This is a genomic window from Sphingopyxis sp. 22461 (assembly GCF_052044915.1).
In the GTDB taxonomy this organism is placed as follows: domain Bacteria; phylum Pseudomonadota; class Alphaproteobacteria; order Sphingomonadales; family Sphingomonadaceae; genus Sphingopyxis.
Window position 1 is genome coordinate 57,672 of record NZ_JBQENY010000011.1, and the last position, 54,635, is coordinate 112,306.

General features: G+C 65.6%; 56 protein-coding genes and 1 riboswitch (1 of these 57 only partly in view). Of the genes, 31 read left to right on the forward strand and 25 right to left on the reverse strand.

The genetic code is table 11. The features are described from left to right. Together ACTJI5_RS18125 and ACTJI5_RS18130 are read left to right on the forward strand one after the other, a co-directional pair. Positions 1–1,069, forward strand: partial view of an amidohydrolase family protein gene (locus ACTJI5_RS18125; RefSeq protein ID WP_440861289.1) — the 3' portion only. It extends 371 nt beyond the left edge of the window; 1,069 of the gene's 1,440 nt are visible here — the last part of the coding sequence; its start codon lies beyond the left edge, outside the window; the stop codon is at positions 1,067–1,069. Positions 1,070–1,082: 13 nt separating this feature from the next. Further along, on the forward strand, positions 1,083–1,553 hold the full coding sequence (locus tag ACTJI5_RS18130) for a YybH family protein (protein WP_440861290.1): 471 nt from the start codon (positions 1,083–1,085) through the stop codon (positions 1,551–1,553). A 33-nt stretch (positions 1,554–1,586) separates the two neighbouring features. Here the strand turns inward: ACTJI5_RS18130 and ACTJI5_RS18135 are convergent, their stop codons facing one another. Continuing rightward, entirely contained in the window at positions 1,587–2,477 is an 891-nt protein-coding gene (locus ACTJI5_RS18135; protein WP_440861291.1) for a LysR family transcriptional regulator, read from the reverse strand. A gap of 94 nt (positions 2,478–2,571) precedes the next feature. Between ACTJI5_RS18135 and ACTJI5_RS18140 the strand changes: the two genes are divergently transcribed. The 3 genes from ACTJI5_RS18140 (at position 2,572) to ACTJI5_RS18150 (ending at position 4,458) form a co-directional block, all read left to right on the forward strand. After that, the gene (locus ACTJI5_RS18140; RefSeq protein WP_439513170.1) at positions 2,572–3,219 is read left to right on the forward strand and encodes a pyridoxamine 5'-phosphate oxidase family protein; all 648 of its coding nucleotides are present in this window, start codon (positions 2,572–2,574) and stop codon (positions 3,217–3,219) included. An 86-nt stretch (positions 3,220–3,305) separates the two neighbouring features. Continuing rightward, positions 3,306–3,908 (forward strand): glutathione S-transferase family protein, encoded by a 603-nt coding sequence (locus ACTJI5_RS18145; RefSeq protein ID WP_440861292.1) that lies wholly within the window; start codon positions 3,306–3,308, stop codon positions 3,906–3,908. A 91-nt stretch (positions 3,909–3,999) separates the two neighbouring features. Further along, positions 4,000–4,458, forward strand: coding sequence for a DMT family transporter (locus ACTJI5_RS18150; protein ID WP_440861293.1), 459 nt, complete (start codon positions 4,000–4,002; stop codon positions 4,456–4,458). A gap of 200 nt (positions 4,459–4,658) precedes the next feature. Here the strand turns inward: ACTJI5_RS18150 and ACTJI5_RS18155 are convergent, their stop codons facing one another. Genes ACTJI5_RS18155 through ACTJI5_RS18165 form a run of 3 tightly spaced genes read right to left on the reverse strand, consistent with a single transcriptional unit; the run spans position 4,659 to position 6,283 of the window. Beyond that, positions 4,659–5,063, reverse strand: a complete 405-nt coding sequence (locus ACTJI5_RS18155) for a GFA family protein (RefSeq protein WP_440861294.1) — start codon at positions 5,061–5,063, stop codon at positions 4,659–4,661. A 45-nt stretch (positions 5,064–5,108) separates the two neighbouring features. Further along, positions 5,109–5,843 carry a helix-turn-helix transcriptional regulator gene (locus ACTJI5_RS18160; RefSeq protein ID WP_440861295.1) on the reverse strand — a complete coding sequence of 245 codons (735 nt, stop codon included), beginning with the start codon at positions 5,841–5,843 and terminating at the stop codon, positions 5,109–5,111. Further along, entirely contained in the window at positions 5,843–6,283 is a 441-nt protein-coding gene (locus tag ACTJI5_RS18165) for a DUF6265 family protein (protein WP_440861296.1), read from the reverse strand. Before ACTJI5_RS18165 ends, ACTJI5_RS18160 begins: the two co-directional genes overlap by 1 nt. 169 nt (positions 6,284–6,452) lie before the next feature. Continuing rightward, a riboswitch (TPP riboswitch) is annotated at positions 6,453–6,564 on the forward strand. Positions 6,565–6,608: 44 nt separating this feature from the next. Between ACTJI5_RS18165 and thiC the strand changes: the two genes are divergently transcribed. The 13 genes from thiC to ACTJI5_RS18230 all read left to right on the forward strand — a co-directional run bounded on the left by thiC (position 6,609) and on the right by ACTJI5_RS18230 (position 15,417). Then, a complete protein-coding gene (thiC, locus tag ACTJI5_RS18170) occupies positions 6,609–8,501 on the forward strand; it encodes a phosphomethylpyrimidine synthase ThiC (RefSeq protein WP_440861297.1) in 1,893 nt (630 codons plus the stop codon). Then, complete coding sequence (locus ACTJI5_RS18175) at positions 8,501–9,094, forward strand: DUF2199 domain-containing protein (protein WP_440861298.1); 594 nt, start codon at positions 8,501–8,503, stop codon at positions 9,092–9,094. The genes thiC and ACTJI5_RS18175 overlap by 1 nt, the downstream gene beginning before the upstream one ends. Before the next feature lie 177 nt (positions 9,095–9,271). Next, entirely contained in the window at positions 9,272–9,925 is a 654-nt protein-coding gene (locus ACTJI5_RS18180) for a DUF5343 domain-containing protein (protein ID WP_440861299.1), read from the forward strand. Continuing rightward, on the forward strand, positions 9,918–10,502 hold the full coding sequence (locus ACTJI5_RS18185; protein WP_440861300.1) for a Swt1 family HEPN domain-containing protein: 585 nt from the start codon (positions 9,918–9,920) through the stop codon (positions 10,500–10,502). The genes ACTJI5_RS18180 and ACTJI5_RS18185 overlap by 8 nt, the downstream gene beginning before the upstream one ends. 103 nt (positions 10,503–10,605) lie before the next feature. Further along, positions 10,606–11,118, forward strand: a complete 513-nt coding sequence (locus tag ACTJI5_RS18190) for a 2'-5' RNA ligase family protein (RefSeq protein ID WP_440861301.1) — start codon at positions 10,606–10,608, stop codon at positions 11,116–11,118. Positions 11,119–11,163: 45 nt separating this feature from the next. After that, a complete protein-coding gene (locus tag ACTJI5_RS18195) occupies positions 11,164–11,745 on the forward strand; it encodes a GNAT family N-acetyltransferase (protein ID WP_440861302.1) in 582 nt (193 codons plus the stop codon). Between the two features lie 83 nt (positions 11,746–11,828). Continuing rightward, on the forward strand, positions 11,829–12,137 hold the full coding sequence (locus ACTJI5_RS18200) for a hypothetical protein (RefSeq protein ID WP_440861303.1): 309 nt from the start codon (positions 11,829–11,831) through the stop codon (positions 12,135–12,137). A gap of 77 nt (positions 12,138–12,214) precedes the next feature. After that, positions 12,215–12,769, forward strand: a complete 555-nt coding sequence (locus tag ACTJI5_RS18205; protein WP_440861304.1) for a hypothetical protein — start codon at positions 12,215–12,217, stop codon at positions 12,767–12,769. Between the two features lie 4 nt (positions 12,770–12,773). Further along, entirely contained in the window at positions 12,774–13,193 is a 420-nt protein-coding gene (gene arr, locus ACTJI5_RS18210; protein WP_440861305.1) for an NAD(+)--rifampin ADP-ribosyltransferase, read from the forward strand. A 29-nt stretch (positions 13,194–13,222) separates the two neighbouring features. Continuing rightward, positions 13,223–13,651: an NIPSNAP family protein gene (locus tag ACTJI5_RS18215; RefSeq protein WP_440861306.1), complete on the forward strand. Its 429-nt coding sequence runs from the start codon at positions 13,223–13,225 to the stop codon at positions 13,649–13,651. A gap of 122 nt (positions 13,652–13,773) precedes the next feature. Further along, a complete protein-coding gene (locus ACTJI5_RS18220) occupies positions 13,774–14,220 on the forward strand; it encodes a glycine zipper 2TM domain-containing protein (RefSeq protein WP_058537811.1) in 447 nt (148 codons plus the stop codon). Between the two features lie 80 nt (positions 14,221–14,300). Beyond that, on the forward strand, positions 14,301–14,741 hold the full coding sequence (locus ACTJI5_RS18225) for a nuclear transport factor 2 family protein (RefSeq protein WP_440861307.1): 441 nt from the start codon (positions 14,301–14,303) through the stop codon (positions 14,739–14,741). Positions 14,742–14,877: 136 nt separating this feature from the next. Continuing rightward, a complete protein-coding gene (locus ACTJI5_RS18230) occupies positions 14,878–15,417 on the forward strand; it encodes a 2'-5' RNA ligase family protein (RefSeq protein ID WP_440861308.1) in 540 nt (179 codons plus the stop codon). 76 nt (positions 15,418–15,493) lie between these two features. Here ACTJI5_RS18230 and ACTJI5_RS18235 read toward each other — a convergent pair whose 3' ends face one another. The 3 genes from ACTJI5_RS18235 to ACTJI5_RS18245 all read right to left on the reverse strand — a co-directional run bounded on the left by ACTJI5_RS18235 (position 15,494) and on the right by ACTJI5_RS18245 (position 17,274). Continuing rightward, on the reverse strand, positions 15,494–15,889 hold the full coding sequence (locus ACTJI5_RS18235; RefSeq protein ID WP_440861309.1) for a DUF1801 domain-containing protein: 396 nt from the start codon (positions 15,887–15,889) through the stop codon (positions 15,494–15,496). A 10-nt stretch (positions 15,890–15,899) separates the two neighbouring features. Next, entirely contained in the window at positions 15,900–16,328 is a 429-nt protein-coding gene (locus tag ACTJI5_RS18240; protein ID WP_058537480.1) for a DUF1801 domain-containing protein, read from the reverse strand. A 67-nt stretch (positions 16,329–16,395) separates the two neighbouring features. Further along, complete coding sequence (locus tag ACTJI5_RS18245; protein ID WP_440861310.1) at positions 16,396–17,274, reverse strand: arylamine N-acetyltransferase family protein; 879 nt, start codon at positions 17,272–17,274, stop codon at positions 16,396–16,398. 202 nt (positions 17,275–17,476) lie between these two features. Here ACTJI5_RS18245 and ACTJI5_RS18250 point away from each other — a divergent pair, with 202 nt between their 5' ends. From ACTJI5_RS18250 to ACTJI5_RS18265, 4 genes are all read left to right on the forward strand, one after another. Then, the gene (locus ACTJI5_RS18250) at positions 17,477–18,331 is read left to right on the forward strand and encodes a hypothetical protein (protein ID WP_440861311.1); all 855 of its coding nucleotides are present in this window, start codon (positions 17,477–17,479) and stop codon (positions 18,329–18,331) included. 101 nt (positions 18,332–18,432) lie between these two features. After that, positions 18,433–19,317, forward strand: coding sequence for a hypothetical protein (locus tag ACTJI5_RS18255; protein WP_440861312.1), 885 nt, complete (start codon positions 18,433–18,435; stop codon positions 19,315–19,317). Between the two features lie 44 nt (positions 19,318–19,361). After that, positions 19,362–19,805 carry a nuclear transport factor 2 family protein gene (locus tag ACTJI5_RS18260; protein ID WP_440861313.1) on the forward strand — a complete coding sequence of 148 codons (444 nt, stop codon included), beginning with the start codon at positions 19,362–19,364 and terminating at the stop codon, positions 19,803–19,805. A gap of 71 nt (positions 19,806–19,876) precedes the next feature. After that, a complete protein-coding gene (locus tag ACTJI5_RS18265; RefSeq protein WP_439513147.1) occupies positions 19,877–20,461 on the forward strand; it encodes a hypothetical protein in 585 nt (194 codons plus the stop codon). Here ACTJI5_RS18265 and ACTJI5_RS18270 read toward each other — a convergent pair. From ACTJI5_RS18270 to ACTJI5_RS18285, 4 genes are all read right to left on the reverse strand, one after another. Then, positions 20,458–20,886 carry an OsmC family protein gene (locus ACTJI5_RS18270; protein WP_058537475.1) on the reverse strand — a complete coding sequence of 143 codons (429 nt, stop codon included), beginning with the start codon at positions 20,884–20,886 and terminating at the stop codon, positions 20,458–20,460. The two genes, ACTJI5_RS18265 and ACTJI5_RS18270, sit on opposite strands and share 4 nt — an antisense overlap. Before the next feature lie 61 nt (positions 20,887–20,947). Beyond that, positions 20,948–21,151: a DUF2061 domain-containing protein gene (locus tag ACTJI5_RS18275; protein WP_037514146.1), complete on the reverse strand. Its 204-nt coding sequence runs from the start codon at positions 21,149–21,151 to the stop codon at positions 20,948–20,950. A 73-nt stretch (positions 21,152–21,224) separates the two neighbouring features. Then, on the reverse strand, positions 21,225–21,572 hold the full coding sequence (locus ACTJI5_RS18280; protein ID WP_310255721.1) for a DUF962 domain-containing protein: 348 nt from the start codon (positions 21,570–21,572) through the stop codon (positions 21,225–21,227). A gap of 49 nt (positions 21,573–21,621) precedes the next feature. Beyond that, on the reverse strand, positions 21,622–22,311 hold the full coding sequence (locus tag ACTJI5_RS18285; RefSeq protein ID WP_310255723.1) for an alpha/beta hydrolase: 690 nt from the start codon (positions 22,309–22,311) through the stop codon (positions 21,622–21,624). Between the two features lie 99 nt (positions 22,312–22,410). Here ACTJI5_RS18285 and ACTJI5_RS18290 point away from each other — a divergent pair, with 99 nt between their 5' ends. Continuing rightward, positions 22,411–22,632, forward strand: coding sequence for a hypothetical protein (locus ACTJI5_RS18290; protein ID WP_058537472.1), 222 nt, complete (start codon positions 22,411–22,413; stop codon positions 22,630–22,632). 115 nt (positions 22,633–22,747) lie between these two features. On the opposite strand, the gene ACTJI5_RS18295 is transcribed toward ACTJI5_RS18290, so the two are convergent. The 7 genes from ACTJI5_RS18295 to ACTJI5_RS18325 all read right to left on the reverse strand — a co-directional run bounded on the left by ACTJI5_RS18295 (position 22,748) and on the right by ACTJI5_RS18325 (position 28,640). Then, positions 22,748–22,933, reverse strand: a complete 186-nt coding sequence (locus ACTJI5_RS18295) for a hypothetical protein (RefSeq protein WP_440861314.1) — start codon at positions 22,931–22,933, stop codon at positions 22,748–22,750. A gap of 153 nt (positions 22,934–23,086) precedes the next feature. Next, positions 23,087–23,551 carry a YaiI/YqxD family protein gene (locus tag ACTJI5_RS18300; RefSeq protein WP_440861315.1) on the reverse strand — a complete coding sequence of 155 codons (465 nt, stop codon included), beginning with the start codon at positions 23,549–23,551 and terminating at the stop codon, positions 23,087–23,089. A gap of 12 nt (positions 23,552–23,563) precedes the next feature. Beyond that, positions 23,564–23,845, reverse strand: a complete 282-nt coding sequence (locus ACTJI5_RS18305) for a DUF427 domain-containing protein (protein WP_058537468.1) — start codon at positions 23,843–23,845, stop codon at positions 23,564–23,566. Positions 23,846–23,850: 5 nt separating this feature from the next. Then, on the reverse strand, positions 23,851–23,982 hold the full coding sequence (locus tag ACTJI5_RS18310) for a hypothetical protein (RefSeq protein ID WP_268801259.1): 132 nt from the start codon (positions 23,980–23,982) through the stop codon (positions 23,851–23,853). 77 nt (positions 23,983–24,059) lie between these two features. Next, positions 24,060–24,818 carry a sulfite exporter TauE/SafE family protein gene (locus ACTJI5_RS18315; protein WP_310255734.1) on the reverse strand — a complete coding sequence of 253 codons (759 nt, stop codon included), beginning with the start codon at positions 24,816–24,818 and terminating at the stop codon, positions 24,060–24,062. Continuing rightward, positions 24,815–25,528 carry a uracil-DNA glycosylase gene (ung, locus tag ACTJI5_RS18320; protein WP_440861316.1) on the reverse strand — a complete coding sequence of 238 codons (714 nt, stop codon included), beginning with the start codon at positions 25,526–25,528 and terminating at the stop codon, positions 24,815–24,817. The genes ACTJI5_RS18315 and ung overlap by 4 nt, the downstream gene beginning before the upstream one ends. A gap of 40 nt (positions 25,529–25,568) precedes the next feature. Next, entirely contained in the window at positions 25,569–28,640 is a 3,072-nt protein-coding gene (locus tag ACTJI5_RS18325; protein WP_440861317.1) for a TonB-dependent receptor plug domain-containing protein, read from the reverse strand. Between the two features lie 182 nt (positions 28,641–28,822). On the opposite strand from ACTJI5_RS18325, the gene ACTJI5_RS18330 reads away from it, so the two are divergent. From ACTJI5_RS18330 to ACTJI5_RS18350, 5 genes are all read left to right on the forward strand, one after another. Next, positions 28,823–29,152, forward strand: coding sequence for a phosphoribosyl-ATP diphosphatase (locus ACTJI5_RS18330; protein WP_082639495.1), 330 nt, complete (start codon positions 28,823–28,825; stop codon positions 29,150–29,152). A 10-nt stretch (positions 29,153–29,162) separates the two neighbouring features. After that, complete coding sequence (locus tag ACTJI5_RS18335; RefSeq protein WP_137889712.1) at positions 29,163–29,540, forward strand: histidine triad nucleotide-binding protein; 378 nt, start codon at positions 29,163–29,165, stop codon at positions 29,538–29,540. A gap of 136 nt (positions 29,541–29,676) precedes the next feature. Next, a complete protein-coding gene (locus tag ACTJI5_RS18340; protein ID WP_440861318.1) occupies positions 29,677–35,517 on the forward strand; it encodes an alpha-2-macroglobulin family protein in 5,841 nt (1,946 codons plus the stop codon). A gap of 131 nt (positions 35,518–35,648) precedes the next feature. After that, the gene (gene pbpC, locus ACTJI5_RS18345) at positions 35,649–37,790 is read left to right on the forward strand and encodes a penicillin-binding protein 1C (RefSeq protein WP_440861319.1); all 2,142 of its coding nucleotides are present in this window, start codon (positions 35,649–35,651) and stop codon (positions 37,788–37,790) included. A gap of 123 nt (positions 37,791–37,913) precedes the next feature. Then, positions 37,914–39,452: an amino acid permease gene (locus ACTJI5_RS18350; RefSeq protein WP_058537462.1), complete on the forward strand. Its 1,539-nt coding sequence runs from the start codon at positions 37,914–37,916 to the stop codon at positions 39,450–39,452. 373 nt (positions 39,453–39,825) lie between these two features. Here the strand turns inward: ACTJI5_RS18350 and ACTJI5_RS18355 are convergent, their stop codons facing one another. The 4 genes from ACTJI5_RS18355 to ACTJI5_RS18370 form a co-directional block, all read right to left on the reverse strand. Continuing rightward, positions 39,826–41,070 carry a multidrug effflux MFS transporter gene (locus ACTJI5_RS18355; RefSeq protein WP_440861320.1) on the reverse strand — a complete coding sequence of 415 codons (1,245 nt, stop codon included), beginning with the start codon at positions 41,068–41,070 and terminating at the stop codon, positions 39,826–39,828. A 143-nt stretch (positions 41,071–41,213) separates the two neighbouring features. Beyond that, positions 41,214–41,516: a hypothetical protein gene (locus ACTJI5_RS18360; protein ID WP_058537459.1), complete on the reverse strand. Its 303-nt coding sequence runs from the start codon at positions 41,514–41,516 to the stop codon at positions 41,214–41,216. 26 nt (positions 41,517–41,542) lie between these two features. After that, positions 41,543–44,422 carry a M16 family metallopeptidase gene (locus ACTJI5_RS18365; RefSeq protein ID WP_440861321.1) on the reverse strand — a complete coding sequence of 960 codons (2,880 nt, stop codon included), beginning with the start codon at positions 44,420–44,422 and terminating at the stop codon, positions 41,543–41,545. Between the two features lie 95 nt (positions 44,423–44,517). Next, a complete protein-coding gene (locus tag ACTJI5_RS18370; RefSeq protein ID WP_440861322.1) occupies positions 44,518–46,674 on the reverse strand; it encodes an acylase in 2,157 nt (718 codons plus the stop codon). A gap of 155 nt (positions 46,675–46,829) precedes the next feature. Here ACTJI5_RS18370 and ACTJI5_RS18375 point away from each other — a divergent pair, with 155 nt between their 5' ends. Both ACTJI5_RS18375 and clpB read left to right on the forward strand, forming a co-directional pair. Beyond that, positions 46,830–48,398, forward strand: a complete 1,569-nt coding sequence (locus tag ACTJI5_RS18375; protein ID WP_440861323.1) for a leucyl aminopeptidase — start codon at positions 46,830–46,832, stop codon at positions 48,396–48,398. 160 nt (positions 48,399–48,558) lie between these two features. Continuing rightward, entirely contained in the window at positions 48,559–51,138 is a 2,580-nt protein-coding gene (gene clpB, locus ACTJI5_RS18380) for an ATP-dependent chaperone ClpB (protein WP_440861324.1), read from the forward strand. Positions 51,139–51,169: 31 nt separating this feature from the next. Here the strand turns inward: clpB and ACTJI5_RS18385 are convergent, their stop codons facing one another. The 3 genes from ACTJI5_RS18385 to ACTJI5_RS18395 form a co-directional block, all read right to left on the reverse strand. Continuing rightward, on the reverse strand, positions 51,170–51,529 hold the full coding sequence (locus ACTJI5_RS18385) for a hypothetical protein (protein WP_440861325.1): 360 nt from the start codon (positions 51,527–51,529) through the stop codon (positions 51,170–51,172). A gap of 32 nt (positions 51,530–51,561) precedes the next feature. Beyond that, positions 51,562–51,894, reverse strand: coding sequence for a hypothetical protein (locus tag ACTJI5_RS18390; protein WP_058537454.1), 333 nt, complete (start codon positions 51,892–51,894; stop codon positions 51,562–51,564). A gap of 111 nt (positions 51,895–52,005) precedes the next feature. Continuing rightward, positions 52,006–53,190: an aspartyl/asparaginyl beta-hydroxylase domain-containing protein gene (locus tag ACTJI5_RS18395; protein WP_058537453.1), complete on the reverse strand. Its 1,185-nt coding sequence runs from the start codon at positions 53,188–53,190 to the stop codon at positions 52,006–52,008. 309 nt (positions 53,191–53,499) lie between these two features. Here ACTJI5_RS18395 and ACTJI5_RS18400 point away from each other — a divergent pair, with 309 nt between their 5' ends. Continuing rightward, positions 53,500–54,525 carry a hypothetical protein gene (locus ACTJI5_RS18400; RefSeq protein ID WP_440861326.1) on the forward strand — a complete coding sequence of 342 codons (1,026 nt, stop codon included), beginning with the start codon at positions 53,500–53,502 and terminating at the stop codon, positions 54,523–54,525. Positions 54,526–54,635 lie beyond the last annotated feature (110 nt).

Here is a 54,635-nt window from a genome sequence, read left to right on the forward strand (position 1 = left end):
CTATGGCGTCTTGCCGCCGATCCTGACGGTGCGCGACCGCATCGACCGTGGCGAAGTCGTCGGCGCGAGGCTCAAGGCAGCGGGCAACATCCTCGGCTGGGGCGGGCCCTTCTCGCTGACCTTCTCGCTCACCAAGGATTCGGACCTGTCGCTGTTCCAGGAGAAATGGAACGACCTGCTCGCGCAGGACATGGGCGAAGAGATCATGGACATGACGCCCGACGAGCTGCGCGCCGCGATGAACCGCTATCTCGACAAGGGGGTCGACTTCATCAAATATGGCGGCACCAGCCATTTCCTGCGCCCCGCGCTGATCGGCTTTTCGCCGCGCCAGCAGGCGGTGATCGTCGAGGAAGCCCACAAGCGCGGCAAGCCGGTCGAGACGCACGCCACCAGTTCGGAAGGACTGACGCTCGCCGTCGAGGCGGGGATCGACCTGATCCAGCATCCCGAGCTGACGAGCCGCGACCTGCCTGATGAGCTGATCGCGTTGATCGTGAAGAAGGATGTGCTGTGCGGGATCCGGTCGAATTACATCACCGGCGACTATCGAAAGAAGCACCTCGCCAAGCGCGCAGAACTGGAGGCGAAGATCGCGAAGATGCCGCCCCCGACGACCAGCGCCGAACGCTGGCGGCGGCTCGAAATGATGGACGACAATCAGGACGTGCAGCGCCGCAACGCCGAACGGCTGATCAAGGCGGGATGCCGGGTCACCCCGGCGACCGACAGCTTCTATGGCGACGCTCCCGAATTCCGCCGCGTGCCCAAGGGCGATGAGGCCGAGCCGGGGATCGGCACGATCCGCGCGATCGAGGGACTCGTCGAACTCGGCATGACCCCGATGGAGGCGATCGTCGCGGGCACCAAACATGGCGCCGCCGCCGCGCGCATGAGCGCCGACCTCGGCACGATCGAGCCCGGCAAGATCGCCGACCTCGTCCTGCTGACGGACGACCCGCTCGCCGACATTCGCAATATCGAAAAGGTCGAGACGGTGATCGCGGGCGGGAAGATCGTCGATCGCTCGCGCCTGCCCGAACATCCGCTGTTCCTGCGCAAACCCTGAGGAGAGAGATCCCATGACGAAGTGGATAAGGATGCTGCTGGCGGCGCTGCTGCTGTTCGGCGCCACAACTCCGGCACGCGCCGACGATGCGGCGGAGAAGGCGACGATCCTGAAGGTCGTCGCCGATATGGAGGCGGCGTGGAACCGCAGCGATTTTACCGGCTATATGGCGGGCTTCTGGAACCCCGGGGTGACCTTCGTCTCGGGCGGCAAGATTCAGGACGGGTGGCAGGGCACGCTCGACCATTATGTCCGCGACTATGGCGGCTCACCCGGGCGGCGCGGCACGCTCCATTTCTATGACATCAGCATCGACATCCTCGCGCCCGACGCCGCGCTGCTCATCAGCCACTATCATCTCGCGCGGCCCGAGCGGTCGCAAGAAGGGATCAACACCCGTCTGTTTCGCAAGATCGACGGCCGCTGGGTGATCGCGATGAACCATGTTTCGTCCTACGACCCCGCAGCGCCGGCCGCGAAATAACCTGCCTCAGCCGCCACCCGCCAGCCCCCACCCTCAAACCAGCCCCACCATTCGCATCCGCGCCTTCATCGCCGCGATGAACAGCCGCACCGCGGGCAGCCCCGCGCGCGACGGTTCGAACAACAGATGCACCGGCAGCGCGGGCGGCTGCTCGTCGGCGAGCAACGCGATCAACCGCCCCGCATCGACCGCCGCGGCGAGCTGGTAACTCAAGAGATTGGCGATCCCCAGCCCCGCCTCGGCCGCCGCCAAAATGCCATCGACGGTGTTGAGCACCAGCCGCGGGCGCGGTTCGACGCGCCAGCGTCCCGATACGAATTGCCATTCGCCCGCGGCGCGCGGCCCCATCGCTGCGATCACATCATGCCCCGCCAGCTCCGCCACGCTCGCCGGCGCGCCGCGTCGCGCCAGATAGGCGGGGCTCGCGACAAGCATCTGGCGCACCCAGCCGATGCGCACCGCCTTCAACCCGGAGTCCGCCAGCGGACCGATGCGCACCGCGACGTCGATCCCCTCCTCGACGATCCGCACATTGCGGTCGATCAGCATCATCCGCGCCGACAGCTCGCGGTGCAGCGCCATCAGTTCGCCCACGACGGGCAGTACATGCAGCCGCCCGAACATCACCGGCGCTGTCACATGCAGCTGCCCGCGCGGTTCGGCCACGGCGCCGCGGATTTCGCGCTCGGCGCCTGCGAGATCGGCAAGGATGCGGCGCGCCTGCTCCAGAAACGCCGCGCCCGCATCGGTCAGCGCGACCGCACGCGTCGAGCGGTGAAACAGGCTCGTTCCCAGCCGCGCCTCGAGCGCCGCGATTCCGCGCGTCACCGCGGGCGGCGAGCTGCCGAGCTTGCGCGCCGCGGCGGCAAAACCGCCCTCGGTCGCGACCGCGACGAACATTTCGAGCGTGAGCAACCGGTCCATGATTATTCCAGTTTTCGGAATTAACTTGTTCGATCTTCACTCATTATCACGACCGACGCAACAGCCTAGACCGCTCACCGAAAGGAAACGGCCCATGGCGCAAAATTATCGGCACACGCTGTTCAGCGACGCGGTGAAGGCGGTGCAGGAACGCCATGGCTCGCGCGCCGCCTATATCAAGATGGACGCCGGGGCCGACGGCACCCCCGACGCGCTGACCGCCAAGGAGCTCGACTATATCGCGCTGCGCGACAGCTTTTACATGGCGAGCGTCAACGCCGACGGCTGGCCCTATATGCAGCATCGCGGCGGCCCCGCGGGCTTTCTGCGCCACATCGCTGGCAATCGCATCGGTTTCGCCGACTATCGCGGCAACCGCCAATATATCAGCACCGCCAACCTTGCCGGCAACGACCGCGTCTCGTTGTTCCTGATGGACTATCCGAACAAGGACCGGCTCAAACTCGTCGGCCATGCGGTGAGTGTCGAGCTCGCCGACGATCCCGCCGCGGTCACCGCATTGATGCCCGAGGGCTATCGCGCGACCCCCGAACGCGCCTTCTTCATCGATGTCATCGGCTGGGAATGGAATTGCTCGCAGCACATCACCCCGCGCTTCACCGAAGCCGAGATTGCCGCCGCGGTCCGCCCGATGGCGGCCGAGATCAACCAGCTGCGCGCCGAAATCGCGGCGCTTCGTTCAATGCCGCACCAGCCCGCTTCCCCACCCGACCTCCCATGACGATAAACTGTTGGGGAGGTCGGGTGGGGGAGCGGGCTGGTGCGGGTCCGACGCAAGTCGGACAAAAGGAAAAGGAACACCCCTCAATGATCACCCTCTACGGCACCCCCCTGTCGGGCAACACCCACAAGGTTCGCATGGCGCTCGCCTTCCTCGGCCTGCCGTGGGAAGAGCGGTTGACCGACGCCGCGGCACGCCAGTCGGACGCCTTTCGCGCGCTCACCCCGATGGCGCAGATCCCGCTGTTCGTCGAAGGCGATGTCACGCTGCGCGACAGCCAGGCAATCCTGACCTGCCTCGCCGCGCGCCACCGCGCGGGCGTGTGGGACGGCCAGACGCCCGAGGAACGCGGCGAGATTGCCCTCTGGCTCTCGCACGCCGCGAACGAGATCGCGAACGGCCCCGCCGCGCTCCGCCTCGCGCGGCGGTTCGGCATATCGATTCCCGAGGATCATGCCGCGGCGGTCACCGAGCGGTTTCTGCCCGTGATCGAGGCGCATCTGGCGCACCGCGACTGGCTCGTCGGTGGCCGGCTCACGATCGCCGACCTTGCGGCGAGTCCGTATCTGGCGCTGATGGGCGATGCGGGGATCGACCTCGCCGGCTGGCCCGCAATCGACGCCTGGACCCGCCGGATCGCCGCGCTGCCCGGCTTTCCCGCCATGCCGGGCTGGGGGCCACCGTCGTGACGATCGGCGCGGCCCGGACCGCCAATTGGGGATTAGGCGGATTGCCCATCCTCGCCTATCGCGCTGCCGAGGCCGCCAAGGAGACCCAGCGATGACCGCAAACAATGCCGCCCCCGCCTTCGCCACGATCATGTTCCTGACCGGGGTCGGTATCCCGATCCTCGCCGCGTTGAACGGCGGCCTCGGCGCGCGACTCGAAAGCCCGATGGCGGCGTCGGTGATCCTCTTCACCCTCGGGCTGCTCATCGCGGTCACGGGCGCGCTCGCCACCGGTTCGCTCGGACAGGTACGGCTGTCGCCCGACATTCCGGCGCATTTCTACTTCGGCGGGGCGTTCATGGCCTTTTACGCCATCTCGGTCACCTTCATCGCGCCGCGCTTCGGGGTCGGCAACGCGATCTTCTTCGTGCTCGTCGGCCAGCTGATCAGCGCCGCGACGATCGATCATTTCGGCCTGTTCGGCGCGATGCGCTCGGCGATCGACGCCAAGCGCATCGCGGGGATCGCGCTGATGGTCGCGGGCGTGTACCTCGCGCGGCGCACGAGCTGAAGGCCGCTTTCGACGGGAAGCCGACCTCGCTATCATCGTCACCCCGGACTTGATCCGGGGTCCCGCTTGAAGTCAAAGCCAGTCGATGCCTCAGAAAGCGGGATCCCGGATCAAGTCCGGGATGACGAAGGGAAAGGGCGCGACGCCCGCTTCCTGCCCCAATGCCAACATTACCTGAACCAGCGTCCGACCGACGCGCCTCACATATGCGACGTGACCTCGGGCGGGTTCCACCAATTGTTGCCCGCGCCGTCCATAAACATCACCGGCAGCGCCGCCATCTCGGCGGGCTCGAGGTCGTCGAGGCACGCGATCGACACCGAATAATAGGCGCCCCCGATTTCCTCGACATAGCCATGCCCGAACGACGCCACGCCGCACGTCTTGCAAAAGACATGATGCGCGCTGTTCGACCCGAACTGATAGTCGGACAGCGCGGCGGGATCGCTGAGCAGGCGAAAGGCGTCGGGCTTGATCTGCGCGTTCCAGCCGCGCTTCTTGGTGCAGATCGAGCAATTGCATTTACCCGTCCCCGCCGCGAGGTCGATGTCGGCTTCGAACTTGACCGCGCCGCAGTGGCACGAGCCGTGATAGGTCTGGGTCATCGCTGAAAATCCTTGGCCTTTCGGGCGCCGATCGCCGGCCGCCCTTCACGCAGCAGGGTTTAGCCGGGTCTCCTGACAGATCATGTCAGCAGGCTGTTCGGAAAAGTCGCGGTGGCGCCAGAAATCGGCCATCAGCACCGCGCGGCGGCGCCCGAACCCCTCGTCGCCGATCCGCGCCGAGGTCACGCGGTCGATACGAAAGCTGCGGAAATCCTGGCGCAGCAGGCACCAGGCAGCGATGATATGCTTCTCTTCGAAATAGGCGAGCGCCGCGGGCCAGATCGCGCGTTCGGTTGCGGCGCCGCTCGCGTCGGCATAGCCGATGTGCAGCGTCTTTTCGGCGCGCATCGCCGCGCGCACGGTCGCCAAGAGGGGCGCGTTGATCTCGCGCCACCCGCTGCTCACCGGCCACAGCCCCGCCTCGTCGATCCGCTGTTTGAGTTCGTCGGGGCTCGCCGCCGCGATCTTCGCGAGCGCCAGTCCCGCCGCGCGCGACAGGCTGCCGTCCTGCCGCCCCTCGACCCAGCGCGCGCCGAGCACGAGCGCCTCCAGCTCGTCGGCGGTGAACATCAAGGGCGGCAGGAAAAAGCCCGCGCGCAGCACATAGCCGACCCCCGCCTCACCCTCGATCGGCGCGCCGAGCGCCACCAGAGCCTGCACGTCGCGGTACAGCGTGCGCACCGACACGCCCTGTTCCTCAGCGAGTATCTCGGCGGTCACCGGCCGGCGGCGGCGGCGCAGGCTGTCGATGATCGCGAACAACCGTCCCGTCTTGTCCATCAGCGCCGCCGATAGGTCCAGCGGCGCGGCTTCGACCCGTCGATCGCCGAAATCGTCGCGGTCAGCGTGTCGCCGGTGCGCACGTAAGCGATGCGCTGCGGATAATCATGTGCGGCATTCTCGAAGGTCGCGCTCGCCTTGTCGCGCTGCGCCAGCCGGAACGCGACCGGCGCCCCGCCCTGCGGCATCGCGATATAGGCGAGCGCGCCATCCTCGCCGCGCGCGATGCGAATGAACTCCAACTCGCTGAGCACCTCGTCGCGCCCCGACCGGCTGTGCCCGAGCATCACCCCGCCGCGTGGCGGCGCCCAGCTTTCCTCGGTCCAGCGCCCGTCCGCCTCGCTCACCCAGTCGCCCGCGAGCCAGCCGAGATCCGCAACCGTCGCCGCCGGGCTCGCCGCGATCAGCAATGCCGCCAACGCCGCTGCCATGATCCGCATAAGCACCTCCCTCTTTGCCATCACTACGCCCGCGCTGACGCCCCGCCAACCTCCCTTCGTCATTCCCGCGAACGCGGGAACTCAGCGAGCTGTCGTTGAACTGGGTCCCCGCTTTCGCGGGAATGACGAGATTGGGGATGGCCTCTCCCGTCACTCGCTCCTATAACCCTCCCCATCCCCGGGGAGCCGCGTCTGTGATGGCCGGTTGAGAGCGGAATAGACCGCGACCCGTTGAACCTGATCCGGCTAATACCGGCGGAGGGAGGGTCGGTATTCCCCAATCGGAATCCCCATTCTCGCTCCGACATAAATGGAGCGACTGCACATGGCCGACATCGATTCCCGCCTCGACAAGCGCGACGCCACCCCCATCGGCGTCACCACCGGACCCATTCGTGGCAGCCGCAAGATCCACGTCGCGACGCAGACCGGCAGCGGCATCCGCGTCGCGATGCGCGAGATCGACCTCGACCCGCATTCGGGCGAGCCCCCCGTCCGCGTCTATGACACCAGCGGCCCGTACACCGACGTCAATGCGACGATCGACATCAACGCAGGCCTCCCCGAGATCCGCGCCGACTGGATCCGCGGCCGCGGCGACGTCGAAGAGGTGACCCAGCGCGAGGTGAAGCCCGAGGATAACGGCCAGCTCGGCCCGGATCGCTCTGGGGGAGTCCCCGCCTTCCCCAACGTCCGCCGCAAGGTGCTCCGCGCCAAACCCGGCCAGAACGTCAGCCAGATGCACTACGCCCGCCGCGGCATCATCACCCCGGAGATGGAATATGTCGCCGAGCGCGAAAATCTCGGCCGCGCGCGCCTCGCCGAGTACAAGCGCGATGGCGAAAGCTTCGGCGCCAGCATCCCCGACTATGTCACCCCCGAATTCGTCCGCGACGAGGTCGCCCGCGGCCGCGCGATCATCCCCAGCAATATCAACCATCCCGAGAGCGAGCCGATGGCGATCGGCCGCAACTTCCTCGTCAAGATCAACGCCAATATCGGCAACAGTGCGGTCGCGTCCGACGTCGCGGCCGAGGTCGACAAGATGGTCTGGTCGATCCGCTGGGGCGCCGACACCGTCATGGACCTGTCCACGGGGCGCAACATCCACGACACGCGCGAATGGATCATCCGCAATTCGCCCGTCCCGATCGGCACCGTCCCCATCTATCAGGCGCTCGAAAAGGTCGGCGGCGTCGCCGAGGACCTGACGTGGGAAATCTTCGCCGACACTTTGATCGAGCAGGCCGAACAGGGCGTCGACTATTTCACCATCCATGCGGGCGTCCGCCTGCCCTACGTCCCTCTCGCGGCCAAGCGCATGACCGGCATCGTGTCGCGCGGCGGCAGCATCATGGCGAAATGGTGCCTCGCGCATCACAAGGAAAGCTTCCTCTACGAACGCTTCGACGAGATTACCGAGATCATGAAGGCCTATGACGTCGCCTACAGCCTCGGCGACGGCCTCCGCCCCGGCAGCATCTACGACGCGAACGACGAGGCGCAGTTCGCCGAGCTCTATACGCTGGGCGAGCTCACCAAGCGCGCCTGGGCGCAGGATGTGCAGGTGATGATCGAGGGCCCGGGCCACGTCCCGATGCACAAGATCAAGGAGAATATGGAAAAGCAGCTCGAAGCGTGCGGCGAGGCGCCCTTCTACACGCTCGGGCCGCTCACCACCGACATCGCGCCGGGTTACGACCATATCACCAGCGGCATCGGCGCGGCGCAGATCGGCTGGTACGGCACCGCGATGCTTTGTTACGTCACGCCCAAGGAGCATCTGGGCCTGCCCGACCGCGACGATGTGAAGGTCGGCGTCGTCACCTACAAGCTCGCCGCCCACGCCGCCGACCTCGCCAAGGGCCACCCCGCCGCGCAGGTCCGCGACGACGCGCTATCGAAAGCGCGCTTCGAATTCCGCTGGCGCGACCAGTTCAACCTGTCGCTCGACCCCGACACGGCCGAGCAATATCACGACCAGACGCTCCCCGCCGAAGGCGCCAAGACCGCGCATTTCTGCAGCATGTGCGGCCCCAAATTCTGCTCGATGAAGATCAGCCAGGAAGTGCGCGAGTTCGCGAAGCTGCAAAATCAGGACAGCGCGGGCTTCATCGCCGCCGAAGAGGCCGAAAAGGGCATGGCGCAGATGAGCGAGGTTTATGAGGAAACCGGGCGCGAGCTGTATATGGGCGCGGGTGGCCGCGAACACAACTGATGGCGGCAGGGGGCTTGTTCGGAAGATTGTTCGGACGGCGCAAGCCGTCCGCGCTCGAAATCCTGCAATCCGCCAAATGGAAATGCGCGAGCTGCGATATCGAGCATCACGGCATGTTCGATATCGGCTCGCGCGCGCCCGACCATTGGGGCAAGGCCGAAGAGCTTGAACCCAATGGCGCGCTACGCACGGACGGCGATTTCCTGTCCGAAGATTTCTGCGTGATCGGCGGCGAACATTTCTTCGTCCGCTGCGTCTTCGATATCCCCGTCCACGGCATGGCCGAAAAGTTCGGCTACGGCGTCTGGTCGACCCTCTCGCGCGAGAATTTCGACCGCTATGTCAATGGCTTCGACGACGGAAAATACAGCGACATGGGGCCCTGGTGGGGCTGGTTCTCGAACAACCTCAAGGGCTTTCCCGAGACGATCAATCAGGGCTGCTGGGTCCATCCGCAATTGGGGCGGCAACGGCCGGTGATCAGCCTCGACGATGAGGGTCACGAATTAGCGAGAGCACAGCAGGATAGTATCAGCCCGGAGCGGCTGCTCGAGCTCTACGCCGAATATGGTCACGCGCCAGACGTAAGCTGACCACAGGGATTGGGGGTTGTTGCACCTGTCACCGTAATTCCAGTAATGAGTTGAAACGATTCGCAGAATTAACTTCCCAAAGAATCGTGGACGTCATCCAAAGCTAGATTCCAATTCTGATATAGGATTTGCCTATTCCATTGTGAGGACTAAGCTAGCCCGATTGGGGAGAGGATTATGGCGAACCTACCATATGTCACCGCAACGGGAAATGTCACTAAGGCGCTAAACAATATTGCTGCCGCCGCGACGCCCGACGCTGTTACACAAAACTTCGTTAAAACGATCCTGAAGGTGTCCGGCGGATCCGGCAATCAGATGACATCCTTCTTAAAGAAGGTCGGGTTTGTTAATCCCGATGGCACGCCTTCTGAAATTTATCGCAAATTTAGGAATAGTGCCACGCGAGGAGCTGCTGCGGCAGAGAGTTTGAAGTTCGGATACGCCCCGCTTTATAAAAGAAATGAATTCCTTCATGAGCTTTCAGACAAGGACATAAAGGGACTTATACTAGAAGAGACGGGAGCGGCGGCCGACTCTAGTTCTCCAAACCTCATTCTCTCGAGCATTAAAGGCATCAAGCAATTTGCCGACTTCAACAAGACCGAACAACTGGACATTTCAGCAGACAGCTTGAGCGGCACTCCGTTGGAACAAATTCCGGAAATTCCCGGGCGGGATAAACCGCAACCTGAGCGATCAGCTGGAAAAATTGGACTGAGCGTCGGCTATAATATCAATCTAAATCTGCCGGCGACGAGCGACATCGCTGTTTTCAATGCTATTTTTAAGAGCCTAAAAGAAAACTTGCTGTCGAGCGACGATGCCTAAGGTCGACGATCATCTTCGTTCTTTTGGCATGTCAGGATACCTCCTGACTGACGATCTCAAACAATTGGAGCGTCGCTTCTCGATAGAACTGGGCCACGTACCGCCGGATATTGGCGATCCATCAAGCTATTACCCTCAGTTTGATCAAAATATTCGGGCCCAAGCCGCTGAAATGGCTGCTCATTATGAGTTATTCTACTACTTAGAGCAGTCGATCCGAGATTTAATAACAGCGGTCCTACTTGAAAAATCTGGCGCATCTTGGTGGTCATCGGGATCTGTACCAGAGAAGATTGTCTTAGATGTTCATGATCGGATGCAGAGAGAAAAAGATAGTGGATTTAGCCAGCGATCCGACAAAGAATTGGACTACACAAATTTCGGAGAGCTGTCGGTGATTATTACGTTCAACTGGGACGTATTTGGAGCGGTATTCTCCAGCAAGCGGGCCGTGGAGCGGATCATGAATAGTCTAAATCTTCTTCGTGGTCCTATCGCCCATTGCAGCCCACTCGCCGCCGACGAGGTAGATAGACTTCAGCTTACAGTTAAAGATTGGTTCCGTGCAATGAGTTGAGTATTGGCGAGCGATTACGGCGACAGTTTTCTAAATCCCTCTACGGACGGCGCGGATCAAGTGCCAGTCGGCCTCGCCCCCGCTCCGTGCTACACTCCCGCCCATGCGCGCCCGCAACCCCCTCTACGTCATGGCCAAGCCGCCACCGGAGGTGCAGGCGCAGATCGCCGCGCTGCCGCGCAACGATCCCGGACGCGGCCCCGAACTTCTCCATGTCACGCTCATCTCGCTCTACGACCTCCATTATGCGCCGCCCGAGTGGTTGCCCGCGACCATCGCCGCGCTCGACGGCTTCGCCGCGCCGCCTTTCCCGCTCCGCTTCGACCGGATCGAGAACCGCAAGGCGGTGACGCTGCGCACGCGCGATCCGCTGGCGGAGGCGCGGGCGTTTCAAAAGGCGCTGGTGAACCATCTGCTGCGCGAAAAGGCGCCGATCATGGACGGCACCACACCCGAACCGCACATCACGATCAACTATCGCGGCGACCGCCTCAACGCCGAGAAAATGCCGCCGATCGAATGGACGGTTCGGGAAATATTGCTGGTCGAAAGCGTTGTGGGGAAGACCACGCATATCGAGCACGGATGCTGGGCCCTGACGCCACCCGGCGGCTGAGCGCGGCGCGGCACGAAGGAGGCGGCAGGAAAGGAAGCGCGAGACATGGCAAGGATCACGATCGGCAAACCCGCGGACAAGGCCCGCTTGCTCCACACGCTGGTGCTCGGCTTTTCGGGCGACCCGATGGCGCGCTGGGCCTCGCCCGACGCCGCGACCTATCTCGACCGCCGGCTTGAATTTTTCGATGCCTTCGGCGGCGCGGCGTTCGAGCATGATAGCGCTTTCGTCGCCGACGACGGCGCGGCGGTCGCGACATGGCTGCCGCCCGGCGTCGCGCCCGACGGCGCGCTTATGGCCGCGATCATGGACGAGCAGACGCCCGCCAGCCGCAAGGCTGAAATGGACGCGCTCTTCGAACAGATGGAGCAATTCCACCTCAAGGAGCCGCACTGGTATCTGCCGCTGATCGCCGCCGATCCGGCGTATCGCGGCCGCGGCCTCGGCACCGCGTTGATGGAGGCGGCGATCGCGCGCATCGACGCCGACGGCCGCCCCGCCTATCTCGAAAGCTCGAACCCGCGCAACATACCGCTCTACCAGCGCTTCGGCTTTGAAATCATCGGCGAGATCCAGGCCGGAACATCGCCGGTCCTGACGCCGATGGCCCGGCCGGGAAGGGCGTGATGCCCGGTTGAAGTCGAGAGGTGCGACGGCCCGGAATCTCCCGGCATTGCCAAACCGCCGCCCCCCGGCATATCCTCCCGCGCATGTCCCACCCCTCGAACATCGTCACCTGCACCGGCCCCGGCGACCCGCACGCGTTCGACGGCATTTCGCGGCGCCACCGCAGCGGCGACCTCGACCTGCTGTGCCCGGTGTGCAGCGGCCATGGCCAGTGGAACAGCCAGATAGACCTCGTCAGCCACCGCTCGATCCGCGTGCCCTGCGCCAAGTGCGACGGGCGCGGCTGGATCGAGACCGGGGCCGACATGGTCCCCTCGCACGACATCTCGCTGTCGCCCGACGGACGCCCGATCTGGGTGGTGCGGCTCGATCCGTCGGACGATGTCGAATGACCTTCGCGCCGCGCCGGGTCGACTCGCGCGTTTGTCGCCGATAGGCTGACATCGGTTACCAGAGACGGGAGAGCATAATGCGTGGACGGACGTGGCTGATCGCGGGCGCGCTGCTCGCAATTGCGGGATGCGGCAAGGCAGAGGCTCCCACCGAAGCATCTGGCGGGGCGCCCGAAAAATCGGTGCTCGCCGATGGGCCCACGGCCGAGATCAGCACGGTCGCCGAAGCCGACCTGCCGCCCGGCGTGCGCGATGCGGTGCTCGCCAAAGTGCCCGGCATGAAAATCGCCGAAACCGAGCGCAAGGAACGGGGCGGCAAGACCTTCTACGATGTCGAAGGCACGCGCCCCGACGGCAGCCCGGTCGAGCTCGACCTGATCGAGGAGGCGGGAAAATACCGCGTCGTCGAGATGCAGCGCGATATCGCGTGGGCCGACGCGCCCGCCCCGGTGCGTGCCGCCGCCGGCGGTGCGGCCGATGCCTTCACCCCGGCGCGCGTCATCGAAAGCACGCAGGACGACGGCACGATCGTCTATGAACTGTTCGTACCCGGCAAGGCCGACGAACCCGCCGCCGAAGTGAACTGGAAGGACGGCAAGGCCGCACTCCGCACCGAACGCAACGCATATTGACCCGATGGCCGACACCGCACCCACCGGCCCCGATATGGGCGCGACCTTCTACCACGGCACCCGCGCCGACCTGAAAACCGGCGACCTGCTCGCGGCGGGTTGGGGCAGCAATTATCAGGCCGCGCCGATGTCGTGGATCTATTTCTCCGCCGCATTGGAGTCCGCGATCTGGGGCTGCGAGCTCGCGGCGGGGGACGGGCGCGAGCGCATCTATATCGTCGAACCCACCGGCGACTGGTTCGACGACCCCAACCTCACCGACAAGAAATTCCCCGGAAACCCGACGCGCAGTTATCGCTCGCGTTTCCCGCTGCGCATCGTCGGCGAGGTGGCCGAGTGGGAACCGCACCCGCCCGAAATACTGCAGGCGATGAAGGACAATCTCGCGCGGTTGCAGGCCGAGGGCGCGCCGATTATCGACTGACCCGTTCCTCCCCCGTCAAGGAAGCCGCCATGCCGTCCTCCATTCCTGCCATCGCCATCGCCGCGATCCTCGCGCTTGCGCCGGTCACCGTCGCGCTCGCCGCCGACCACCCCGCGCCGCTGCAACAGCTTCGCATCTACGAAATCCCGCGCGCCAACGAGGGCGTGTTCCACGACCGGTTCCGCGATCATGCGCTGCGCATCATGGCGCGCCACGGTTTTGCGGTGCGCTCGATCTGGCGCAGCGAACATGCAGACAAGGTCGAGTTCGTCTATCTCCTCGACTGGCCCGACGTCAGCGCGATGGACGCCGCGTGGGCGGCCTTCCTCGCCGACCCCGAATGGATCGCGATCAAGAAGGAAACCGCGGCGCGCGACGGCAAATATGTCGAATCGGTCGCGGTACGCACGCTCGAACCCGTCGCCTGGTCGCCCGATCGCGCGAAGACCGCCGATTAGCCCGCGCCCTGAGCGGAAGGATGGGCGGAACCCACCCCCGCTCCTGAGGGTTTATCCCGACAGAGGGGCAAAGCATGCCCCGCCCGCTTGGCCCGGCACGCGACCTTGATGGAGTGATGTCGATGAACAAGCTGATGATCCTGCCCCTCGCCGCCGCGACCGCGCTGGCGGGCTGTGCCACCACCGGCGACGGTTACGCCTCGAATTATGACGATGGCGGTTACGGCTATTACGACCGCGCCTATTACGACCAGTATGGCCGCTATGATTACGACCGCCCCGACCCGCGCCACGGTGGCTATTATGCCGACCAATATTATCGCACCGATCGCCGCTATCGCGAACGCCGCCTGTCGAACAACGACCGCGTCTATCGCGGCCGCGACGACAAATATTATTGCCGCCGCAACGACGGTTCGACCGGGCTCATCGTCGGCGGCATTGCCGGCGCGGTGATCGGCAACGTCATCGCACCGGGCCGCTCCGAAACGCTCGGCACGATCCTTGGCGCGGTCGGCGGCGCGGCGGTCGGCACCGCGATCGACCGCGACAATGTGCGCTGCCGCTAGCTGCGGCGGGTGACACGAAGGAGAGTGACAGGGGCGGTAAGCGCGCTAGGCTGAGCGTACCATTCTCATCGGGAGCCGCCATGCTGACGACCCTGCTCACCCTCGCCGCCGCGACCGCAACGCCCGTATCCACCGCATCCCCCGCCGACCTCGCGGCGATCGAGGCGACGTGTTTCGACTATGTCGACGGCCAGCTCGAGGGCGATCCCGAGCGCGTCAAGCGCGCGCTCCACCCCGACCTCGCCAAGCGCCGCGTGCTCGGCGACACGCCCGACGAGCGGCTCGGCCTCCAGCGCATGAGCCGCGAGGAACTCGTCGACCTTACCAAAGGTGGCGCCCTCAAGACCCCGCGCGCCGAGTGGAACCGCGCGTGCAGGATACTCGACGTCGCGGGCAACGCCGCCGCGGTGCGCGTCGAAACCCCGTGGTTCGTCGACTATTTCCACATGGGCAAGTTCGGCGAGCGATGGGTCATCGTCAATGCGATGTGGCACATGAAGCCGCGTGAACCCGCGAAGTGAAGGTCGCGCCCGACCCGCGCCGCCCGGCGCGAACCTTCAACCGCGTGCCGCCCGACCGCACTGGAATTTGTTCGCCATTTGTTCTAATGGCATGATCTTTCTCACTCTGTCGATTCGACATCAAGAGGAACCGATCATGCCACGCAGGATTTTCGCACGACGCCCCCTCGATCTGATGGTCAAGCCGCCGGCCGACATCGCAGCGCGCATCGATGCCCTGCCTCGAAACGACCGGCGCCGCGGGGTCGATCTGCTGCATATGACGCTCGCGACATTCGTCGATCTGGCCGAAGCCCCCGCCGGCTTCCTCGAACTGGTGATCCGCGGGCTGGACGATTTCGGCGCCGGCGCCTTCCCTGTGCGGTTCGACCGGATCGAATGCCGCAAGGCGACGACGCTGCGAAGTTCCACACCGCATACGGCCGCGTGGGAATTCCAGCGGCAGCTTGCCGAATATTTGCACCGGCATGATTTCAAATGGTTCAACCTGCCGCCAGAGCTTCACGTCACGATCAACTATCGCGGCGACGGGCTTGGCGCCGAAGCGATCGATCCGGTCGAATGGACCGCCGCGGAGATGCTGCTTGTCGAAAGCGTGACCGGCGAGGCGCGCCATATCGTGCACGGCCGCTGGCCCTTGCCCGATGGCGAACCCGGATTCTGCAGGGCGGCCTAGCCGGCGATCATTGCCGCGACACGACCGGCAGCCGACGGCGCGAGATGCGGCAGGCCGATGCCGCCCCTGTTTCGCGCTACTTTTTCGCTTTCGCCGGCTTCTCGAGATTCGCCTCGACCGCGGCGCGAACCAGCGCCTTGAACGCCGCCTCATCGACGCTGTCGCCCTCGAACAAATCGATCGCACGCCGCGTATTGCCGTCGAGGCTCGAATTGAACAGCCCCTTCGGATCGGCAAGCGCTGCGCCCTTGGCAAAGGTCAGCTTGACCTTGTCCTTATACGTCTCGCCCGTGCACAGGATGCCCGCATGCTCCCACACCGGGACGCCCGACGGGTTCGACGGCTTCTGCCACTTCACCGTCTCCTCGACGTCGGGGTCGGCGGCATGGATCAGCGTGCGCAGCTTCGCCAGCGTGTCGCCGCGCCAGTCGCCGAGCCCCGCGATCTTCGCATCGATCAGATCCGCCGCCATGCCCTTCTCCTCACATCTTCTCGCCCGGCAGCGCCGCCGCCTGTTTCACCCAGTCGGCGAATGCCGCCTCGTCGACCGGCTCGTCTTCATGGATATGGAAATAGCGCGTGTCGCCGCTCTTCGACGCGACCGGCGGCACCGGATCGAGTGACTGGCCGCGAAAGAAGGCGACCTTGATATATTTGTCGAAGCAATGGATGCTCAGGAACCAGTGGGTCGGCTCGTCGCCCTGCCCCGGCGGACCATAGAAAGGGGAGTTCCATTTGACCGCCTTCGCAACCCCCGGAATGCTCTTCTCGATCAGCTTGTCGAGCCGGCGCCAGACGGGCGACTTCCACCCCGGCATCGCGGCGATATAGGCTTGCACCGGCGCGTCGCCATAGCCTTTGGCGATCTGCGGATTGCCGCCGGACAGCAGCACCGGTGCTTTATCGGCCATGGACTCGCGCTCCCTTGTTTCGCCGTCAAAAGAACGCGATAGCCGCGGCGAGTCAAGCCGCGCGCGCCTAGCCGGCGATCTCCGCCGTCGCGGCGCGCTCGATCGCCGCGCGCCAGTGCGCCCGCACCGGCAGCAGGAAAACCTCCGCCAGCGTCCGCTCGATCTCGTCGGCGGTCAGGTAGCGCCGGTCGAGCCGCCCGTCGGTCAGCCGCGTCGTCAGCCGGTTGTCGCGCAGACCATAACGCGCGTCGGCGGTCGTGCGCGCGGCGATCAGCTGGTGCCGGAAATGCGAGTCCGGATGCGCCGAGGTGTACCAGTTGCCGATTTCATAATCGATCGCCGGTGGCGAGACATGGTCGAGCCGGTACAGCGTCCGCCACTCACCCTCGATCAGCGCCGCGACCTGCCACATATCGCCATGCCGCACGACACGATAGCTCTCGTGCCGCGTCGGCTGGGGCTCCTCGCTGTCCATCGCGAGCGGGGCGGGCGGGACCGCCGCGCCGAAGCCGGCGTCGACGAGCCAGGGCCGCCCACCCAGCTTCACCCGCACCACCATATGCGTGCGCGGGGTCGGCGGGGCATCGTCGGGCAGCATCCAGCGCACCCGGCCGAGCAGCCCCTCGGCGTCGAACCCGATCGCCAGCAGCGCGCGGAGAAACAGCGCATTCTGTTCGAAGCAATAGCCGCCGCGCCGCTGGCCGATCAGCTTGGCGTCGATCGCGTCGGCCCCGATATCGATCCCCGCGCCGGTCAGCGCGTCGATCGCCTCAAAGGGAATGGCGGCGATATGCGCGGCCTGCAGCGCGGCGAGCACATCGAGCGTCGGCGCGACCGGCCCGGTATAACCGATCCGCGCCAGATAACGCGGCAGGAAAGCCGCAGCGGGTGCGGCGGCATCGCTATCGACGGGGTCGGCAGGCGTGGCAGCGGGATAGTGCAGCATGAACAAAGCTCCGTTCGCGAATCAACTGTCCAGCGTTATGAAAGCTGAAGCCCAGTTGAGGTCAAGCCGGCCGGCGAAGAAACCCGCCGACGTTCCAAAGCGCCATCATATTGGGAACTTAGCCATTGCAGGCGGCCACACACTGCGGCAGATGCATCTCACAACATAAGTCGCATAACATGAACATCTCAGGGAGCCACTCATGCGCACCACGACTTATTCCCGCCTCGCGATCGCCATTGCGCCGGCCGCCATTCTCCTCACCACCGGCACCGCCAACGCCGCGACCTGCGAGGAAGCCTTCGTCAAAAAGGGCAATCCGATTACTGCGCTGCGCTTCACCGCCGCGGTGACCGTTGCCGACCTGCCCCCCGCGGTCGCGATCGGCCAGATGCGCGGGCTCGCCGCCGCCAAGGGTTATGACATCATGGCCGACGAGGCCGAATATGGATCGATGCTGATCGAACAGCCGATGACGGGGACCGTGCGCGCCTTCCCGATCCAGATCACCGCGACGCAGACGGGCGGAATCGGAACGGTGGTGATGGAGGCGAAATTGCGCGCGGGCCAGTCGGTCGGCAGCGATGCGGCGAAGGCTGAAATGTGCGGCATCCTGAACCAGATAAAGGGTGGCAAGGCCGGCGCCGCTGCCGCCAAGAAGGGCGCGACCGCGACAACCGTCGCCGCCGCGCCGGTGAAGATGAACTCGCTGAGCTTCTCGCAGCAGGTGTCGAAAGACACCGAACGCAATTCGGCGGGCATCCTCACCCGCTACAAGGGCAAGCAGTTCACGATCGACGGGCTCGTCGATTATGTGACCAAGGACGGCAAGGATTTCCGCGTCGGCTACAAGATTCCCCAGCCCTATGAACAGGCGATCCGGCTGCCGAACCAGGCGCCGTTCAAGACCGACATCGTTTGTTACATGGCACCGGGACAGGCCGCTTTTTCGCTCCAGCTCAAGCCGAACAAGAGCATCAAACTGACCGGCACTGTTGAGGATTTCGACGAATATAAGCATGTCATCTGGTTGAAGGACTGCCGTCCGGCGCAATAGCGCCCAGCCGTCCGCCCGCTCGTCGCCAAGCGCCCGCACCTTGTCGAAGCGCCGGCGACGGCCGAAAAGATTTTGGTCATGGTCGGGTGGNCCACCCGACCATGCCGGAGGAGACGCCCATGCGCTTCATGCTTCTCGCCGCGGCTCTTGTCGCCGTTCCCGCCGCTGCGCAGGGCGATGCACCGATCGTCGTCACCGGTGTCGAGAAACAGATTGAAAGCTTCGTCGGTGCGCTGACCCAGGCGTCGCCGCGTGGCCAGATCGGGCGGTTCGAAAAGGCAGTATGCCCCGGCGCCTTCGGGATGCCCGACGCCCAACGCGCAGCCGTCGATGCACGCATCCGGACCGTGGTCGCAGGCGTCGGACTCAAAGTGGCAAAGGCGAACTGCAAACCCAATCTGGTGGTCATGGTCACGCCGGACAAAGCCGCCTTTCTGGAAGCGCTGGGCAAAAAACGCTATTATATGTTCGGCGACCGATCCCCTGCCGAGGTCAGGCGCATTTTGGCCCAGCCAGGCCCGGCGACGGCATGGCAGATTCAGGCAATGGTGAACGGCGACGGCAGGCCGATATTCAACGAAGCAGGCACCCCGATCAATCGTTCGACGCGGGCGCAATCACGCATCACCCCGCCGGCCCGGCCCGCGTTCATGGCCGCGATCGTGGTCGTGGAGAGCAAGGCCATCGAGGGACTCTCGACCACCCAACTCGCCGATTATGCGGCGATGCGCGCTTTGGCACGGATCGACCCGGCGCGGATCGACGCGTCGGCGCCTTCGACGATCCTGCGGGTGCTCGACGCCGCGGCCGACAGCGAAGTGCCGGTCACGCTGACCCAATGGGATTTCAGCTTTCTGAAGGGGCTTTATTCCAGCCCCAGCAATCTCTACGCCCCGTCGCAGCGCTCCGAAATTGGCCGTGTCATGGAACGGGAGATGGAGCGTACGGATGGCGGCAAAACCCCGCCTTCCAACACGAAGGAATGACGACAGGTCAGGGCGTGCCGGCCGGCCGCAACAAGGGTTCTAACATGCGAAAAACTTGCGCGGTCGCCATCGCCTCGATGCTGATCCTGACCCCGGCCCAGGCACGCGATGCTGCCACGGACTTGCGCGCCTTTGCCGATGCCTTCGACGCGGCGCAGATCGCGCAGGATCGTGCCGCGCTCGACCGCATGGTCGCCGACGATCTCGTCTTTATCGACGGCAGCGGGAAACGGTATGGAAAGGCGTTTTTCATCGACGGCTGGACCGGCGCCGACGATGATTATGACCCCGTCACGCTCAGCGATCGCGTGATCCTGCCGCTCGGCGAAGAGGCGGGTCTCGCGAGCGCCGAGACGATCCTGTCGGGCCGCTCGGCGGGCAAACCCTTTCGCGTCCGCATCCGCTTCACCGATATTTTCAAGCGTCATGGTGACAGCTGGCAGGCGACCTATATCCATGTGACGCGCATGGCGATCGAGCGCGAATAGCGAGAAGGATTCGACTCTCACTCTCGATGAGAACATAATAGGAACATTGATCCGATTCGGAGGAATGGACGATGGACCCGATGTTCCGCTATTTCCTGGGTTTTCAGGTAAATGCCGACCGCGCCGGCTGGCTCGCGCGCCAATTGCCGCCCGTTTCGGGCGATCTGTTTGCGGGGCTGAAGCCCCAGCTTTACCATCTGACGCTCTGTACGATCGCCGAGACGATCGAGCCGCAACCTTTCCTGCGCGGTCAGGTCGCCAAGGCGTTCACCCCCGGTCTCCCGGCCGCCGCCCCCATCCCCTTCGGGCGCATCGTCGCACGCGGCGCGGGCGCCGAACTGATCACCGCCGGCAGCACCGGCGCGATCCGCCAGACCTATGACGCGATTGTCGCGCGCCTCGCGGCGCAGCGCATCGAGCCGATGCATCGCAAATCCGGCCTCCGCCCGCACATCACGCTCGGCTATGGGACATGCGAATTCGACCCCGTCCCGATCGCATGGAACTGGGCGCCGCAGGACCTCGTGCTCATCGAAAGTCATATCGGCCATCGCCGCCACCGCGTGCTGCAAAGCTGGACATTGGAGCCCCCGGCGCAAGGCAGCTTCGGCTTCATGGCCGACGAACTGCCCGCACCGCTGCGGCGCGCCGCTTAAGCCTCCAGATTGTGCTCCAATGTGATTTCGCAGTTGAGCAGCTTCGACACCGGGCAATTCTTCTCGGCCTCTTCGGCGATCTTCGCGAATTCCTCGGCGCCGATTCCCGGCACCTTGCCGGTCAGCGTCAGCGCCGATTTGGTGATCGTGAAGCCGCCGTCCTGCTGCTCCAGCGTCACCGCCGCGCTCGTCTCCAGCGTGTCGCCCGAATAGCCCGCGCGCGCGAGGCCGAACGACAGCGCCATCGTGAAGCACGCCGCATGCGCCGCGGCGATCAGCTCCTCGGGGTTGGTCCCCGGCTGCCCTTCGAAGCGCGTCCCGAAACCATAGGGCTGCTTATCGAGCACGCCCGATTTGGTCGTGATCGATCCCTTGCCCTCCTTGCCGAAGCCTTCGTAGCGGGCCGATGCGCGATTGACGGTCATGATCGTATCTCCTTGGTGGGGTCGGGGGAGTAAACGGAAAAGCGGCCCGGGACTCGCGTTCTCAGGCGGGCAGCAGCTTACGCCGCGCGCCCACGCGCTTCCACGCCTTTTCATGAAAGAAGAATGCGACAGCATTGATACAGGGCTCGATGATCGCGATCCCGCCCGCGAGCGCGACCGACCCGGTCATCACATAGGCGACGCTGAACCCGATCGTCAGGTGGATCGTAAGATAGGTGAAGGTCTTGATAAGATCGGTGGGCATGGCCCGTCTCCAGCAAATGCGAACTCGCTCTAGTTAAGAATGATTCGCAATAAATACCAGAGGGTGCCTTCGGTCAGTCTGATCGATTTTCCCGCACGACCCCGGCCTTGTCGAGTTCTGCCCCCAGCCGCCCGCTCAGCCACAACGCCCACATTTTGAAATCGGCGGCGAGGCTCCACATCGGGTAGGTAAAGGTCGCGGGCCGGTTCTTCTCGACCCCGAAATGCGCAACCCACGCGAAGAAATAACCCGCGACCGGCAGCGCAATCAACCAGCCCCAGCGTCCCGCCACCACCGCGACCACCGCGATCAGCACGACGAGGCTCGTCCCGACGTAATGCAGCGCGCGCGTCGACGCCTTGCTATGCTCGCGCAGGTAAAAGGGCCAGAATTCGGCAAAGGTCGTATATTGGCGCGCCATTGTCCGATGCTGCCCTTCGCCGCGGCGCGGGTCAACTAGGGTCCTGACCCTAGAGGCTGCGCGCCGCCTCGTCGATCAGCGCCGCGACCTCGGCCGGACGCGAGGCGAGCGACGCATGCCCCGCGTCGAGCGTGATGATCTTGCGCGCGCCGAGCCGATCCGACATCGCCTTCTGGTTCGCGGGGTCGATCATGCGGTCTTCGCTCGAAATCTGATACCAGCTCGGTTTCACCCGCCACGCCGGATCGCTTATCGCCTCGCCAAAGGTCGACGCGAGCGGCGCCTTTTGCGTCACCGCCATCACCAGCGCCTCGTCGGCGCTCACATCCTGACAAAAGCTTTCGTGAAATTTGTCGGGCTTGATCCAGAGATAGCCGTCGCCGTCGGGCGCCAGATTCGACGCGCCCGCGGGCGGATGCTGCTGCGTCAGCGCGCCGGGGCTTTCGCCCGCATCGGGTGCGAAGGCGGCGATATAGACGAGTCCCGCGACATTGGGCGCCGTCCCCGCCTCGGTGATCACCGCGCCGCCATAGCTGTGCCCCACGAGCAGCACCGGTCCATCGACCTGCGCCGCGATCTGCCGCGTTCGCGCCGCGTCGCCCGCAAGCGAAGTCAGCGGCAATTCGACCGCGCGCATGCCCTTGTGCCCCAGCTTGTCGAGCTCGACGATCGCTTTTGCCCAGTGCGCCGCGCCGCCCCAAAAGCCGTGCACGAGGATGACCGTAGGAAGCGCCGCCATGATCCCGACTCCTGTAGAATTTCGCGAGACCCGAAGCTACCATGCCCGGCAATGACCTGACAGCGAAGAACGCTGGCGGGATTTCGGGAGGGGAATTTCATGAAAAAATCGACGCGCGCGCTGATCGGGCTCGTCCTGCTCGACCTCATCGTCGTCGCCGGCGCGTGGTGGATGATCGACCGGACGCAAAGCGGGGCGTGGAATTCGAACGATCCGGCGGGTTCGATCACGATGGTCACGACCACCGCGGGCATGCTGGTCGGCGTGATCTCGGTCGTGCTGCTACTCGCCTTCGTCATGCACCGGCGCGCGGGGAATTGATCGCCTTAAGGCCACCGGAATCAAGACAGCCCTCCCGCCTGGGTCGCAGGGGCGGGAGGGCTGTGTTCCCGACCGGCGTGGTGGGCCGGCCCGGAGACGAAAATTGGTATCGGGCTTAGCGCGCCGCGGCTTCGCGGACCTTCTGCACCGCGGGGAGCAGCAGGCCGATCAGGATCTGCACCGGGTTCGACGTCACCGTCATGCCGCCCTGTGCGGGCTGCGCCGACTGCGCCATCGCCGGGGTCGCCGACAGGGCAACGGTGAGGGCAAGCACGGGGGCGAGGATCATCTTCTTGGTCATCGTCTCTTCCTTTTCACATTCGTTGATCTGGTTCGAATTGGGCTCGGGTCGTCTCCGATGCCCCGCTTATGACGCACAGCCGATCACCCGGCCGTGATCGCCATCACTCAGCCGAACAAATTTCACAAAGCATTGGAAAGAAACGAAAGAAATTTACACCTGGCGCTTGAGCCGCACCAGCGCGCTATCGAGCGCCTGCAGGAATTGCGAACGATCGGCCTTCGAGAAGGGCGGCGGCCCGCCCATTCCGTCCCCCATTCCCGAACGCAGGTCGGCCATGATCGCGCGCGTCGCGATCGCGGGGCCGATCGACGCCATGGTGAAGGGCTTGCCATTGGGGCCGAGCACGGCCGCCCCCGCCTTCAGCGCGCGGTCGGCGAGCAATATGTCGGCCGTAACCACGACGCTCTGCGGATTCGCCGCCTCGGCGATCCAGTCGTCGGCGGCGTCGAAACCGTCCGACACGATAATCCGCTCGATCAACACATGGTCGGGGACACGCAGCCGGCTGTTGCTCACGACCTTCACCGGCACCTCGTGCCGCCACGCGACACGGTAGATCTCGTCCTTCACTGGACAAGCGTCGGCATCGACGAGGATTTGGACCGGCGTGGACATGGAAGAAAGCGGTCAGCCGACCGCGACGCCCTTCCAGAAGGCGATGCGATCCTTGATCGCCGCCGCCGCTTCCTTGGGATCGGGATAATACCAGGCGGCGTCTTCGTTCACCTGTCCGTCCACCGTGACATGGTGATAATGTGCGACGCCCTTCCACGGGCACAGGCTCGTCGTCGCGCTGTCCGACAAGAGCGCCGCGTCGACCGCGCCGCGCGGAAAATAATGATTGCCCTCGACGACGACCGTATCGTCGCTGTCGGCGATCACCGCGCCATTCCACCGTGCCTGAACCATCGCGCCTATTTCTTCATATTGTCGAGCCCGGCGACCACGCCGACCTTGGTCGACGGATTGCTCGCATTGGGCTTCTTGGGCTTTTCCGCCTTGGGTTTGCGGGTTTCGCGGTTCGATTTCTTCTGGCTCTTGGCCATGGTCAATACCTTGGAAGGCGGCGGACGCCTGTGCCCGCCGCGGTCAGTCTACGCCCTTTGCCGCCCCGCGTCGCCCCTTATCCCGCCAGCCCGTCCCAGACCAGCTTGGCGCCGAGCAGCACCATCAACAGGTAGATGAGGACATAGAAACGCGCGCCATCGATCCGTTTCAGCCAGCGTACGGTGAGCAGGGTCGAAACGATCGCGAGCGGCATCAGCAACGCGGCGGCGACGAGCACCTCGTGCGGGAAGGCGCCAAGCGCGATATAGGCGGGCACCTTCATCCAGTTGATCGCTGCGAACAGGATCGAACTGGTGCCGACGAAGACGAGATGCGGCAAGCGCCGCGGCGTCACCCACATCTGGAACGGCGGCCCGCCGGCGTGCGCGATCTGGCTGGTGAAGCCCGTCGCGACCCCGAACAGGCTGCCGACCCAGCCCGGCGAGGTCGACGCCGCGACAACACGTCCGCCGCGCTCGACCCACAGCCGATAGAGGCCGAACGCCAGCGTGATCGCGCCGAGCGCCGCCATCAGCTTCGCCTCGTCGACGCGCTCGGCATAGGCATAGCCCGCGGCGATCCCGACCGCGGCGCCGGGAAGCATCCATGCGATGACCCACCCGTCCCACGTCTTGCGGAACGACCAGACGCTGACGACGTCCTGCACGATCAATATCGGGAGCAGCAGCGCGGCGGCGATCGTCGGCGGCAGCACCAGCGCGACGAGCGGCGTCGCGAGCGCGCCGACACCTGACAGTCCGCCCTTGGCGAGCCCGAGCAGGATCACCGCGATGGCGAGCACGAACAAAGTCAGCGGGTCGGCAAGCAAGCTCATTCGGCGGCGATATCCGCCGTTTCGGGCAGCCGCCAGTCGATCGCACCCCGCCCATGCGTTTCGAGGAAGGCGTTGGCCTGGCTGAATGGCCGCGATCCGAAAAAGCCGTTGTGTGCCGACAAAGGCGAGGGATGCGGCGCGCGCAGGATCAGGTGCGGGCTGCCCGCCCCCAGCCCCTGCACATTCGCCGCCTTCTTCTGCGCATGGCTGCCCCACAGGATAAAGACCTTCGGCACCGGATCGGCGGCAACCGACGCAACCACCGCGTCGGTGAATTTCTCCCACCCCTTGCCCTGATGCGAAGCCGCCATGCCGCTCTCGACGGTCAGGCAATTGTTGAGCAGCAGCACGCCCTGTTCGGCCCAATGCTTGAGATAGCCGTGCGCGGCACGCGCTATGCCGAGATCGCTCTGCATTTCCTTGTAGATGTTGACGAGGCTCGGCGGCGTGCGCACCCCCGGCTGGACCGAGAAGCACAGCCCATGCGCCTGTCCCGGCCCATGATAGGGATCCTGCCCCAAAATCACGACGCGCACATCCTGCGGCGGCGTCGCGTCGAGCGCCGCGAACCAGTCGCGCGGACGCGGATAGATGGCCTTGCCCTTCTCGCGCTCGGCGCCAAGAAACGCCTTGAGCGCCGCCATATAGGGCTGCTCGAACTCGCCGCCGATGCGCGCGAGCCAGTCGGGATGCAGTTTGACCTCGGACATGCCCGCGCTTCACCAGAGGAGCGCGGGCTTGTCCAGAGGCTTACAGGCTACCGCGCACGCTCAGAAAGAAACGGCGGCCGAGATAGTCGTACTGCGTGCCGAATGTCGGGGCCTGCCCGATCACCGGCGGCGTCGCGGTAACGACGGTCGACACGCGCGGCGGCGGCGTGTCGAACAGGTTCGCGACCCCCAGCGTGATGCGGAATCGCTCGGCAACGTCGCGGCTCAGCGACAGCGAGTGATAGAAGGTCGCGGGCACGCTGACGTCGGGGCAGAAACGCCCGCCCGGACGGAAGCCCGAGGTACGGCACGCATCGCCGCCCTGCGCACGGAGCAGATCCTCCTCATTCGACGCCGCGCCGGTGACATCGAGCCCGTAGAAGAGCGTCCAGCCATCCTTCATCCAGCCAAGGTTGAAATCGCCGACCCACTTCGGGTTGCCGATCTTGCCATTGTCGTCGACCTCGGTGCCGGGGAAGAGCGAAACCTTGTCCTTCACCTGCCAGGTCATCTGCGCGCGGAACGCGAGCGAGCCCAAGTTGCCGAGGTCCTGATCGACCGCGAGTGACAGGTCGACACCGCGGTTCCGCTGGCGGCTGATATTGACATAGCGGTCGGTCACCGTCGCGACGCTCCGCGCGTCGGGACCGGCCGTCACGCGTGTGAACAGGCCGCACAGCGGCTCGTCGGCGACATCGGAATCATAACATCCGCGCAGGATATTCCCGGCGCCGAGCAACGTGATCTCGTCCTTCACTTCGATGTCGAAATAATCGACCGCAAGCCGCGTGCGGAGCCCGCCCCAAAGCGCGCCCGACAAATCGGGGGTCAGAATCACCGACACCGTCTTGGCGGTCGAGGTTTCCGGGCGAAGCCGGCCGATACCACCGCCCGATACGATCGTCGCGGGGCGGATCCCGCCGGCAAAATTGGGAGCAATGCCGTCGGCGGCGCAGTTGTCGAAGATGCGCTGGCTGATCGCACCCGAAGCGAGCCGCGCGGCGGTCTGGACGCACGGATCGATCGTCTGCTGGCCGAGAAAGCCGGTCTGGTCGTTGAGGAACAGCTCGAACAGCGCGGGCGCGCGGAACGAGGTGCCCCAGGTGCCGCGGAAGCGCAGCCAGTCGGTCACCGCCCAATCGGCGCCGACCTTCCACGTCGTGTCGCTGAACTTGTCCTCGACCCCGTCGCGGCGCGTCGCCTCGACATGCGTGTAGCGCGCCGCGCCCGACAAAGTCAGCCGCTCGATCATCGGCACGCCTTCGAGCAAAGGCACCTCGACCTCGCCGAAGATTTCCTTCGACACGGTGCGCCCCGCGGTGATGCCCGAGGTCGTGAAGTTGGCGACATTGCCCGCAAGCGTCGCTTCGCCCGGCGTGTCGTTGATTTCGTCGCGGCGGATATTCGCCCCGAACGCTGCGCCGACCGGCCCCGCGGGCAGGTTGAACAGCTTGCCCGTCAGCAACGCCTCGGCCGAGGTCTGCTTGAATAGCGTGCGTCCCGTCTCGCGGCCCATCAGGAAGGCACGCTCGGCGGGCGTGAAATCGCCGCGCAGCACGCGCGGGTCGGTAAAGTCGATATCGATGCACGGAACACCGCGGATCGCCGTCGTGGTGCCGACGCACGAACGCGTGCGCAAAGTCTGCGACGCGAGCGCGTCCTGATAGATGACGTCCTGCGTATAGCGCGCATCCGAACGGCTGTGCTGGCCGCTCACATCCCACTTCCACCCGCCGCCGATCTCGCCGCGCAGACCGAACACGCCGCGATAATAATCGACATCGGCGTGGCTTTCGGTCTTCACCAGCACGCGCGGGCGCAGGATGATGTTGCCGCCGAACTCGGCGTTGAACGGATCGCCCCTGTCGTTAGGGCTGCAATTGTTCGCCGCCGGGTTGCACAGGAAGCGGGGCAGCATCGACGCGCCGGTGAATTGCTGGAGCTCGATCCGCTGAAAACCATTATTATGCGACTTGCGGTTGCTGAACAGGAATTCGCCATAGGCGGTGATGCCTTCGGTCACATCATAGGCGCCCTCGACGAAGGCGCTGATCCGGCGCACGCCCGAAAACACGTCCGAATCCTGCTCGGCCGGCTCGAACTGGTTGAGCGCGCCAGTCGACGGGCCGTCGAAATTGACCCCGAAGAAATTGGCGGGCCCGAACACCCCGATCCGGTTATACGCATTGATCGGGATGCCGACCCCCGCGAACTCGCTGCCATATTGGCCCGACAGGATCGCTTGCCCGTTCGGCGCGATCAGCCCGGGACCAAAGGTCGGGACGCCATTCTGGTTGACCCCCGAAAAGTCGCTGAAGGCGATCTGGTTGCCCTGAGTGCTGCTGCACGCCGGGCGGCCGGTGCGGAAATCGACGATATCGGCGCGGCTGCCGTCGGCCTCGCGCCTCAGATATTCTTCGGAACAGAAGAGAAAGCCGCGATCGCGGCGCGTCAGATTCTGCCGGCGGAAAACATCGACCGTCGCAAAGATGTGGCCGCGATCGAACTTTCTGCCGAAGCTCGCATCGGCGCCATAGCTCTCGCCGCCGCCATGTTCTGTGATCGACGAAAAGCCGCCGCCCTCGAACCCGTCGAGATCGTTACGGGTCAGGATGTTGACCACGCCGGCGACCGCGTCCGAGCCATAGATCGACGAGGCGCCGGTCTTGAGCACCTCGACCTGGCGCACCACCGACAGCGGCAGGACATTGAGGTCGAACGGCGCGACCGCGCCGCGGATCCCGGCGGGGCCCGCGCGGCGGCCGTTGATCAGCACGAGCGTCCGCTCGGCACCAAGCCCGCGCAGCGACACCGTCTGCACATCGTTGCCGCCATTGGCGACGAAGCGGTTCGAGATCGCCGAAGTGATCTGGATCGATCCCTGCGCCGCCGGCGTCGACCGCAGCACATCGGCAAGCTGGACCTGCCCCTGCAGTTTCGCGCTCTCAGGGTCGATGACCTGGATCGGGTCGGCGCTCGTGAATTCGCTCTTCGCGATGCGCGAGCCGGTGACGATAATTTCGTCGCCGCTCGTCTGCGCCGTCGCGGGCGAAGCCGCGAGCGCGATCACCGAGGCTGTCACAGTCAGAAACACCGAGGGGTTGGTGCCCATTTTCATAATCTTCGTCCGATTTATAAAGTTGATCTCGCCCCCCGGCAGGGCGGAAATTACGCGAAAAGGCGTTTCGATATGGTTTACGTCGCGGTAAGTTTTCGCTGGCGCGTCGCGTGCTTGTCGCGGCCGCGCGGCGCGGCTAGGCACGCTGCCAAGGTCGGGCGTGAAAGGATCGGGCGATGAGCAAGGCAATGGGCGACACGCTGGGACGGCTGGAAGCGGTCATCCACGACCGGCTCGCGGCGGGCGAGGCCGAAGCCTCCTACGTGGCGAGCCTCGCCGCGAAAGGCCGCAGCAAGATCGCGCAGAAACTCGGCGAGGAAGCCGTCGAAGCCGTCATCGCCGCGGTCAGCGAGGACGACCCCGAACTGATCGGCGAGGCGAGCGACCTCGTCTTCCACCTCTCAATCCTGCTCGCCGAGCGCGGCCTCAGCTGGGACATGATCGCCGCCGAACTCGACCGCCGCCACGGCACCTCGGGCCACACCGAAAAAGCCGGCCGACAATAAGGAACTCCGCATGCCGATCGACGCGACCCTCCCCTATGACGACAGCAATATTTTCGCACGCATCCTGCGCGGCGAGCTGCCGTCGAAGACGGTCTATGAGGACGAATTCGCCCTCGCCTTCCACGACATCAACCCACAGGCACCGCTGCACATCCTCGTGATCCCCAAGGGGGCATATGTCAGCTGGGACGACTTCTCCGAGCGCGGCAGCGACGCCGAAATCGCGGGCTTTGTCCGCGCGGTGGGCAAGGTCGCGCGCGACGCCGGCCTCGTCGCCCCCGGCTATCGCCTGCTCGCCAACGTCGGCCTCGACAGCCACCAGGAGATCGCGCACCTCCACGTCCATATCTTCGCGGGACAGCCGCTCGGGCCGATGCTCGCGCGCTGATCTTTCGGCGCCGTCTATGACGGCGGTCACAGCAATTTCCCGGACCGCGACTAACCGTGTGCGATATGCGGCAACGGGTGGACTCTGTCCCCTGTTTCCAGCAGGATAGATGTTCGGACCGAACGGGGAGTTGACGATGGGCAAGGGATGGCGCGCGCTGGCTACTATATTGGCCGGCAAGGCAAAACTGGCGCTGATCCTGCCCCTCACCCTCGCGATGGCCGCAACCGCCGCCGACACCGTCCCGCAGGTCACACTCGCGACCCCGGGCAGCTCGGGCACCGGCGACGGCACGATCACGCGCTTCACCCTGCGCTTCTCCGAAGACATGGTCCCGCTCGGTGACCCCCGCGCGCCGGCGCCGGCGACCAACGACTGCAAACTCCCTTCGTCGGGCCGCTGGGTCGACACGCGCACCTGGGTGCTCGAATTCGATAAACCGCTTCCCGGCGGGCTCGCCTGCCATGTCGAGCTGCGCGACGGGCTCAAGACTGCGCGCGGCGTCTCGGTCGCGGGCAACAGCCGCTTTGCGCTCGACACCGGCGGCCCCTCGGCGCGCGCCGTGCTCGCGGGCGGGATGGACGGCGATATCGAGGAACAGCAGATCTTCCTCGTCGCGACCAACGTCGCCGCCGACCGCGCCTCGGTCGGCCGCTTCGCCTATTGCGCGGTCGACGGCATCGGCGAGAAAATCCCCGTCGATGTCCTGCCACGCGACACCGCGACCGAGATATTGACCGGCCTCGGCGACAATAACTGGTCGCGCCAGTCCTTCACCTATGACGCCGGCCTGCCGCAGCGCTTCCCCGCCGCGGGCGCCGATCGCGAGGCCGCGCTCGACCGCATCGTCCCCGTCAAATGCCGCCGCCCGCTGCCCCCGGGACGCGAGATGGCGCTCGTCTGGGACGCGCGCATTTCGCAAGCCGGCGTTCCGGGCCGCACCGCGGGGCGCGACCAGCGCCTCGACCATGACGTGCGCCCCGCCTTCACCGCGAAAATGTCGTGCAGCCGGATCAACCCGCAGGCGGGCTGCAACCCGATCAAGGATGTGACGCTCAGCTTCGCCTCGCCGGTATCGCGCGAGAGCGTTCTCGCCGCGACGCTGAACACCGCCGACGGCAAGAAATTGACGCCGAAGATCGATGACGACGACAAGAATGACGCCTGGCTGACGAGCGTCCGCTTCACCGGTCCGCTGCCGCAGAATGTCGACGCGACGCTCGTGCTGCCCGCCGACGTCACCGACCAGAGCGGCCGCAAGCTGCAGAACCAGTCGAATTTCCCGCTGAAATTCCACATCGACCGCGCCCCGCCGCTCGTCAAATTTGCCGCCAAATTCGGCATCCTCGAAGCCGGCGAAGGCGGCGTGCTGCCGGTAACCGTGCGCGGGGTCGAAAGCTCGCTCGTCCAGGCGAACCTCAAAATGCCCGCGACCGCGCTCAAGGTCGGCGACGACGATGCCGCGATCGCGCGCTGGCTGAAGCGTGTCGATGACGCCGACGACACCGACTATCGCGAGGAAAAGAACGCTGCCGGCAAGGACGTCACGGTCAATTACACCGGCACCAAATCGGTGTTCGCGGATGCCCCTGCCGGCGGCGAACGCCGCGACATGCAGCTCGCGCCTGCCGCGGGCGGCAAGGAATTCGAGGTCGTCGGCATCCCGCTCGGCGAAAAGGGCTTTCACGTCGTCGAGATCGCGAGCCCCGAACTCGGCGCCGCGCTGCTCGGCCGCAAATCGACGCGCTATGTCGCGACCGCCGCGCTCGTCACCAACATGGCGGTGCATTTCAAATGGGGCCGCGAAGGCTCGCTTGCGTGGGTGACGTCGCTTGACACGGGCCTTCCCGTTGCAGGCGCCGAAATCCGCGTCTCCGACAGCTGCACCGGCCGCCTGCTCGCGCGCGGCACCGCCGACAAGGCCGGCCGCCTCGCCTTCGCGGGCGGGCTGCCCGAGCCCGAAACCTATTCGAGCTGCGAAGAAACGCCCGACATGGCGAAAAGCGAAGGCCATGCATTGATGGTCAGCGCGCGCTCGGGCGACGATTTCAGCTTCACGCTCACCGACTGGGGCAACGGCATCCGCCCCTATGACTTCGACCTCCCCTATGGCTGGTCGGAGCGCAGCGACATCCTCCACACCGTCTTCGACCGCGCGCTCGTGCAGGCGGGCGAGACGGTTCACATGAAGCATCTGCTCCGCCGCCCGGTCGGCCTTGGCTTCCGGACCCCCGAAGCGCTGTCGGGCAAGCTCCGCCTCGTCCACCGCGGCTCGGACACCGAATTCGAAATGCCCTTCGCCATCGCTGCGACCGGCAGCGGCGAGACTGTCTGGAACGTCCCCGCCTCGGCCCCCATGGGCGATTATGAACTCGTCTTCGTCACCAAGGACAAGGACGGCGAGGACAAGACGATCTGGTCGGGCCAGTCGGTCAAGGTCGATGAATATCGCCTGCCGACGATGAAGGCGACGATCACCGGCCCGAAGACCGCGCTCGTCCGCCCCGCCGCCGTCCCGCTCAACCTCTTCGTCGGCTATCTCTCGGGCGGCCCCGCGCCCAATATCCCGGTCGAACTGCGCACCAATTTCCGCTCGAGCTGGTCACCGCCCGAGGATTATAAGGATTGGGATTTCGACGGCCAGCCGGTGAAGGAAGGCGTCGTCCAGCTCGACGACAGCGGCGACGAACCTTCGGCCGAACTGCCGCTCGCGCGTTCGGTGCCGCTCAAGCTCGACGCCAATGGCGCCGCGACGACCAATGTCACGGTCGATCAGCCGATCACCGAACCGACGCTGATGGCCGCCGAAATGGACTATGAAGATGCGAATGGCGAGACGCTGACGTCGAGCCGCCGCATCACCCTCTACCCCTCCGCCGTCCGCCTCGGGCTCAAGACCGACGGCTGGCTGATGCGCGACAATGACCTCCGCCTCAATTTCATCGCGCTGAACCTCGATGGCAAGCCGATCAGCGGCCAGCGCGTGCAGGTCGCGCTCTATAACCGCGAGATCATCACCGCGCGGCGCCGGCTGATCGGCGGCTTCTATGCCTATGACAACCAGATGCGCACAACGAAGCTCGCCGCCAATTGCTCGGCGACGACCGACAAGCTCGGCCGCGCGAGCTGCGCGATGGCGCCCGGCATTTCGGGCGAAGTCACCGTCGTCGCGACGACGCAGGACGAGGGCGGCAACGAAGCGCGCGCGGTCCGTTCGGTGTGGCTCGCGGGCGACAACGACTGGTGGTTCGGCGGCGACAATGGCGACCGCATGGACGTGATCGCCGAAAAGCCGCGCTATGCCGCGGGCGACACCGCGAGCTTCCAGGTCCGCATGCCGTTCCGCGAAGCGACCGCGCTCGTCACCGTCGAGCGCGAAGGCGTGCTGTCGAGCTTCGTTGTGCCGCTGAAGGGCACCAACCCGGTCGTGAAGGTCAAGCTTCCCGCAACCTACGCCCCCGACGTCTATGTCTCGGTGATGGCGGTGCGCGGGCGCGTGACGGGCGAGGAAAGCTGGTTCCGCAAGATGAAACGCGCGGTCGGCTTCAAGATCGAGAATAGCGAAGGCGCCCCGCCGACCGCGCTCGTCGATCTCGCCAAGCCGAGCTACCGCATGGGCATCGCGCGCATCAAGGTCGGCTGGGAAGGCCATCAGCTCGGCGTCAAGGTGAAGGCCGACAAGGAGAAATATTCGGTCCGCGAAACCGCGAAGGTCGCGATCGAGGTCAAGACCCCCGACGGCAAGGCGCCCAAAAACGCCGACGTCGCTTTCGCCGCGGTCGACGAGGCGCTGCTCCAGCTCGCCCCCAACGAAAGCTGGGAAGTGCTGAACGCGATGATGGGCGAACGCACGCTCGACGTGCTCACCTCGACGGCGCAGATGCAGGTCGTCGGCAAGCGTCACTATGGCCGCAAGGCGCTCGAACCCGGCGGCGGCGGTGGCGGCGATCTTTCGGGCCTGACGCGCGAGGACTTCCGCCCGGTCCTGCTATGGAAGGGCAATGTCCCGCTCGACGCGAAGGGCCGGGCGACTGTCGACGTCCCGCTCAGCGACAATCTCTCGGGCTTCCGCCTCGTCGCGATCGCGACCGACGGGTCGCAATATTTCGGCACCGGCGAAACCACCGTCCGCACCGTGCAGGATCTCGGCGTCTTCGCGGGCATGCCCGAACTGGTGCGCACCGGCGACACCTATGACGCGCGCTTCACGCTGCGCAACGGCACCGATCAGCCGATGGAGGTCACCGCGACCCCGACGCTGTCGCCCGCCGTCGCGACCGCGCCGCCGCTCACCGTCACCATCCCCGCGGGCGGCGCGGTGCCGATCAGCTGGTCGATGACCGCGCCCGAGCAAACCGGCCCGATCGAATGGACCGTCGATGCGGTGGCCAAGGGCGGCAAGGCGCGCGACCGGCTCGTCTTCGCGCAGACGGTCGAACCCGCGATCCCGGTCGAAACCTGGGCGGCCAGCCTGTTCCGCGTCGGCCCGAACACGACGCTGCCGATCGCGATCCCGGCGGGCGCGTTGCCCGGCGGCTACGTCGACGTCGCGCTCGCCGGCACGCTCGCGCCGCCCTTGTCGGGCGTCCGCGATTATATGGCGATCTACCCGTATAACTGCTTCGAACAGTCGACATCGCGCGCGGTTGCGCTCGGCGACGTCGGGCGCTGGCAGGCGCTCGCCGGGGCGATGCCGACCTACCTCGATGACGACGGGCTGCTGCGTTACTGGCCCAACGAACGGATGGAAGGGTCGATCGAACTCACCGCCTATGTGATGAGCGTGACCGCCGCGAACGGCTTCGCGATCCCCGAGGCGTCGAAGGCCAAGATGGTCAAGGCGCTGCAGGCGGTCGTCGAAGGGCGTCTGACGCGCAAGGGCTATGGCCCGTGGGACATCCGCCCCGTCCGCATCGCGGCCTTGGCGGCGCTCGCGCGCAACAATGCCTCGAGCGCGAGCCTCGTCGCCGCGATCGACGTCGCGCCGGTCGACATGGCGACCGGCACGCTCGCCGACTGGCTCGTCGCGATCGAAAAGACGCCGGGCGTGCGGGGCGCACCCGCGCTACGCACCGCGGCCGAAGCCGAACTCAGGAAGCGCCTCGTCTACGAAGGCACGCGCCTCGACCTCGTCGACGATGCGAAGGCGCCGTGGTGGATGATGACCAGCGGCGACGAAATGGCGATCAAGGCGCTCGAAGCCGTGCTCGGCCGCAAGGGCTGGGAAGATGACGCGGGCAAGCTGATGGTCGGCGTCGCACAGCGCCAGCGCAAGGGCCATTGGGACACCACCCCCGCCAACGCGTGGGGCGCGGTCACCGTCCGCCGCTTCGCCGAGCTCTATCCGGCGAGCGCGATCACGGGCGTCACCAACATCGGCCTTGCGGGAGGAACCGCCTCGCAAAGCTGGCCGCTTCCGACCGAACCCGTGTCGCCGCTCCGCGTCGCGCTGAACGCCGCGACGATGAGCCTGAAGCACGAAGGCACCGGCGCGCCATGGGCGACCGTCAGCGTCAAGGCGGCGGTCCCGCTCAAGGAACCGCTCAACGCGGGCTACCGGATCAAGCGCTCGGTCAGCATCGTCAAGGCGGCGAACAAGGACCGCCTGACGCGCGGCGACGTGATCAAGGTTCGGATCGAGGTCGTCGCGGCCGCCGGCCGGACGTGGGTTGTCATCAACGACCCGATCGCCCCCGGCGCGACGATCGTCGGCAACCTTGGCGGCCAGTCCGAAATGCTTGGCCAGCAGGCGGGCGGATCGGGGGCGCAGCCAAGCTATGTCGAACGCGGCAAGGACAGCTGGCGCGGCTATTTCGGCTGGATGCCCGCGGGCACCCACGCGGTCGAATATGTCGTACGCTTGAACGGCTCGGGCCGCTTCACCCTGCCGCCGACGCGGGTCGAGGCGATGTATTCGCCCGCGATCCGCGGCCAGTGGCCGATCGCACCGATCACGGTGGCGAGCGTCGGGCAGTGACGGTGTCCTTGATCCCCGCTTCCCTGACCCTGTGTCCCCGCGAAGGCGGGGACCCATCTCCGGTGGTTTCGAACTTGCACCGGCAGGAGATGGGCTCCCGCCTTCGCGGGAGCACGCGCTAATTTAGTCAAATGGATTTACCCCGCAAACGCCGCTGGCGGGACGCGCTCGCTTGGGCCGCCCTCGCCCTGCTCATCCTCGTCACCGCTGCTCACCTCCTCACCCGTCCCCCGGCAATGCCCGCCTTCGACGCAGTCCGCGCCGACTGGCGCCCAAGCGAAGCGTGGCTTTACGACCGCGACGGCCAGTTGCTCGACAGCGAGCGCGTCAATTTCGAACGCCGCCGCCTCGCATGGGTGCCGCTGAACCAGATCAGCCCCGCGGTCCGCACCGCCGTCGTACAAAGCGAAGACCGCCGCTTCTGGTCGCACGGCGGGGTCGACTGGCTCGCCATCGCCAGCGCCGCCCGCGCGCGCCTCACGATGGGGGGCCCCGGCGACCGCTCGCGCGGCGCCTCGACGCTGCCGATGCAGCTCGCCGCCTTCCTCGATCCCAGCCTCGCGCAGCCCGGCAAGCGCGACTGGGGGACCAAGCTCCGCCAGATGCGCGCGGGGCAGGCGCTCGCGGCAAACTGGTCGCACGAACAGATGCTCGAGGCCTATTTCAACCTCCTCCCCCTGCGCGGCGAGGCGCAGGGTATCGGTGCGGGCGCGCAAAGCCTGTTCGGCAAGAAGCCCGCCGACATGACCCGCACCGATGCCGCCTTGTTCGCGGGCCTCCTCCCCAACCCCGCCGCCAGCGCCGAAGCACTCGGTCGCCGCGCGTGCCGCATCGCGCAGACAAAGGACTGCACCGCAATCCGCGCCGCCGCCGCGACGCTCGTTTCGGGCGAACATGCCGCGCGCTTCGACCCCGCGCTCGCGCCACATCTTGCCGTCCGCCTGCTCGACAAGCCCGGCAAGCGCGTCACCACGACGATCGACCGCGGCATCCAGGCCGCCGCGATCGTCGCGCTGCGGCGCCAGCTCGCGGGGCTCGGCTCGGACCGTGTGCGCGACGGCGCGGTCGTCGTGCTCGACAATGCGACCGGCGAAGTGCTCGCCTATGTCGGCGGCGTCGGGCTCAAATCGACCGCGGCGTCGGTCGACGGCGCCAACGCGCGGCGGCAGGCAGGCTCGACGCTCAAGCCGCATCTCTATGCGCAGGTGATCGAACATGGCTGGCTCACCGCCGCGTCGATCCTCGACGACAGCCCGGTCCAGCTCGACACCGCCTCCGGCCTCTACGTCCCCAAGAATTACGACCACAGCTTCAAGGGCCCAGTCAGCGTCCGCCACGCCCTAGCCAGCTCACTCAACGTCCCCGCGGTCCGCGCGCTCGTCATCGACGACGTCCAGCAGTTCCGCGACCGCCTCTGGGCGCTCGGCTATCACGGCCTCGTCGAGGACGGCGAATATTACGGCTTCAGCCTCGCGCTCGGCTCGGCCGAAGTGTCGCTCGTCGAACAAGCGAACGCCTTCCGCACCTTCGCCAACCTTGGCCGCTATGCCCCCGTCCATTTCCTGCGCGGCGAAAAAGCGGAAGAGGCGCGCCAGATCGTCAGCCCCGCCGCCGCCTTCATCGTTGGCGACATCCTCGCCGACGCCGCCGCCCGCACCGACGCCTTCGGCGCCGACAGCGCGCTTCGCCTCCCCTTCTGGGCCGCCGCCAAGACCGGCACGTCAAAAGGCATGCGCGACAATTGGTGCATCGGCTGGTCCGACCGCTTCACCGTCGCTGTCTGGGTCGGCAATCTCGAGGGCGATTCGATGCGCGCCGTCTCGGGCACCTCGGGCGCCGCGCCGGTCTGGCGCGACGTGATGATGGCGCTCCACACCGGCCGCCCCGGCAAGCCGCCCGCGATGCCCGAGGGCGTCGAGGCGCGCCAGATTACGCTCCCCGGCACCCGCGAGCCCCCGCGCCGCGAATATTTCCTCGCCGGCACCGCGCAGACCGAAATGGCCGCCGCGCCGCAGGCGGCGCGCCGCCCGCGCATCACCAGCCCGGTCAGCGGCAGCGTCTACGCGCTCGACCCCGACATCCCGATCGACCGTCAGCGGCTCGCGGTCATCGTCAGCGGATCGGTCGCCGGATACCGGCTGATCCTCGACAAGACACCGCTCGGCGATGCCGATGCGGGGCAGCAAATCCTGCCGCGCCCCGGCGCCCATATGCTGACGCTGGTTGATCCAGGCGGCCGAATGATTGACCGAGTGCGCTTTACCGTACGGTAAGCGGCCTTGGTCCTCGTCGAATGCAGCGTTGACCCCATGAAATTAAGTTGCGCTGACGCGTGGAGCGGCTAGTCTGCCCCGCCATGAGACGGCGGCAGCTCAGCCGCCCCAAAGGGGAAGAACATGCTATTTGACCGCGTAAAGTCGTTGGATGCCATTTTGGCGACAGCGGAGAAAAAGTCGCTTACGCGCACGCTCGGGGCCTTTCAGCTCACCATGCTGGGGATCGGCGCCGTCATCGGGACCGGGATTTTCGTTTTGACCGCCGAGGCCGCGCAAAAAGCCGGCCCGGGCATGATGATCAGCTTCATCATCGCTGGCTTCGTCTGCGCTTTCGCGGCGCTCTGCTACGCCGAAATGGCCTCGATGGTCCCCGTGTCGGGCTCGGCTTACACCTATAGCTACGCCGTGATGGGCGAACTGATCGCATGGATGGTCGGCTGGGCGCTGATCCTCGAATATGCGGTCGCCGCGGGCGCCGTTTCGGTCGGCTGGTCGGGCTATGTTGTCGGCTTGATTGAAAATGCCTTCAACATAGACATACCTTCTACCTTGGTGCTCGGGCCATATGACGGCGGCATGATTAACCTGCCCGCGATGTTCATCGCCGGCCTCGTCACCATGCTTCTGGTCATCGGCACCCGCGAATCGGCGACGGTCAATGCGTTCCTCGTGGTCATCAAGGTTGCGGCGCTGACGCTGTTCGTCGTCCTCGCAGTTCCCGTGATGAATATGGAGAATTTCGAACCCTTCGCGCCGCTCGGCTTTGGCGGTATCGGCGCCGCCGCAGCATCGATCTTCTTCGCTTATGTGGGCTTCGACGCGGTCTCGACCGCCGCCGAGGAAACCAAAAATCCACAGCGCAACATGCCGATCGGCCTGATCGGCAGCCTTGCGATCTGCACCATCTTCTACCTGCTCGTCGCCGCCGGCGTCATCGGCTCGGTCGGCGCACAGCCGGTCGGCATCGATGCGGCTGGCGCCCATGCGCTCGAACCAGGCAGCCGCGAACTCGCCGCTGCCTGCGCCGCGATGGGCGATCAGGCGGTGGTCTGCTCGAAGGAAGCGCTGGCGTGGACACTGCGTGAAATCGGCTGGCCGCAGGTCGGCAATTTGATCGGCCTCGCCGCCGGTCTCGCGCTGCCGTCGGTCATCCTGATGATGATGTTCGGCCAGACCCGCATCTTCTTCGTGATGAGCCGCGACGGCCTGTTGCCGAAAGCCTTCTCTAAGATCCATCCGAAGTTCAACACGCCGCACGTGATCACGATCATCACGGGCATCGCGGTCGCGCTGTTCGCCGCCTTCTTCCCTGTCGGGCAGCTGGCGAATATCTCGAACTCGGGCACGCTCTTCGCCTTTGCCGCGGTGTCGATCGCGGTAATGGTGATCCGCAGGACCGATCCGGGCCGTCACCGTCCTTTCAAGACGCCGCTGATCTATATCACGGCACCGATCGCGATCGCGGGCTGTCTGTATCTCTTCTTCAACCTCGACCAGAAGAGCATCAACCTCTTCCTGATCTGGGCGGGTATCGGCCTCGTCGTCTACTTCGCCTACAGCCGCTCGCGCAGCCATGTGGGTCAGGGACATATCGAGGTGCACGAGGACGACCCCGACGCACCGCCGCCGCCGGTCCCGCCGGCTCCGTCGTTCAACTGACGGTTCGAACCTAAAGGGAAAGGGGGCTTCGGCCCCCTTTCTTTTTGGCAGGCGTATCAAAATGGGGGCCGCAGTCGCTAATGACCGGAAATTGCCGTGTCCTCCAATATCCGTTCGCATCGAGCGAAGTCGAGATGCCCCTCAGGCTGGGCGCTTCACCGAGGGGTGTCTCGACTTCGCTCGACACGAACGGCCAAAAGCCCGACTATCTATCATCGTCACCCCGGACTTGATCCGGGGTCCCGCTTGAAGTCGAAGTCAGTTAATGCGTCAAAAAGCGGGATCCCGGATCAAGTCCGGGATGACGAAGGAAAACGAAGCCCCGTCCGCTGGCCACCCCAAAGAGGCTTGAGGCAGCAAGCCGTTATGGCCGCTAATACGGACTTTTCGGCGCCGTTCCCGGCCGGGTGAACAGCTTGCCGCGCTCGGCCCAGAAGACGAGCGCGAGGCCGACCACCGCGCTGATCAGGAAGGCATAGGCCAGCGGCAGCGTCGATCCATCATATTGCTGTCCGATCGTCGCGCCGACGGTCGCCGCAAGCAACGTCTTGGCAAAGCTCTGATACGACGACGCGACGCCCGCCATATGCCCGAAATCCTCCATCGCGATCGACCCGAAATTGCTGCCGATAAAACCGACGAGGCCGACATTGACCATCATCAACGCGGTGAACATCCAAAGCGTCTCGACCCCGCTCAGCGCCGCGACGATCTGCAGGATCGAGGTCGCCATGAAGGCAAAGACCGCCGCCTGCGATACGCGGCGCGCACCGAAGCGCTCGACGATCGCGGCGTTCGAGAAATTGGCGATCGCAATACCCACCGCGACGCACGCGAAGATCAGCGGGAACATCGCCTGCGCGCCGAACACTTCGGCGATGATCTGCTCGCTGCTGTTGAGATAGCCATAGAGTGCGCCCTGCATCATCCCCGAGGCGATCATATAGCCCGCGGCGCGGCGATGCCGCGTCACCGTCGCCCAGCCCGCGATCATCGTCTTGAGGTCGAGCGGGCGGACATCGGCGGGGTCGAGCGTCTCGGGAAGCCGGCGCAACCAGAACAGCATGACGATCGACATCACCGCCAGCACGACGAAAATCGCGCGCCAGCCCGCCACCGCGGCGATCCCGGCGCCGATCGTCGGCGCGATGATCGGTACGATCATAAAGACGAGGAAGATCAGCGACAGCCGCTTCGCCATCGCATCGCCCGCGAACAGGTCGCGGATCACCGCGACGACGATGACGCCAAGCGCCGCGCTGACCAGCCCGTGGATGAAGCGGAGCACGAGCAGCATCGCGAAGCTGGTCGCGAGGCCGCAACCGATCGAGAGTGCGAGATAGGCGAACAGCGCGGGGACGAGCACACCCTTGCGCCCGAACCGGTCCGACAGCGGGCCGTACAGCAGCGAACCGAAGCCGATACCGAGCAGGTAGACCGAGATGACATGCTGACGATCGTTGGCGACGGTGACGCCCAGCGCCTCGCCGATCGCGGGCAGCGCGGGCAGCATCGAATCGATGGCGAGCGCGTTGAGCGCCATGACCATCGCCATCATGACCACCATCTCACGGTCGCCCGGCAGGCTCCGTTGGGGGGATTGGGCCGGCTTGTGCATGGCGGCAGCCTATGCGCCCATGCCGCCGCTTTGGATAGCCCCCCAATGGTCCACAGAGCCAAAGGGCATTGCTATGCAAAGCAAAAGGGCCGCCCGCTCCCTTCGCAGGAGTGGACGGCCCTTCGCTTTTCGTGAGGCGTGGCTCAGCCCTGGCGGGTACCGGTCATCGCCATCGAACCGAACGCACCGGCCTTGATCGTGCCGGTCAGCGCGTCGCCGTCGATCGTCGCTTCGCATTCGAGCGTCATCGGCATCGGCACCTTCATGTTCATGGTCCAGGTCAGCTTGTTGCCGTCGACCTTGCCATTTTCGACGTCGAGCGCGCCCATCGCGCCGGCGTTCTGGCCGGTGAAGCCGCCGCCGTCGCTGTTCACGGTAAAGACCGACTTCTGGTCGCCCATCGGCGACTTGGTTACGCAATCATAGCTGCCATCGACTTGGGACATATGGGCTCTCCTTACTGAAACTGATGTTAGTTATCGAGGGACACCGTTTCCACCGGCAGACCCAATCCGTCAAGCTGCGGTTTTACCACCGCGGCATCGCCGACGACGACATAGACCAGACCGTCGGTGCTGAGCGCCTTGCGCGCCGCCGCATCGATTTCGGCCGCGGTCATCGCTTCATAGGTGGCGGGCAGCGTCTCGTAATAATTGTCGGGACGGCCGAACTTGACGATCTGCCGGATTCCGCCGAGCACGTCGCCCGAGGTTTCGAAGCTGCCGGGCAGTTCGCGGACGCTGCCGTTGATCGTGCGTTCAAGCTCTTCCTTCGTCACGCCCTTGTCGCCGAGGAAGCTTTTGAGGTCGCTCTGCAGCTCCTTGATCGAATCGCCCGTGCGATCGGCCTGCACCGGCGCCGCGGCGACCCAGGTCAACCGGTCCTGGTCGCCCGAAATGCGGCTGCGCACGCCATAGGACCAGCCCTTGGTCTCGCGCAAATTGGTGTTGAAGCGCGACAGGAAATTGCCGCCGAAAATATCGTTCGCCGACCGCAAAATCTCAAGATCGTCGCCGCCCTTGGCGTCGAGCACCTTGCCCGCGAGGATCACCGACTGCGGCGACTTCGGCCGGTCGAACAGCAGGATGCGTGGGCGTGGCGCCGGGATCGCGATCTCGAAATGCTTGACCGGTTTCGCGGTCGCGGGCGCCTGCCACTGGCCGAGCGTCGTATCGAGCTGTTTCTTCACTTCGGCGAGCGTCGTGTCGCCAACGACGAATACGCGCGCATTGTCGGGACGGATCCACGCCGAATGGAACGCCGCAAGCTGGCCCTGCGTCACCGCCGCCACCGATTTCGCGTTGCCAAGTCCCGACGGCGGGATGCCATAGGGATGGTCGGCGCCGTACAGCACCGGCGTCAAAATGCGCGACGCGATCGCATTCGGATTGTTGAGTTCGGCCTTCAGCCGGTTGAGCTGCTGCGCCCGAACGCGCTCGAGTTCCTTGGCGTCGAACGCCGGGTTGCGGATATAGTCGGCGAGCAGGCTCAGCGAGGCGCCGAGGTTCGGTTTCAGCGCGAACAGGCTGAACACCGTCTCGTCGGCATTGGCGGTTCCGTCGATCTGCGCGCCCAGCCGCTCCTTCGCTTCGGCAAAGGCAATCGAATCGAGGCTCGTCGTGCCCTCGTCCATCAGGCTGAGCATCAGCGACTGGGTGCCCAATGCATTGTGCGGATCGGCGGCATAGCCGGCGTCGAAGCTGACCGCGACATTGACCGTCGGCACCGTCGTGCGCCGCGCGAAAACGACCTCGACGCCGTTCTTGAGCTTGGTGCGTTCGATCGCCGGGAAGTCGAGCGCCTTGAGGTCGGCGACCGCGGGCAGCTGCGAACGGTCGGCGAACGACGAAACACCGCCGGTATCGGGGCCGACGTCGCCGAGCGCCTCGTTCCAGTAACGGTCGGGCTGGACCGGTGCGGCCACCTTGCCAGCGGTCACCGCGCCGCCGCGATTTTCGCCGCCCTCGGTGCGCTCGCCGGGGGTGTAGGTCAGCGAGAAGGCCGGGCGCGACAGCCATTTATTGGCGACTGCCTTGACCTGTTCGGGGGTCGCCTTCGCCATGCGGTCGAGCTCGACCTTATAATAGGCAGGATTGTTCGAATAGAGCGCGCCCTCGGCCAGCGTCACCGCCTTGCCGCCGAAACCGCCGACCGATTCGAGCCCGGAGATCGTGCCCGCCAGATAGCTCGCCGCGGTGCGCTGCAACTCGTCCGCGGTCGGCCCGCTGGCGAGGAAGCTCGCGATTTCGGCGTCGAGCCGCGATGCGACGAGCTGGGGGTCGACGCCCGGCTTCACATCGGCCTGCACCAGCAATATGCCGGCATCTTCGAACGGCTGCGCCGCCGCCGAAACGCTCACCGCGACCGGGTCCTTGCGTACGAGCGCATTGTCGAGCCGCGACGACGACAGGCCGCCGAGCACGCCCATCGCCATCTGCAGCGGCACCGCCTCGGGATCGTTGAGGCCGGGGATCGCCCACATGCGATAGATGCGCGTCGTGGGAACGAGGTCCTTGACCTCTTTCGCCAGCGGCGCGGGCAGCGTCGGGATCGACGTTTTGGGCGCCGCGATTTCGGGGCCGCGCGGGATGTCGCCGAACCATTCCTGCACCTTGGCTTTCGCGGTGGCGACGTTCACGTCGCCCGCGAGCACCAGCACGGCGTTGTTCGGGCCGTAATTGTCGGTGAACCACTTTTTCACGTCGCCGAGGCTCGCCGAATTGAGGTCGCCCATCGAACCGATCGTGCTGTGGTGATAGGGGTGCCCGGTCGGGAAGAGATTTTCGAAAATCTCGTAGCGCAGCAGACCATAGGGATTGTTGTCGCCCTGACGCTTTTCGTTCTGGACGACGCCGCGCTGGTTATCGAGCTTTTCCTGCGTCACCGCGCCGAGCAGATGCCCCATACGGTCGCTTTCGAGGAACAGCGCGCGGTCGAGCGCACCGGTCGGCACCGTTTCGAAATAATTGGTGCGGTCGACGTTGGTCGTTCCGTTACTGTCGGTCGCGCCGACCTGTTGCAGCGGTTCGAAAAAGTCGCCCGGCGAATTTTCCGACCCGTTGAACATCAGATGTTCGAACAGATGCGCAAAGCCCGTCTTGCCCTTCGGCTCATGCTTCGACCCGACGCGATACCACACCGACACCGCGACGACGGGCGCCTTGCGGTCCTCGTGCACGATCACGCGCAGGCCGTTGTCGAGCGTGAACGCCTCGTACGGAATATCGACCGCCTTCACGAGATCCGCGATCGGTGCGGGGTTGGCGGCCTTCGCCTTGGCGAGCGCGGGGCCCGCGGCGACAAGCGACGTGGTGACCGCCAGAGCGAGCGCGAAACGATGGAAACGGGGCATGAAAATCCTCTTGTTCGGGCGCAGGCTTTATGCCCGCGTGCGACCGGATGCCGGACGGCACTGTATCAATGGTTTAGGACAGCAGCATCGGGCTTTCAAGGTCGATAGAAGCGCGCCCCGCTCGCTTTCAGCGCCGCCGGATCGAACAGCACGGGCTTGAGCTTGTGCGCCACGAACAGCGGCGCCTGATCATTATAGTGCGGGCTGCCCGGCCGCGTCGTCGCCGACCCGAAAGGCTGGATCGATTCGGACCGGACCCGGCCCTCAGCATCCCACGTCACGAACATGATGAAGCTGTCGCCGTGGCGCACCTTCAACCGCCCGTCGGGTTCGGCGTCCCACAAGGTCGACGCGCGCACGGTGTCGTTGCCTCCATCGAGCGGCAGGTCGACGCGGTTCGCTCCCTCGCCATGCCGGAGGCGCAATACGGTCCCGAGCTTCGGATCGAGCCCGTCGAAATGATCCTGCAGATGCGCGACCGTCTCTTGGAGCACCGTGCGCGGATCGGGCGCGGCGCGGCGCTGGTAATGGCTGCCGTTCGCGGGGCGCAGCACCATCAGCGCCAGCGCATCGCCTTTCCCCCTGCCGTCGAGGTTCCAGTCCCAGCGGCGGAGCAGGTTCTGGGCCTCGCGAAGCGCCGGGTCGCCTTTCGTGTCGAGCGCGAGCACGCGGTTCATCCACGCCTTCGCATAGCCCGTCTTTGCATAGGCGGTGTCATATTTGATCGCCTTCAGCCGCGCCTCGTCGATCTGCCCCGACGCCTCGAACAGCTCGATCAGCCGCGTCGCGCGGTTGGTCATATCGTCCTCGATGCCGAGCAGTGGCGAAAAGGCCGCGGCGTCGAGTTCGTCGCCCGGCCCCGCCGCGACCCACGGCGTGTTGTTCGCGTTCATCACATAGCCCGAGCGCGGATTGACCAGCGCGGGCACGCGGTCGAACGGCAGCGTCTGCGTCCACAGATCCGCCGACGTGTCACCGGGCAGCACGCCGCGCCAGTTGAACCCCGGCTGGCGGTCGGGGAACATCGCATTATAGAAGAGCCCGATATTGCCCTTGGCATCGGCGTAGATGAAATTGGTCGCGGGCACGCCCTGCCCCGCCATCGCGGCGCGCCACTCGGCGAAGCTCTTCGCCTTGTTGAGCCGGTAATATTGGGTGACCATATTCGCCTGATCGATCCCCGCATAACGGATCGCGAACGCGCCCTTCTCATTCTTCACCACCGGCCCGTGGACCGAGCGCCAGGTGGTGCGCGGGATCGGCAGCACGAACGGGCCGACTTTGACCTTCAGCCAGATGCGCTTCTTTTCGAGCGGCCGCCATTGGCCGTCGAAGCGGTAGTTCTCGCCGCTGTCGTCGAGCACCAGCTTGTAGACATCGATCAGATCGGGCCGGTTCACCGTATTCGTCCAGCCGAGATATTTATTATGGCCGAGGAACGGATAGGGCGACCCGGGGAAGTTCGCGCCCGCGAAATCCCAGCCCTCCTCCGAATGGACGATGAGTTCGTACCAGGCGACGCCGCCCGTCCACGGCTGGTGCGAGTTCGACACGAGCCGCGTCGCGCCGTCGGTCGAGCGCGCCGGCGCAACCGCCATGCCGTTCGATCCATTGTCGGCGGGATCGGTGCCGACCGGGGTCAGTTCGCGCGGGACCAGCTTGCCCGTCGCATCGAGCGCGGGGCCGCCCTCGCGCCCGATCGCCTTGCCTTCGACGAGCGACCCCAGCACCGAATCGAGCCCGAAGAAAAAGGGCGAGCGCAGCACGAAACCCGCAACGACATCCTCGCCGGTCGCGGGAAACAGTCCCGACAGGCGCACCTCATCGGGATGTTTTTCGGCATAATGGTTGAGCCCCGCGGCATAGGCGGTGAACAATGCCCGCACATCGGCGGGCAGCCGCGGCCAGTCGCGCGCGGTGGTCGCGCGGACGCCGAGCAGTGCCTCGGCATAATCGATCTTCGCGCCATCCTCGCCCAGCATCGCGCCCGCGCGGCCGCGCGTCATCGCAAGCACTTCCTGCAAGGTCGAGAAATCATCCTGGGCGTGCGCGTAGGCAACGCCATAAGCGACGTCGGCGTCGGTCTTGCCGAAGATATGCGGCACACCGAATTTGTCGCGCGCAATCCGAACGTCGGTGGGCTTGAAGGCGGGCGCGGCGGGCGCTTCGACGGTCAGCGGCTCCCAGAGCGCGAGCGACGCGGCGGTGAGCACCAGCAGCAGCAGGAATCCCAGCAAAATCCGTCGCAGCATCTCTGGTCCTCTTCGCACCTGGTCCGGCGCATCTGTGGCGGCCATGTCGTCCGATGGCAAGCGACTGTCGTTCGTCGAGGCGGATTTGCGGGCACGCCGCACACGGCTATGTAGGGTGCAGGTCATTGAACAACGGGGATTATCGAACCATGCGCATGAAATGCCTGCTCCTTTCCGCTTGCCTGTCGCTCACCCTCGCGCCCGCCGCGATGGCGCAGACTACCGCCGGATCGGGCGTCGTTCCGGCAACCGTCGGCAATAGTGCCGAGCGCGCGATCGGCTTTGCACCCAACGCTCCGGCAGGCGCTGCGCTCGTCATCGTGATGACCGACGCCGCCCTGCCGCCGCTCGACGGAATCGCGCTGGGCGCTGCCGAGCGCACGGCGATCACCGCCGCGATCGCTGCAGCGAGCTTCGACGGTAAGGCGGGCACGACATTGTCGCTGCGCGGTATCGGCGCGTACCCGCGCATCCTGCTCGTCGGCGCGGGTGCCACCCCCTCTTCGCTCGCGCTCGCCGAAGCGGGCGGCAAGGCCGCGCAGGAACTCAAGAGCGAAGCGCAGCCCCTGGCCATCGCGGGTGCCTTCGGCGACGTTTCGGCCGCCGATGTCGCCTATGGCTTCGCGCTCGGCCAATATCGCTTCGACCGCTACAAGACCGTCGACAAAAAGGCGCCGTCGACGGGCGCGGTGACGTTTGTCGGCGCCAATCCGTCGGGCGCCGAAACCGCTTTCGCCAACCGCTGGAAACCACTCGTCGAAGGCGTGCGCCTGTCGCGCGATCTCGCCAACGAGCCCGCGAACGTCATCTATCCCGAAAGCTTCGTCGCGCGCGTGCGCGAAACGCTGGCGAGCACGCCGGGCGTCAGCATCGAGGTGCTCGACGAAGCCGCGATGCGCAAACTCGGCATGGGAACGCTCGTCGGCGTCGGCCAGGGCAGCCCGCGCGGGTCGCGGCTGCTGCTGATCCGCTATCGCGGCGCCGGTTCGCCCGACGCGCCGACGGCCTTCGTCGGCAAGGGCATTACCTTCGATTCGGGCGGCCTGTCGCTGAAACCCGGCGCCGGAATGGGCAATATGAAGGGCGATATGTCGGGCGCCGCATCGGTGATGGGCGCGGTCGTCTCGCTCGCCAAATCGCGCGCGCCGGTGCATGTCGTCGGGGTCGCGGCGCTCGCCGAGAATATGCCCGACGGCAATGCGCAGCGTCCGGGCGACGTGACCCGCACCATGTCGGGCAAGACGATCGAGATGGTCAACGCCGACGCCGAAGGGCGCCTCGTCCTTGCCGATGCCAATGAATATGTCGCCAAAGCCTATCGGCCCAGCGCGATCGTCAACATCGCGACGCTCACCGGTGCGGTCGTCGGCGCGCTCGACAACAGCTATGCGGGCCTCTTTGCGCGCGACGAGGCGCTCGCGGCGCGCCTGATCGCCGCCGGCACCGCGAGCGGCGAGGAATTGTGGCGCCTGCCGCTCCACAAGGATTATGCCGAGCGGATGAAGTCCGACATCGCCGACATCCGCAACTCCGCGACCGGGCAGGGACCGGGCGCGAGCCTCGGCGCGCATTTCATCGGCTTCTTCGTCGACGAGGCGACGCCGTGGGCGCATCTCGACATCGCCGGGGTCAACCGGTCCGAGAAAGCGACTTCGCTCGTTCCCAAGGGAATGACGGGCTTCGGCGTGCGTCTGCTCGACCAGCTTGCGCGTAGTGGGGAGTGACGCCCTCATTCCCGTTCGTGTCGAGCGAAGTCGAGACACCGTGAAGGCGTGTGCCACGATGGGCATCTCGACTTCGCTCGATGCGAACGGAACTGGTAGCAAGCCCCTTGTGTTGCCAAATAGCAACACTATCTTGCCTAGCAAGAAAGGGGCTTTCTGAATGAACCTCGAAAAATTTACCGACCGCGCCAAAGGCTTTCTGCAGGCGGCGCAGACGATCGCGATCCGTATGAACCACCAGCGGATCTCGCCCGAGCATATCGCCAAGGCGCTGCTCGAAGATAATGAAGGCATGGCCGCGGGCCTGATCGCGAAGAGCGGCGGCGACGCAAAGCGCGCGGTCGCCGGCATCGACGCGCTGCTTGCCAAGGTTCCCGCTGTTTCGGGATCGGGCGCGCAGCAAACGCCGGGGCTCGATAATGACGCGGTCCGCCTGCTCGATCAGGCCGAACAGGTCGCAAGCAAGGCGGGTGACGGCTATGTCACCGTCGAACGGCTCCTCCTCGCGATGGTGCTTTCGGCCACTACCCCGGTCGGCAAGGCGTTCGCCGATGCCGGCGTGAAGGCCGACGCGCTCAACGCTGCGATCAACGAATTGCGCGGCGGCCGATCGGCCGACACTGCGAGCAGCGAAGACCGATACGAAGCGCTCAAGAAATTCGCCCGCGACCTCACCGAAGTCGCACGCGAGGGCAAGCTCGACCCCGTGATCGGCCGCGACGAGGAAATTCGCCGCACGATCCAGATCCTGGCCCGCCGCACCAAGAACAACCCGGTGCTGATCGGCGAGCCCGGCGTCGGCAAGACCGCGATCGCCGAAGGGCTCGCGCTGCGCATCACCAACGGCGACGTCCCCGACAGTTTGAAGGACCGCCGCCTCCTCTCGCTCGACATGGGCGCGCTGATCGCGGGCGCCAAATATCGCGGCGAGTTCGAGGAGCGCCTCAAGGGCGTGCTCGACGATGTGAAGGCGGCCGAGGGCGAGATCATCCTGTTCATCGACGAGATGCACACGCTCGTCGGCGCCGGCAAGGGCGAGGGCGCGATGGACGCGTCGAACCTCTTGAAGCCCGCGCTCGCACGCGGCGAGCTGCATTGCATCGGCGCGACGACGCTCGACGAATATCGCAAGCATGTCGAAAAGGACCCCGCGCTCCAGCGGCGGTTCCAGCCGGTGTTCGTCGGCGAGCCGACGGTCGAGGATTCGATCTCGATCCTCCGCGGGCTCAAGGAGAAATACGAGCTGCACCACGGGGTGCGGATCACCGACGGCGCGATCGTCGCCGCCGCGACCTTGTCGAACCGCTATATCTCCGACCGCTTTCTGCCCGACAAGGCGATCGACCTGATGGACGAGGCCGCGAGCCGCATCCGGATGGAGGTCGAATCGAAGCCCGAGGAAATCGAGACGCTCGACCGCCGCATCATCCAGATGAAGATCGAGGAATCGGCGCTTTCGAAGGAAACCGACGCCGCGTCGAAGGACCGGCTCGCAAGCCTGCAGGCCGAACTCGCGAACCTCGAGCAGCAGTCGGCGGGCCTCACCCAGAAATGGCAGGCCGAAAAGGACAAGATCCACGCCGAGGCGAAGATCAAGGAAGAGCTCGATGCCGCGCGTTCGGCGCTCGACCAGGCGCAGCGCGCGGGCGATCTCGCGAAGGCGGGCGAGCTCAGCTACGGCACCATCCCCGGCCTCGAAAAAAGGCTCGCCGACGCCGAAGCCGCCGCGGGCAACGCGATGCTGCGCGAGGAAGTCACCGCCGACGATATCGCCGCGGTGGTCAGCAAATGGACCGGCATTCCCGTCGACCGGATGATGGAAGGCGAGCGCGAGAAATTGCTTGGCATGGAGAGCACGCTCGAACAGCGCGTCATCGGGCAGGACGAGGCCGTCCGCGCGGTGTCGACCGCTGTCCGCCGCGCGCGCGCCGGGCTTCAGGATCCGAACCGCCCGCTCGGCAGCTTCCTCTTTCTCGGCCCGACGGGGGTCGGCAAGACCGAACTCACCAAGGCGCTCGCGCGTTTCCTGTTCGACGACGACAATGCGATGGTCCGCATCGACATGTCCGAATTCATGGAAAAGCACAGCGTCGCGCGGCTCGTCGGCGCGCCCCCGGGCTATGTCGGTTATGAAGAGGGCGGCACGCTCACCGAGGCGGTGCGCCGCCGGCCCTATCAGGTCGTGCTGTTCGACGAGGTCGAGAAAGCGCACCCCGACGTGTTCAACATCCTGCTCCAGGTGCTCGACGACGGGCGCCTGACCGACGGGCAGGGCCGCACGGTCGATTTCACCAACACGCTGATCATCCTGACCTCGAACCTCGGCAGCCAGGCGATCGCCGCGCTCCCCGACGACGCGCCGGTCGAACAGGCCGAACCCGCCGTCATGGAAGTCGTGCGCGCACATTTCCGCCCCGAGTTCCTGAACCGGCTCGACGAGATCGTGCTCTTCAACCGCCTCGCGCAGCAGCATATGGGCGGCATCGTCAATATCCAGGTCGCGCGCGTCCAGAAGCTGCTCGCCGATCGCAAAGTCACGCTAGACCTGACCGATGCCGCGCGCGCGTGGCTCGGCCGCGTCGGTTATGATCCGGTGTATGGCGCAAGGCCGCTGAAGCGCGCGGTGCAGAAATATCTGCAGGACCCGCTCGCCGACCTGATCCTGAAGGGCGAGGTCAAGGACGGACAGGTGATCAAGGTCGACGAGGGCGACGGGGCGCTGAAACTCACGCCGGCATAAACAAAAGGGCGGCAGAAATGCCGCCCTTTCCCTATCGCGGTCGGCCGATCAGCGGCTCCGCCTGATCGCGCGGTTCCAGTCCGTTGTTGAAACTGCGCGAAACGGCTTCCAGCGTATCGCGCGCATCCTGATTGCCCTTGTCGGTGATGCGCCGCCATTCGGCATTGGTGTTGCAAACGCGCAGCTTCTTCACCAGCGAGCCGATCTGCTCGATGCGGCGGCAGCGGATATAGTCGGGAGCATTCGCGGCGCGCCCCATATTATAGGCGTCGATCTCCTCGCCCGTCATTTCCGACGGTACGCGCGCGAACGGCGCTTCGGTCTCGCTCGCAACGGCGGCCGAAGCCGCCGACAGACCTATAAGAATTCCCAAACTCGCGATCTTACGCATCCGATCCTCCCATAATGGGTTCCAGGCAGCGTTCAGTTGGAGCTGTTGCCGGCCTTGCTCTGCATTGCTTCGGCGGTCTCGCGCGCGCTGGTGCTGCCCTTCTCGAGCGCGACCTTCCACTGCTCATTGGTGTGGCAGACGCGGTTCTTCTTCACCAGCGAGCCGATTTCGACCGATTTGCGGCATTTGATATAATAGGGATGGGTCTGCGGCAGCCCTTCATTATACGCCTTGATCTCGGTCGGCGTCATCGCCGACGGCGCCTTTTCCGGCGGTGCGCGATCGGCGGGCGTCGCTTCGGCAGCAAAGGCCGCGGGTGCGGCGATCAGGGCGGCCGCGACAAAAGCGGACAAGCTGGTCTTCATGGCAATCCTCCTACCGCGGGCCCCCGCCCGCAGCCTCGATGGCGCATCATATTGGTCGCACGGGCTTTCGCAAAGCTGAATTTCGCAAAGGATGGACAGTCCGGCGCGCGGTCAGCGCGGGACCGCATAACCCGATCCGTCGGCCGACGCGAAATAACGCCGCAGCAGTTCATGCTCGCTGCTCGTCAGATGCGGATTCCAGACGTCGAAGATCAGCACCGCACGCAAATCGTCGCTGTCGTTCCACGCCTCATGCTCGATCGTGTCGTCGAAGGCGAACGCCGTGCCTTCCTTCCATTCCCGGGTTTCACCGCCGACGCGAAACCCGCAGCCCGGCGGGACGATCAGCGGCAGATGGACGATCGCGCGGGTATTGGTGACGCCGGTGTGCGGCGGGATGCGCGTATGCGGTTTCAGCATCGAGAAAAAAGCGCTCGGTGCGCGCCCCGCGATGCGCGCCCCCGGGATACCGGCGAGCGCAGCCGCCGTCGCGGGGCAGCGATCGAGCACCGCCTGGTTGGGCTCGCCATACTCCCAGAGGAAACAAGCCCCCCAGTCGAGCCGGTTGTCGAGCCCCGACCAGATCGATTCGGGCGTCCCTGGGTCCATCTTCACATAGGGCCGCAGCGACTCGCCCGGATCGTCGAGCAATGCCTGCAGCTCGGCACGGATCGCATCGGTTTGCGCCTCGATTTCGGCGAACCATGGAAAATGGCCGCGATCGAAAAATTCGTCGGCGGGCAGGAAGGGGTAATAAATGCCCGCGCACTCATTCTGATAGATGCGGCGGCGGCCAAGCGCGCTCGCGATGAAGGCGTCGCCGCGCCGCGCCTCGATTTCCGACAGGTCGCCACGCATTCCGTCGAGTGCGTCCGATGCCGCAGTAAACATCGTCTCGGTCGCCGCCGCGACAAAAACCCGCCCGTGCGCGAGCAGCGCTTCGAGCGGCGGCGGCACCGGATTGAGCTGTCCGCCGAGCGCGATCGCCGCGCTCCATGCCGCGAGCGCGGCGCCCTTGTCGCCCCGTGCTTCGTGCCGCTCGCCCTTGCGAATCCACGCCATCAGATCGCGCCGATCGATCGCCAGCGCGGCCTCGAGCGCCGCGAGTTCGCGCTCGTCGTCGCCGAGCGCGCGCCACGCGGAGGCGAGATTGCGCTGCAGGGCCCCCGATTGCGGGTCACCCGCGATCGCTACGCTAAAATGTTGGGCGGCGGCCGCGGGATCGCCGCCCTGAAGGGCGACGATTCCAAGCCGGTTGGCCTCAACGGCTGAGGCGAGCGGAGGTGCGCTGGTCATAAGGGTCAGGACCTAGCCAGCGTGCGCTCGAGGCGTCGAAATGGCGAAGATATCGGCTTCGTGTGGCCGCCGCCGATGGTGGTTCCATCTGCAAGGCCGCGCGGAGACGATATCGAAGCCATTTCGACGTCCCTTCGGGATTTGACCGATTTTGTCCATGGCTGCGTCAGCGAGCCTTGGAATATACTCATATGCCTGCGTCCCGCTTCCTTGCCCTGAACAAAATCGCTTCAAACCTCGAGCGCACGCTGGCTAGGTCCTGACCCTCCCATGCTTGCCATCGACGGGGGCAATCGGCAAGGTCGATTGATGACCGCTGCGCCTTCCGTGACCGCCATTGTCGACGACGCCGAATGGCTCGCGCACCGTTATGATCCGGGCCACGATGCCTTTCATTTTCGCCGCGTCGATCGCGCCGCGCGCGCCGATGTTCCCTTCCTCACCGATCTTCATCTGGGCGAGGAAAATTCGCCCGTCGTGTTGCGGCGGACCGATTGCCGCGCAGCGATGGAAGGACAGCGATCGCCGATCCATTTCCTGTTCCATTCGGCCTATTGCGCATCGACGATGCTCGCGCAGGCGCTCGACCAGCCCGGAGCCGCGACCAGCCTGTCCGAGCCGGTGCTGCTCAACGACATGGTTGGCTGGCGCCGCCGCGGTGCCAGCCCGCGCGACCATGCGGCGGCGATGGACGATGCGCTGGCGCTGCTCGGTCGCGGCTTCGCCGCAAGCGAGGCGGTGATCGTCAAGCCGTCGAACATTTTCAATCCGCTCGCGCGCGGCGCGTTGACGCTGCGGCCGCAGGCGCGTGCGATCCTGCTCCACGCCCCGCTGCGCGATTTCCTGCTGTCGGTCGCGCGCAAGGGCATGTGGTGCCGGCTGTGGTGCCGCGAACTGCTCGAGAGCTATCTGGCCGAGGGGTATGTGCAGCTCGGTTTCGAAGCGCGCGACTATTTCCGCCAGTCGGATCTGCAGGTCGCCGCGGTGGGCTGGCTCGCCCAGCAACAAGCCTTCGCGGCGCTGCTCGCATGGGCGCCGGGCCGGATTGCCTCGCTCGACAGCGAGGTGCTGACACAGGACCCCGTCGCTGCGATCGCGGCGGCAATGGATCATCTGGGGCTCGCGGGTGATCGCACCGCGATCGCCGATCACCCCGCGCTCGGCCGCAACAGCAAATCGGGCGCGCCCTTCGCGGCGGGCGAACGGCAGCGCGATCTGGCCGCGGCCGAAGCCGCCTATGGCGAAGAGATTGCGCAAGTCGCCGGCTGGGCCGAAGCCGTCGCCGATCAGGCCGGCATTCCGCTCGCCCTGCCCGCACCGCTTCTGACACGCTGACGTCCGCCGGGTTGGCGGTCGATCTCTTTTACCGGCGCTTTCGGTAGCTAACGACCGATTGCGGACATTTTTTGTCGTCGTCACCCCGGACTTGATCCGGGGTCCACAAC

Coding starts and splice junctions, on each gene's coding strand:
- ACTJI5_RS18130 (WP_440861290.1), top strand. CDS start 1,083: ATGACGAAGTGGATAAGGATGCTGCTGGCGGCGCTGCTGCTGTTCGGC.
- ACTJI5_RS18135 (WP_440861291.1), bottom strand. CDS start 2,477: ATGGACCGGTTGCTCACGCTCGAAATGTTCGTCGCGGTCGCGACCGAG.
- ACTJI5_RS18140 (WP_439513170.1), top strand. CDS start 2,572: ATGGCGCAAAATTATCGGCACACGCTGTTCAGCGACGCGGTGAAGGCG.
- ACTJI5_RS18145 (WP_440861292.1), top strand. CDS start 3,306: ATGATCACCCTCTACGGCACCCCCCTGTCGGGCAACACCCACAAGGTT.
- ACTJI5_RS18150 (WP_440861293.1), top strand. CDS start 4,000: ATGACCGCAAACAATGCCGCCCCCGCCTTCGCCACGATCATGTTCCTG.
- ACTJI5_RS18155 (WP_440861294.1), bottom strand. CDS start 5,063: ATGACCCAGACCTATCACGGCTCGTGCCACTGCGGCGCGGTCAAGTTC.
- ACTJI5_RS18160 (WP_440861295.1), bottom strand. CDS start 5,843: ATGGACAAGACGGGACGGTTGTTCGCGATCATCGACAGCCTGCGCCGC.
- ACTJI5_RS18165 (WP_440861296.1), bottom strand. CDS start 6,283: ATGCGGATCATGGCAGCGGCGTTGGCGGCATTGCTGATCGCGGCGAGC.
- thiC (WP_440861297.1), top strand. CDS start 6,609: ATGGCCGACATCGATTCCCGCCTCGACAAGCGCGACGCCACCCCCATC.
- ACTJI5_RS18175 (WP_440861298.1), top strand. CDS start 8,501: ATGGCGGCAGGGGGCTTGTTCGGAAGATTGTTCGGACGGCGCAAGCCG.
- ACTJI5_RS18180 (WP_440861299.1), top strand. CDS start 9,272: ATGGCGAACCTACCATATGTCACCGCAACGGGAAATGTCACTAAGGCG.
- ACTJI5_RS18185 (WP_440861300.1), top strand. CDS start 9,918: ATGCCTAAGGTCGACGATCATCTTCGTTCTTTTGGCATGTCAGGATAC.
- ACTJI5_RS18190 (WP_440861301.1), top strand. CDS start 10,606: ATGCGCGCCCGCAACCCCCTCTACGTCATGGCCAAGCCGCCACCGGAG.
- ACTJI5_RS18195 (WP_440861302.1), top strand. CDS start 11,164: ATGGCAAGGATCACGATCGGCAAACCCGCGGACAAGGCCCGCTTGCTC.
- ACTJI5_RS18200 (WP_440861303.1), top strand. CDS start 11,829: ATGTCCCACCCCTCGAACATCGTCACCTGCACCGGCCCCGGCGACCCG.
- ACTJI5_RS18205 (WP_440861304.1), top strand. CDS start 12,215: ATGCGTGGACGGACGTGGCTGATCGCGGGCGCGCTGCTCGCAATTGCG.
- arr (WP_440861305.1), top strand. CDS start 12,774: ATGGCCGACACCGCACCCACCGGCCCCGATATGGGCGCGACCTTCTAC.
- ACTJI5_RS18215 (WP_440861306.1), top strand. CDS start 13,223: ATGCCGTCCTCCATTCCTGCCATCGCCATCGCCGCGATCCTCGCGCTT.
- ACTJI5_RS18220 (WP_058537811.1), top strand. CDS start 13,774: ATGAACAAGCTGATGATCCTGCCCCTCGCCGCCGCGACCGCGCTGGCG.
- ACTJI5_RS18225 (WP_440861307.1), top strand. CDS start 14,301: ATGCTGACGACCCTGCTCACCCTCGCCGCCGCGACCGCAACGCCCGTA.
- ACTJI5_RS18230 (WP_440861308.1), top strand. CDS start 14,878: ATGCCACGCAGGATTTTCGCACGACGCCCCCTCGATCTGATGGTCAAG.
- ACTJI5_RS18235 (WP_440861309.1), bottom strand. CDS start 15,889: ATGGCGGCGGATCTGATCGATGCGAAGATCGCGGGGCTCGGCGACTGG.
- ACTJI5_RS18240 (WP_058537480.1), bottom strand. CDS start 16,328: ATGGCCGATAAAGCACCGGTGCTGCTGTCCGGCGGCAATCCGCAGATC.
- ACTJI5_RS18245 (WP_440861310.1), bottom strand. CDS start 17,274: ATGCTGCACTATCCCGCTGCCACGCCTGCCGACCCCGTCGATAGCGAT.
- ACTJI5_RS18250 (WP_440861311.1), top strand. CDS start 17,477: ATGCGCACCACGACTTATTCCCGCCTCGCGATCGCCATTGCGCCGGCC.
- ACTJI5_RS18255 (WP_440861312.1), top strand. CDS start 18,433: ATGCCGGAGGAGACGCCCATGCGCTTCATGCTTCTCGCCGCGGCTCTT.
- ACTJI5_RS18260 (WP_440861313.1), top strand. CDS start 19,362: ATGCGAAAAACTTGCGCGGTCGCCATCGCCTCGATGCTGATCCTGACC.
- ACTJI5_RS18265 (WP_439513147.1), top strand. CDS start 19,877: ATGGACCCGATGTTCCGCTATTTCCTGGGTTTTCAGGTAAATGCCGAC.
- ACTJI5_RS18270 (WP_058537475.1), bottom strand. CDS start 20,886: ATGACCGTCAATCGCGCATCGGCCCGCTACGAAGGCTTCGGCAAGGAG.
- ACTJI5_RS18275 (WP_037514146.1), bottom strand. CDS start 21,151: ATGCCCACCGATCTTATCAAGACCTTCACCTATCTTACGATCCACCTG.
- ACTJI5_RS18280 (WP_310255721.1), bottom strand. CDS start 21,572: ATGGCGCGCCAATATACGACCTTTGCCGAATTCTGGCCCTTTTACCTG.
- ACTJI5_RS18285 (WP_310255723.1), bottom strand. CDS start 22,311: ATGGCGGCGCTTCCTACGGTCATCCTCGTGCACGGCTTTTGGGGCGGC.
- ACTJI5_RS18290 (WP_058537472.1), top strand. CDS start 22,411: ATGAAAAAATCGACGCGCGCGCTGATCGGGCTCGTCCTGCTCGACCTC.
- ACTJI5_RS18295 (WP_440861314.1), bottom strand. CDS start 22,933: ATGACCAAGAAGATGATCCTCGCCCCCGTGCTTGCCCTCACCGTTGCC.
- ACTJI5_RS18300 (WP_440861315.1), bottom strand. CDS start 23,551: ATGTCCACGCCGGTCCAAATCCTCGTCGATGCCGACGCTTGTCCAGTG.
- ACTJI5_RS18305 (WP_058537468.1), bottom strand. CDS start 23,845: ATGGTTCAGGCACGGTGGAATGGCGCGGTGATCGCCGACAGCGACGAT.
- ACTJI5_RS18310 (WP_268801259.1), bottom strand. CDS start 23,982: ATGGCCAAGAGCCAGAAGAAATCGAACCGCGAAACCCGCAAACCCAAG.
- ACTJI5_RS18315 (WP_310255734.1), bottom strand. CDS start 24,818: ATGAGCTTGCTTGCCGACCCGCTGACTTTGTTCGTGCTCGCCATCGCG.
- ung (WP_440861316.1), bottom strand. CDS start 25,528: ATGTCCGAGGTCAAACTGCATCCCGACTGGCTCGCGCGCATCGGCGGC.
- ACTJI5_RS18325 (WP_440861317.1), bottom strand. CDS start 28,640: ATGGGCACCAACCCCTCGGTGTTTCTGACTGTGACAGCCTCGGTGATC.
- ACTJI5_RS18330 (WP_082639495.1), top strand. CDS start 28,823: ATGAGCAAGGCAATGGGCGACACGCTGGGACGGCTGGAAGCGGTCATC.
- ACTJI5_RS18335 (WP_137889712.1), top strand. CDS start 29,163: ATGCCGATCGACGCGACCCTCCCCTATGACGACAGCAATATTTTCGCA.
- ACTJI5_RS18340 (WP_440861318.1), top strand. CDS start 29,677: ATGGGCAAGGGATGGCGCGCGCTGGCTACTATATTGGCCGGCAAGGCA.
- pbpC (WP_440861319.1), top strand. CDS start 35,649: ATGGATTTACCCCGCAAACGCCGCTGGCGGGACGCGCTCGCTTGGGCC.
- ACTJI5_RS18350 (WP_058537462.1), top strand. CDS start 37,914: ATGCTATTTGACCGCGTAAAGTCGTTGGATGCCATTTTGGCGACAGCG.
- ACTJI5_RS18355 (WP_440861320.1), bottom strand. CDS start 41,070: ATGCACAAGCCGGCCCAATCCCCCCAACGGAGCCTGCCGGGCGACCGT.
- ACTJI5_RS18360 (WP_058537459.1), bottom strand. CDS start 41,516: ATGTCCCAAGTCGATGGCAGCTATGATTGCGTAACCAAGTCGCCGATG.
- ACTJI5_RS18365 (WP_440861321.1), bottom strand. CDS start 44,422: ATGCCCCGTTTCCATCGTTTCGCGCTCGCTCTGGCGGTCACCACGTCG.
- ACTJI5_RS18370 (WP_440861322.1), bottom strand. CDS start 46,674: ATGCTGCGACGGATTTTGCTGGGATTCCTGCTGCTGCTGGTGCTCACC.
- ACTJI5_RS18375 (WP_440861323.1), top strand. CDS start 46,830: ATGAAATGCCTGCTCCTTTCCGCTTGCCTGTCGCTCACCCTCGCGCCC.
- clpB (WP_440861324.1), top strand. CDS start 48,559: ATGAACCTCGAAAAATTTACCGACCGCGCCAAAGGCTTTCTGCAGGCG.
- ACTJI5_RS18385 (WP_440861325.1), bottom strand. CDS start 51,529: ATGCGTAAGATCGCGAGTTTGGGAATTCTTATAGGTCTGTCGGCGGCT.
- ACTJI5_RS18390 (WP_058537454.1), bottom strand. CDS start 51,894: ATGAAGACCAGCTTGTCCGCTTTTGTCGCGGCCGCCCTGATCGCCGCA.
- ACTJI5_RS18395 (WP_058537453.1), bottom strand. CDS start 53,190: ATGACCAGCGCACCTCCGCTCGCCTCAGCCGTTGAGGCCAACCGGCTT.
- ACTJI5_RS18400 (WP_440861326.1), top strand. CDS start 53,500: ATGACCGCTGCGCCTTCCGTGACCGCCATTGTCGACGACGCCGAATGG.